Origin of the sequence: Actinomadura sp. B10D3 (assembly GCF_039871695.1) — a bacterium.
Lineage (GTDB): Bacteria > Actinomycetota > Actinomycetes > Streptosporangiales > Streptosporangiaceae > Spirillospora > Spirillospora madurae.
On sequence record NZ_JBDPLY010000008.1, the window covers coordinates 57672 to 113822 of the forward strand.

Consider the following 56151-nt stretch of genomic DNA (forward strand, 5'->3'; position numbering starts at 1 on the left):
CGGACAGCCACTCGGCGGCGCCCTCGCGGGACCCGCCCCACTCCTTCTCCAGCTCGCCGAGCCCGAGCGCCGCGCGCTTGTTCGCCAGCTCCGACGACGCGCGGCGGATCGCGGCGCGCTCGCGCTCGTGCGCCTCCCGCCGCCCGCGCAGGCGGTCGATCTCCAGCGCCCGGGTGTCGGCCTTCGCCTGCAGCCTCCGCAGCGCCTGCTCCGCCGACCCGAGGCGCGGGCCGAGCCGGGACTCGCCGCCCGCCAGCTCCTCCAGGCCCTCGCGCAGCTCCGTCATCGCCGCGCGGACCTCGTCCAGCTCGGCGGCGGCCTGCGCGCCCGCGAGCCGCCGCGCGCCGAGCGCCACCTCGGCGGCGGTGTCGGACGTGGCCCGCCGGGCGTTCTCCAGCGCCTCCCGGGCGGCCTCCACCGCGGCCCTCGCCGCCTGGACGCGGGCGACGCGCCCGGTGACGGGCTCCCTGAAGCCGCCGACGATGACGACGCCCGCGCCGTCGCCGCCGAGCGCGGCGAAGAACCGGCCCAGCGGCCGCTCGCACCCCACGCCCTCGGGGAGGGCGCCGTCGCCGTCCGCCGGGACGATCATCGAGCCGGGCATGTCCTTGAGCGCGGCGACCGCGGCGTCGAGGTCGTCCGTCCCGACGACGACGGCCTCCCGGTACGGCCAGAGCGCGGCCTCCCAGCGTTCCCGGACGTCCTCGGCGAGCTCCACGGCGTCCAGCAGGCCGACCGCGGCGATCCCCTCGGCCGCCAGGGCGCGGATCTGCGCGGGGGCGCTGCTCTCGCCCGCCTCCGCCTCGGCCAGGGACCGCTCCGCCCGCGCGACGGCGCCCTTGGCCATGCCGTACTCCTGCTGCGCCTCGTCGCGGCGGGCCTCGGCCTCGGCCAGCTCGGCGCGCGCGGTGCCGGCGTCCCGTCCGTCCGCCTCCCGCCTCCGGTCCTCCAGTGCCGACACCCGCCGGCGCAGCTCGTCCAGCCGGTCGCGGGCGACGGCCTTGTCCGCGCCGAGCTTGGCCGCCTGCCCCTTCAGCTCGGCGAGCACCGCGCCCGCCTCCTGCAGCTGCTCCTCAAGGGCACCGCCGGTCAGCTGGTCGATCTCGCGCTCGGCGGCCTTCGCCTCCGCGGCGAGATCCTCGCTCTCCCGGTGCAGCCGCTCCTGCTCGGCGGCGTGCGCGGCGTCGGCCTCCGCCGCGTCCACCAGCAGGCGGGCCTGCCGCGTCCGCCAGTGCCGCAGGGCCGCCGCCACCTCGTCGCGGGCGCGGTCGCGCCGGTCGAACGTCTTGAGCAGCACCGCCGCCTCGCGCTCCCACTCGGTGAGCCGCTCGGCCGCCTCCGCCGCCTTGGCGCGCTCCCGGTGCTCCTCGGCGCGGGACGTGCGCTCGGCCTCCAGCTCCCGGTCCAGCCCGGTCAGCGCCGCGATCGCGCTGAAGATCCGCTCGGGGCTGATCTCGTTCAGCGGCTGGGACAGCAGGTTCGTCGCGACCTTCGACCGCACCGACGTCGACAGGAACGACACGCACCTGACCCGCCCGCCGTACAGGACGCGGGACAGGTCCTTCGCGACGAGGTCGCGGCGTCCGGCACTGCGGGGCAGGCTCGCCCAGAGCCGGTCGGCGAGCGACACCCGCTCCGCCTCGGACGGCGCGGAGGCCAGGTAGACGCCCTGCCGCCACCGGATCTCCAGGTGCGGCGCGTCCACGTTCACCCGGAGCCACACGGTGACGGCGGTCTCGCCGTCCTCCTCCACCGGCTCGGCATAGTCGAAGACGCCCACGATGTAGCCGTGGTCGGCGCTCGCCCACTGGCTGTCGCCCTGCGCGGCCAGCTCCGCGTTGAACAGCAGCTCCGCCACGGCCCGCGCACCCGACGCGAACCGCCACTGCTCGTCGCCTAGGAGCGCGGTGATGGCCGCGATGAACGACGACTTGCCCGCGCCGTTGGAGTCCTTCGGACCCTGCCCGGCGACCACGATGAGCGTGCCGGGAACGGTCGGCACCGGATGCGTCGACAGCCGCGAGATGTTCACCGCCTGCACGGCCACCAGCGTCCGGTCGCCGACGACGTTCTCGGTGTCGCGCGCGGTGACCATCGGTTCGAGGACGGCCGTCACGTGTTCTCCCCCTGCTCGCGCTCCCGGCCCCTGCGCCGCGCCCGGATCGCCGCGGCGAGCGGCGAGTCCGGCCCGGCGGCCAGGATCAGCTCCTCTTGCAGCCGCCTCCGGGCGGCATCGGTCAGCCGGTGGAACTGCGGCCCCGGGACGAAGCCCCCGGCGTCGTCCGCGCCCGCCTTGACCTGCGACACGAGCCCGGCCAGCCGCAGCCGCCGCAGCGACGCCTCCAGCTCTCCGACGGGCAGTTGCGTGCGGCGGCGCAGCTCGTCCACCGGTGTCGGGTGCGGTGACAGCCACGAGTCGTCCGCGAGCAGCCCCGCCGCTCTCGGGATCGCCACCGAGTGGATCAGCACCAGCGTCAGCACGGCCCGCTCCCGCGCCGGCGGGACGCACCCGGATTCCTTCGCCAGCTCCGCCGCGACGTCGTCCCGGTACCCGGAGATCCAGTGCTTGCGCTCCGACCGGATGAGCGTCCGCCCGTTGAGCGCCAGCATCGCCTCGACCGTCCTGCGCAGCGCCGGCTCCCGCAGGGCCGCGAACCGCACCTCCGAAACCGGCTCGGCCGCGTGCTCCACCGCCATGTAGGCCGCGACGAGCTCCGCCCGCCGCCGCTCGTCATAGGACCGCAGCAGCGGCTCGAACAGCTCACTCACCGGGCCCCTCCACAGACGGGGCGGGTGAGTTGTCCACAGGTTCGGAATCCTCGGCGGGCTCCTCGGCCGCCCCGGCAGAGTTGCTCTCGTTACCGGAATCCTCGGGAGGCAGCGATGACGAAACAGGTTCGGCCGGTTCGGGATCCGGTGGCTCGGGGAGGCGGTGGAGAAGGTCCCGCAGCGACGCCAGCGACCCTTCCGGCCAGAGCGCGACGCGGGGGCCGGGGCGGACGGTGCCCTCGGCCTCGTCCAGGAGGAGCCATCCGGTGTCGGACAGGCGGCGGAGCTCTCCCGTGGCCCAGCGGCGCGCCAGGTCCGTGTCGCCGCGCGACATGTTCGCGTAGACCTCCAGGACGTCCGCGACGGTGGACGCCGACCCCGGCCAGGGGGCGTCGTCCAGGCGCGTCCAGCAGCAGCGGAGGGCTGCGGCGAGGACGCGGCGGGCCTGGCCCGCGCGGTCCAGGGGCATGGGCGCGGTCTCGTACTCCTCCAGCAGCGCGGGCGTCGCACCGTCCGGCCACTCGGGCAGCAGCCAGACGCGGGTGCCGTCCGTCGCCGCCGCCAGCCCCGGCGGGACGGGATCGGACGCGGAGACGGACGGCCCGCCCAGCACGCGTGCGCGTGCGCGGGCCAGCACGTGCGGGTCGACGGTCACGCGCCCGTCCTCTCGAACCAACCCGGCGACACCCAGGTCGGGGTGCCCTCGGGGCGCACGGTCAGGCCGTCCGACCAGGTGAGTCGATAGGGGAGCTCCGGATGCAGATGCGCCGACGACAGGTCGGCCAGCACGCGGCGCGCGGTCGTCCAGTCCTGGGCGAGAACCTCCTCGACCGCGACCCGGTCCGCGCCGCGGAGGATCTGCTCGGCGATGCCGCGGAGCCGCTCGACCGCCGCCGTGTCCGAACCGGTGTCGCCCGACAGGCCGGGGTCGGGCACGGACGGGCGCGGCGGGGCCGGGCGGGGCGGCGTGGCGCGCGGGCCGTCCTCCACGGCGGTGACCACCGCGGACGGCTCGTGCCACGGCGCCGCCGCGTCGAAGACGAACCCGTCCAGCACCGCGGCGAGGTCCTCGCGGGACGCCGTCCGCGTGAAGGTCCGCCAGGTCTCCGGCGGCAGGAGGGTCAGGTTCCGGGTGGTGCCCGCCGAGTCCGACAGCCGCGCCGCGGCCCGCCTGGACGCGTCGCCGTAGGCGTAGATGGCGGCGCGCAGGTCGGTGCAGGTGCGGTCGAGCTGCGGCCAGCGGCGCAGGATCGCGCCGTGCAGCCGCTCGGCGCGCAGCAGGATCTCCTCGGTGCCCCACAGCTTCGGGGCCTGCTCGCGGAGTTCCTCGATGGTGCCGTTCGTCAACGTGACCAGCTCGACGCTCCACAGCCGGAAGGCGCGGGCGAGACCGTCCGCGCCGTCCCGGGCCTGCTCGGGCGTCATGCGGGGGTCGGCCACGTTGAGCTGCTCCAGCGCGAGCAGCCGGTGCATCTCGCTCTGGCCGCCGTCCAGCATCATCCGGCGGACGAACATCAACCCGACCACGCTGGTGAACGACGCCCGGTAGCGCAGCTGGTTCGGCTTGGGGAACACCTCGCGGACGGCGCCGAGCCCCTTCAGCACCCGCAGCCGGTTCTCGAACACCTCGGCCGGGTACCGCCGGCAGACGTACCGCATCTGCTCGCGGCTCAGCCCGTCCTCACCCGCATCGGCGAAGGCGGCGAGCAGCGTCTCGGCGACGTCCACCAGCTCCGGGTCGTCGACCACGGCCCCGCTGTCGCGGGCCAGCGCGGCGAACATCTGCCGGTACACGCCCAGCACGGCCTCGCCGACCAGAACGTCGTCGAGACTGGCCGGTGCGTTCTCGGAGGTGGGGGACACGGCGCACTACGGTACGGCCCCCGCGCCCCCAACGTGGAATCGACGACACCCCGCCGCAGCGCGCGCCGCCCTATGGACTGGCGTCGCCGCGCCGAGGGACCAGTGGGGATGGGTGCCGCTTGAGGGGTGGTCGGCGGAGTCAGCCGGCGGGGGCCGGATGGGGGATGGACTTGTGCTCCAGGTAGGCGTGCAGCCCCTCGGGGCCGAGTTCGCGGCCGAGGCCGCTGTTCTTGTAGCCGCCGAACGGGGTGTTCGGGTCGAGGGTGTACATGTTCACGCCGCAGCTTCCGGTGCGGATCCGGCGGGCGACGTCGACGCCGTGGTCGACGTCGGACGTCCAGACCGACCCGCCGAGGCCGTAGTCGCTGTCGTTGGCGATCCTGACGGCGTCGTCCTCGTCCTCGTAGGGGATGAGGACCAGCACCGGGCCGAAGATCTCCTCGCGGGCGATGCGCATGTCGTTGCCGACGTCGCCGAACACGGTCGGGGCCACGTACCAGCCGCGGTCGTGCGGCCGGTCCAGGCCGCCGGTGATCAGCTTGGCGCCCTCGTCCTGGCCGATGCGGATGTAGTTCTCCACCCGCTCCTGCTGGCGCTGGGCGACCAGCGGGCCGATCTCGGTGCCGTAGTCGGCGGGGTCGCCGACGTTCAGGCCCCCGACCATCGTCGCGAGCGCGTCGGCCACCTCGTCGTACCGGCGCCGGGACGCGAGGATGCGGGTCTGCGCGGCGCACGCCTCGCCGTTGTTCATCAGCGACGCCAGCTTGAACCCCTCGACGGCCGAGCCCAGGTCGGCGTCGTCCAGGATGATCGCGGCCGACTTGCCGCCGAGCTCCAGCGTCACCCGCTTGAGCTGCTCGCCGCAGACCGCGCCGATCTTGCGGCCCGCCGCGGTGGAGCCGGTGAACGACACCTTGTCGACGTCGGGGTGCGCGACCAGGTAGGCGCCGACCTCCCGCCCGGCAGGGACGATGTTGACGACGCCCTCCGGGAGCCCGGCCTCGCGGATCCACTCGGCGAGCAGGTAGGAGTCGAGCGGCGTCTCCGGAGACGGCTTGGCGACCACCGTGCACCCGGCGATGAGGGCGGGTGCGAGCTTGAGCATCAGCGTGAACTGGGGCACGTTCCACGGGACGATCGCCGCGACGACGCCGACGGGCTCCTGCGTGACCGTGACCGGCCCCAGCATCCCCTGCCGCTCGTCCTCCCACGCGTAGGTGCCGGCGAGGTCGACGTAGTACTGCAGCACCATCTGCGGGATCGCCGCCTGCCCGAACACCGAGAACATGATCGGCGACCCCATCTCGGCGGTGACGAGGTCGGCCATCTCCTGCTGCCGCTCGGCGTAGATCGCCGACAGCCGCCCGACGATCTCGGCCCGCTCCGCGGGCGACATCCGGGGCCAGGGTCCCTCGTCGAACGCGCGCCGGGCCGCCGCCACCGCCGCGTCGATGTCGCCCTCGGTGCCCTCGGGCACCCTCCCGATGACCTCCTCGGTGTGCGGGGAGATGACGTCGATGGTGCCGGTGCCGGCCGGAGCGGTCCACTCGCCGCCGATGAACAGCCGATCGTGCTCGCGCATGCTGCCGTGCCTCCCGCTGACCGAATGCTTGCTTGGGCACAGCATCGCATGCCGTCCCCGGGCGTTGGCAAGAGCAATGAGACTCGCGTCTCATCTGATTCCGATATAACCCGGGACATGCCCCAGATTGTCGATTTCTGGTTCGACCCGTCCTGCCCGTACACCTGGATCACCTCCCGATGGCTGCTGGAGGCGGCGACGGTCCGGCCGATCGAACCGCGCTGGCATGTGCTGAGCCTGGCCGCCCTCAACGAGGACCGGGACGACGACCCGGAGGACGATCCCGGCGGCTACCTCTGGCTACCGGTCCGCGTCTGCGCCGCCGTGGCCGGGACGGCGGGCCAGGAGGCGCTCGGGCGCTTCTACACGGCCTTCGGAACCCGCGTCCACGAGCGGGACGAGATGGGACCGCGGACGTTCCCGGACGCGCTGGCCGAGGCCGGCCTGCCCACGACCCTCGCCGCAGCGGCCGACGTGCCGGACCACGACGACGCGATCCGCGCGTCGACGGCCGAGGGCATCGGCAAGGTAGGCCCGCACATCGGCACACCCGTGATCGAGGTCGGCGCCCAGACGTTCTTCGGCCCGGTCATGTCGAGGATCCCGCGCGGCGAAGAGGCGGGACGGCTCTGGGACGGAACCCTCCTCGTCGCCGGAACCCCCGGCTTCCACGAACTCAAGGGCCCCCCACCCGTACCCCCCACCTTCGGCTGACGCCGCTTCAGAGGAGGTGGGTGTTCGGGTGGCGGGCGCGGGCGGCCAGTTCTGGGAGTTCGACCAGCTCGATGCCTGCCGCCGCGAGGATCTCGGCGCCGGCGCCCTCGGCGAAGAGCACCGGCTCGCGCCAGGCGAAGACGACGCGGCGGGCGCCTGAGGCCACGATCAGCTCGGCGCACGTGCGGGGGCGGGACGCGCGGTGGCCGCACGGTTCGAGTGAGCTGTAGACGGTCGCGCCTTCGAGGAGGTCGGGGGCCTTGGCGAGGGCGGCCTCCTCGGCGTGGTCGTGCGGGTCCTTCTCCCGGGAGAAGCCGCGCGCGATCTCCCGGCCGTCCGCGCCGACGATGACCGCCCCGACGGAGAACGCCGTGCCGGACGGCGGGCACAGCTCCGCCAGGTCGCACGCCAGCGCCAGCCAGCCGAGGTCATCCACGCGCGGCCCCGATCAGGTAGCGGAGCAGCGCCAGGTCGCCGATGCGGGTCACCTCGTCCAGCCGCATCGGCCGCTCCGGCGACTGCGGGAACACCCCGGACCGGACGAACCGCGGCGCGGACGGGTCGCCGACGAAGAACGGGGCCACGACGAGCTGGATCTCGTCCACCACATCGGCCGTGAGGAACAGCGTGTGCACGCCGCCGCCGCCCTCGACCATCAGCCGCCGGACGCCGCGGGCAGCGAGGTCGCCGAGCACCGTGGGCAGCCCGAGCGGGTCGCCGGCGTCGATGACCTCGGCGGCGCCGGCCAGCCGCGGGGCGAGCTCGGCCGCCGTGGCGGACGGCGCGTACACGAGCTTCGGCGACTCGCCCGTGGTGAAGAACCGGGCGCCGGGGTCCAGGTCGCCGCTCCAGGTCAGCGTCACCTTGGTCAGGTCGGCGGGCAGGCCCCGCGCCACCCGCCGTTCGCGCCGGGCCGCCGACCGGATCAGCAGCCGGGGGTCGTCGGCGCGCAGCGTCCCGGCGCCGGCGAGGATCGCGTCGCAGCTCGCCCGCACCGCGTCGACACGGTCCCAGTCCGCCGCGCTGGACAGCCGCAGCCGCTCGGGGGTCGCGTCGTCGATATAGCCGTCGGCGGACATAGCGCAGCTCAGCAGCACATAAGGACGCTCGCTCACGTCGCAACTTTACGGGAGCGCGCAGACCGGCGATCTCACGATCCCGGAAGATCGTCTGAGGCGTACCGGCGTTTCTGCGCGGGATGTGTCGGAGGGGGTGCCTATGGTTGCTGCGACATGCGACTCCTGCACACCTCCGACTGGCATCTCGGCAGATCGTTCCATCGCGAGGACCTGCTGTCCGCGCAGGCGGCGTTCGTCGACCACCTGGTCGAGACGGTCGCGGCGGAGCGGGTCGAGTGCGTGCTCGTCTCCGGGGACGTCTACGACCGGGCGCTGCCCGCGGTGGACGCGGTCCGGCTGTGCGACGAGGCGCTGCGGCGGCTGGCCGAACGCGCCCGGGTGGTGCTCATCGCCGGCAACCACGACTCGGCGCGCCGCCTCGGGTTCGGGTCGGCGCTGATGGACGCCGCCGGCGTGCACGTCCGCACCGACTTCGCGAGCGTGGGGGAGCCCGTCGTCATCGGGGACGCCGCGTTCTACGGCATCCCGTACCTGGAGCCGGAACTCGTCCGCCACCCGTGGAGCCTGGACGAACGCAGCCACGCCGCAGCGCTCACCGAGGCGATGCGGCGCGTCCGGGAGGACGCCGCCACCCGGCCGGAGCACTCGGTCGTCCTGGCGCACGCGTTCGTCACCGGCGGCGAGTCGAGCGAGAGCGAACGCGACATCTCGGTCGGCGGGTCGTCGCAGGTGTCGGCATCGGTCTTCGAGGGCGTCGACTACGCCGCGCTCGGCCACCTGCACGGCGCCTGGCCCGTCACCGACCGGGTCCGCTACTCGGGCTCGCCGCTGGCGTACTCGTTCTCGGAGGAGCGGCACGTCAAGGGGTCCTGGCTCATCGACCTGCACGCGGACGGCGTGTCGGCGGAGTTCGTGGAGGCCCCCGTCCCGCGCCGCATCGCCCGTATCCGCGGCCGCCTCGACGACCTGCTCACCGGCGCGGACTACGAGAAGTACGAGGACCGCTGGCTCCAGATCACGCTCACCGACGAAGACCGCCCGTCAGCCGCGATGGAACGGCTCCGCCGCCGGTTCCCGCACACGCTCGTCCTCGGCTACGACCCCGAGGGCGGCGGAACCGACGACACCCGCACCTGGACCGACCGCGTCCGCGAACGCAGCGACCTCGACATCGCGGGCGACTTCGTGGCCGAGGTCACCGGCGCCCCCGCCACCGACGCCGAGCGCGCCCTCCTCCACGAGGCGTTCGAGGCCTGCCGCCACAAGGAGTCCCTGGCGTGAACCCCCCCAGGCAGCCCTCCAACGCCACCGACCCCTCTCACCGCAGGAGGGCGTGAGGTGAGACTGCATCGGTTGGAGGTTGCGGCGTTCGGGCCGTTTTCCGGGGTGGAGGTCGTCGACTTCGACGCGTTGTCGGAGGCGGGGCTGTTCCTCATCCAGGGGCGGACGGGCGCGGGCAAGACGAGCATCCTCGATGCGGTGTGCTTCGCGCTTTACGGGCAGGTGCCCGGTGCTCGGAACGCGGTGAAGGGGCTGCGCAGTGACCATGCGCCTCCCGGGGCGGGGCCGCGTGTCGTGCTGGAGACGACGATCCGGGGCCGACGGTTCCGCATCACGCGGTCGCCGGCCTGGGAGCGGCCGAAGCTGCGCGGGTCCGGGACGACGACCGAGCACGCGAAGGTCATCCTGGAGGAGTACGAGCGGGGGGAGTGGGTGGGGCTCACCACGCGGCTGGACGAGGCCGGTGACCTGGTGTCGCGGATGCTCGGGATGAACGCCGTCCAGTTCTGCCAGGTGGCGATGCTGCCGCAGGGGGAGTTCGCCGGGTTCCTGCGGGCCGGGGCGGACGAGCGCCGCAGGGTGCTGGAGCGGCTCTTCGCGGCGGAGGTGTTCACTCAGGTCGAGAAGTGGCTCGCCGACCGGCGCGCGGCGACCGGGCGGGAGGCCGCCGAGCTCGGCGCCCGGTCGTTCTCGATCGCGGACCGGATCGCCGAGACGACCGGCGCCGCGACGCCGCGCGAGACGCCGTCCCTGGTCCCCGCGCCGCGCCGCGCGGAGCCGGTGGTGGAGCCGTTCGGCGAGGTGGCGGTGCTGCCCGCGTGGGCCGCGGAGCTGGGGGGCGTGCACGAGGACGTCCGTGTGGTCGTCGAGGAACTCGCGGCGGGCGTCGGTGGGACGCTGCGCACGGTGCGGGTGGCCTTGGAGGACGCGAAGGGGCTGGCCGAGCGGCAGCGCCGCCATGCCGCCGCCCTCGCCAGGCGGGACGCGCTGGCGGAGCGCGCCGGAGAGAAGTCGCGGCTCGCGTCGCTCCTCGACGCCGCCGCCCGCGCCGACCGGGTCGCGCCGCTGGTGCGGGACGTCGAGGTGAGGCACGGGGAGGCCGTGCGGGCGCGCCGCTGGGCCGAGGAGACCCGGTCCCGGGTGGCGGCGCTGCTGCCGCCGAAGGCGCCGGAGGACGTGATCGCCAAGGCCGAGCGCGACCGCCGGGACGAGGCCGCGGCGCTGGAGGGCAGGCGCGGCACCGCGGCCAGGCTCCGGCAGATCGGGCGCGACCGGGAGAGGCTGGCGGACGATCTGCGGCGGCTGGAGCCTGAGGAGGCGCGGCTCGCGGCGACGCTCGCGGAGCTGCCGGGAGTGGTGGACGCCCGGCGGTCCGAGCTGGAGGAGGCCAACCTCGCGGCCGCGGCGCGGTCGGGGGCGGAGGCCGCCGTCCACGAGGCCGCGCGCCGGCTCGACGCGGCACAGCGACGCGACCAGGTGGTGGAGCGGCTCGCCGGGGCGGAGGCGGAGTACCGCGCGGCGGTCGACGCGGCGCAGGACGCGCGGCAGCGCGTCCTCGACCTCCGGCAGGCGCGCCTGGACGGGATGGCGGCCGTCCTCGCCGAGGAACTGGAGGACGGCGAGCCGTGCCGGGTGTGCGGCTCCACCGAGCATCCGGCGCCGGTCACGTCGCTCGCCGTGATCCCGACCGAGGAGCAGGTGGACGGGGCGCAGGCGGAGGCCGACGAGGCCCAGGAGGCCCGGGAGCGGGCCGGGACGCTCGTCGGGGAGCTGCGCACCGAGCGCGACACGCTCCTGGAGATCGCCGGGGAGACGGCCGTCGGTGTTCTCGCGGCCGAGCTCGCCGGCGCGGAGCGGGAGTGGGAGGCGGCGAAGGCCCGCGCGGCGGAGGCCGAACGCCTGGAGGCGGCCCTTCACCGGCACGAGCGGGAACTCGACCAGGTCCGCTCCGAGCACGAGCGGGTGTCGCGCGACCTCACCGCGAACCGCGTCCAGGACGGGGAGCTGGCCGCCGAGCAGGACCGGCTGGCCGCGGAGCTGGACGAGGCGCGCGGCGACGACCCGACGCTGGAGGCGCGCATCGCCCGGCTGGGCGGGGAGGCCGACGCGCTCGCCGAGGCCGTCGAGGCGCTGCGCGTGTACGCGCGTGCCGACGAGGAGCTGGCCGCCGCGCGGGCGAAGGCCAGGCAGGGGGGTGAGGAGCAGGGGTTCCGCACCCCCGAGGAGGTCCTCGCCGCCGTGCTCCCGGACGAGGACCAGGGCGACCTGCGCGACAAGATCCGGCGGCTCGACGACGAGGAGGCCGAGGTCCGCGCCCTGCTCGGCGACCCGGCGCTCAAGGCGGCCGCCGCCGAGCCCGCCCCCGACCTGCCGGCCCTGGAGGCGGCGGTGGCCGGCGCGGAGGCCGCGCACACCGAGGCCGCGAACGCCGCCGCCCGGGCCCGGCGCCGCTGCGACCGCCTCGCCGAGCTGCGCGCCGAGCTGGACGGGGCGGTCCGGGCGTGGCGTCCGGCCGCGCGGCGGTACGAGGCGGCGGAGCGGCTGGCCGGCCTGGCGTCGGGCAAGCACGCGGCGAACCGGCGCGCGATGGCGCTGTCGGCGTACGTGCTGGCGGCCCGCCTCGAACAGGTGGTCGCCGCGGCGAACGAGCGGCTGCGCCGGATGTCGGGGGGCCGGTACGCCCTCGTCCACACCACCGAGAAGGCGGCGGGCGACCGCACCAAGGGCGCCGGCGGCCTCGGCCTGCGGGTCGCCGACGCCTGGACGGGCCTGGAGCGCGACCCGGTGACGCTGTCGGGCGGCGAGTCGTTCATCACCTCGCTGTCCCTCGCCCTCGGCCTCGCCGACGTCGTCACCGCCGAGGCGGGCGGGACCGAGATCGGCACCCTGTTCGTCGACGAGGGCTTCGGCACGCTCGACGAGGAGACGCTCGACGAGGTCATGGACGTCCTCGACGGCCTGCGCGACGGCGGCCGGACGGTCGGCATCGTCAGCCACGTCGCGGAACTGCGCGCCCGCGTCCCCGCGCAGCTCCGCGTCACCAAGGACCGCGCCGGCTCCACCACCAGGGTCATCGCCTGACCCGCGGCGGGATCAGCGCGAGATGTACTGCAGGATCACGTTGTGCACGTGGTGGCTCTTGTCGGCGCCGCGGAACTCGACCTCGTAGGTGTGCGTACCGACGTTGATCGCGATCGACCCGGTGGAGAAGTAGGACCCGGCCCACGACTTGTTGCTGACCACGCTCACTGAGGTGATCTTGGAGTAGGGCACGCTGGTGATCGCGTACCGCTTGCCGGCGAAGCTCTTGTCCTGGATGATCACGCGCCGGTCGGTGAGGCCGATGAACCCGGTGCCGGCGCCGATGGCGTCGTAGACGGCGATGATCTGCTCGCCGGGCAGCAGCCCGCTCTCGATCTGCTTGAGCTGGCTCGACCTGTCGTGCTCGATCCCGTCGCCCATGGTTCCTCCCGTTGTCGGTACCCCGGGGAGTGTCTCAGCCGCCGGGGGCGGACCGGGCGGCTTCGAGGAAGCCGATGCACCGGCCCAGCAGTTCGACCAGCGTCTCCCGTTCGGCGTCGGTGAACTCGGCCGCGAGCCCCCGCTCGACCCGGACCGCGCGGTCGTCGGCGGCCCGCAGCACCGCCTCGCCCTCGGCGGTGAGCCGGGTGGCCGCCGCCGCCACCGCCCTCGCCGCGTCCCTGGCTTCGCCGGCGGCCGCTCGCGAGCACCGGCCGTCGATCTCCACGGCGTACGTGCTGCCGGGCGACCGCGTGTACCCCGAGGGCATCGCCGCCGATCCGCGCGACGGCACCCTGTACGCCGGGTCGTTCCAGGACGGCACCGTCTACAGGATGCGTCCCGGCCGCCGCGTGGCCGAGGTGTTCCTCCCGCCGGGCGCGGACGGCCGCCGCACCGCCAACGGGATCAAGGTCGACCGGGCGGGACGGCTGTGGGTGATCGACTCCACGTCCGGCGTCGCGGTCTACGACACGCGGAGCCGGCGCCTCCTGGCGCGGTTCACCGTCCCCGGCGACGAGGCCCGGTTCGTCAACGACCTCGCCATCGCCCCGGACGGCGGCGCCTACCTGACCGACACGACCCGCGCGGTGGTCTACCAGGTCACGCCCCAAGACCTGGCGGACGCCCGGGGAGGGAGCGCCGCGCTGACCGTCCGTTTCGACCTGGACGGCGTCCTCGAACCCCACAAGCCCGGCGACTTCACTCTGAACGGCATCGTCGCCGACCCCGCGGGCCGGTTCCTCCTCACCGGCGACATGCTCGGCGGAGACCTCTACCGGCTGGACATCCAGTCCGGTTCCCGGAGCGGAGCGCCAGCGGAGCGGAGGGGGCCGTCGGGGGGCGTGGGGGGTCGTCCCCCCACAGGAGTCCAGACCGGCGCCGTCCGCAAGGTCGCCCTGTCCGGCGGCGACATGCACAACACCGACGGGCTCGACCTCCAGCACGGCCGGCTCTGGACGGCCGACAACCTCGACAACGAGGTCACCCGCTGGCGTGTCACCGCCGACGGGACCCGGGCCCGCCTGGAGCGCACGCTGGCGGACCCGTCCCTCCAGGTCCCGACGACGCTCGTCCGCCGCGGCGGAACCCTCTACGTCGTCCGCTCGCAGTTCGACAAGGGCGGCCCCTTGGGCGAGGGCACCCCGGAGATCCCCTTCACCATCGCGGCCGTCCGGGGGATCTAACCGCCGGAGTGGGTGGCGTCCACGGCGAGGGGGTCGGTGGCGGGCGGTGCGGTCGTGCTGGTGCCGTCGGCGGAGACCGGGAACCACAGGACGAAGGTGGCGCCGGCGTCCGGTTCGGAGAACAGCCGGACGTGCCCGTTGTGCGCTTCCGCGATGCTCCGCACGATCGCCAGCCCGAGGCCCGTGCGGCGGTCCCGGGAGCGGCGCGACTCCGTCCCGCGCCAGAACCGGTCGAACACCCGGTCCTGCTCCTCGGCGCGGATGCCGGGCCCGGCGTCGCGGACGGCGATCCACTGCCACCCGCCGGACCGGTCGGCGGCGACCGTGATCGCGGTGCCGGCGGGCGCCAGCCGCACCGCGTTGGACAGCAGGTTGCCCACCGCGCGGCGCAGCGCGTCGTGGTCGCCGATCATCGGCAGCCCGTCCCGCAGCCGGCGCTCGATCGTCAGCCCGCGGGCCGCGGCGAGCGGGTCGAACTCCTCGGCCGCCTCGCGCGCCGCGAGCCCGAGGTCGACGTCGGCGTCGTCGAGGGCGGGCGCCGACCGGCGCGCGGTGGCCAGCAGGTCCTCCACCAGCCGCGTCATCCGGGTGGTCGCGCGGTCGACCACCTGGACGGCGCGGCGGCGGTCCTCGGCGCCGGCGTCGGGCTCGCTGAGCACGGTGTCCACGTTCGCCCGGATGATCGCCAGCGGGCTGCGCAGCTCGTGCGAGGCGTCGTCGATCAGCCGGCGCTGGGCGCGGAACGCCGAGTCGAGCCGGTCCAGCATGGAGTCGATGGTGTCGGCGAGGTAGCGCAGCTCGTCCCGTGGCCCCGCCAGCCGGATCCGGCGGGACAGGTCGGTCGCCTGGATCTCCTCGGCGGCGCGGGCGATCGCCCCGACGGGTTTCAGCGCCCGCCCCGACAGCACCCAGCCGATGCCGAGGCTCGCCACGAACAGACCGCCCAGCATGATGAGCGAGTAGTGCTTGATGGTCTGCTGCGTCTCGTAGTTGACGGCCTGCTCGACGTGCTGCACCTTGACGACCTCGACCTGGCCGAGGCTCTGCTGGCTGCCGTCCGGCATCTGGACGATCTTCTCGGCGTTGAACGTCTTGGTGATCGGCTGGGCGCCGGTGCTGCGCGCCACGGCCAGGTAGACGCCGCCCAGCATGACGGCCGCGAGGACGAACAGCAGCGTCGAGTACATGACCGTCAGCCGGAACCGGATCGAGTGGACGCTCACGCCGGCCCCCGCTCCCCGGCCGCCGCCGCGACCGCGCCGTTCTCGCGGAGGCGGTAGCCGTGGCGGACGACCGTCTCGATGACCTGCTCCTCGTCCGGCGCGGCGAGCTTGCGGCGCAGCGTCCCCACGGTGACCCGGACGGTGTTGGTGAACGGGTCGGCGTTCTCGTCCCAGACGTGCTCCAGCAGCTCCTCCGCGGACACGACCTGGCCGGGGCGGCTCATCAGGTAGCGCAGCACGGCGTACTCCTTGGGCGTGAGCCGCAGCAGCCGGTCCCCGCGGAAGACCTCCCGCCGCCCGGTGTCGAGCCGCAGGTCGCCGACCGTCCACACCGCCGAGCCGCCGCCGCTGTCGCGCCGCAGCAGCGCCCGGACGCGGGCCAGCAGCTCGGGGAACGCGAACGGCTTGACCAGGTAGTCGTCGGCGCCCTCGTCCAGGCCGCGGACCCGGTCGGCGAGGCGGTCCCGCGCGGTCAGCATCAGGATGCGCAGGTCCGGGCCGCTCTCGCCGGCCAGCCGGCCGCGGCGGACGGCACGGCACAGGTCGAAGCCGTCGCCGTCGGGCAGGCTGAGGTCGAGGATCATCAGGTCGTAGGCGGAGGCGTAGAGCTTCTGCGTGGCCTCCTCGACGTCGCCCGCGACGTCGACCGCGTAGTCGGCGCGCACGAGCCCGTACCGCAGCGCCTCGACCAGGTCCTCCTCGTCCTCGACCACCAGCACCCGCATCCGGACCGCCCCCTTCCTGGCAGTGCGGGCCCGCAGGCCCTCGCTACGACCGTACGCGGGCCGGCGGCCTCAGCGGGCGAGCCGCTGGGCCCCCTGCCGCGCCCTGTCCGCGGGGATCGCGAACCCGATGCCGATGGAGCCGCCGCCCCCGCCGCGCATCAGCGTCGCGATCGCCGTGTTCACGCCGACGACCTCGCCGCGCGCGTTGACCAGAGGCCCGCCGGAGTTGCCCGGGTTGATCGACGCGTCGGTCTGCAGCGCGGTGCTCGCCCCGCCGTCGCCGATGCGCACCTCGCGGTTCAGCGCGCTGACGATGCCGCCGGTGACCGTCCCCTGCAGCCCGAGCGGGGAGCCGAGCGCGAGCACCGGGTCGCCGACCCGGACGTCGGCGAACCGGCCGAACGCCAGCGGCGCCGGGCTCTGCCCGGCCGGGATCGCCAGCACCGCCAGGTCGAGGGCGGGGTCGGCGCCCGTCACCCGCGCCGGGATCCGGCGCCGGTCCGCCAGCGTCACGGTGACCTGGCCGCCGTCCTCGACGACGTGCGCGTTGGTCAGCACGTGCCCCTGCCGGTCGATGACGAACCCCGAGCCGGTGCCGCGCCCGTTCCCCGACCGCACCTCGATCGACACCACGCTCGCCTGGACCCGCGCCGCCACCTCGCTGAGGTCGCCGGTCCCGCCGTTCACCGGGCCGGCGCCGGACTGCGAGAGCGCGGTGGACGCCGGGTCGCCGGCGGTGACGCGTCCGGCGACGCCGCCGGCCAGGCCCCCGGCCAGCAGCGCGGCGAGCACGGCCGCGACCACCGCGCGGCCGGAGCGCCCGCCGCGGTCGCGGCGGTCCTCGCCGTAGTCCGGCAGCGCCCACGGGTCGCGCGGCGCGGGGCGCGTGAACGCCTCGTCCGGCGGCCACGTACGAGGGGGCGGAGGAGACCGGAAGTCGGGGCCGCGCGGCTCGCCCAGCCCGAACCGGGCGTCGTCGCCGAGGTCGTACCGAAGGGTGTCGTGCCTACCGCCGTACCGGGGGTCGGCTTGCGGTGGATAACTCATGGGGCTCTCCTCCACGCTCTCTCTCACCGTTCAGTACTCCGCCGCTCTGCGGTTCGTTCACGGGAGCCGCGAAAACCACAGCAGGGACCCCGCGGCGACCGCGCACGAGAGGAGCAGGCCCGCGGCGACGAACCAGGTCCAGATCTCCCGCCGCTCGACGCGGTAGCCGATGCTGCTGCCGATGTCCTCGTACACGCCGCGCAGTTCCTCGCCGGACGCGGCCTGGTAGTGGCGCCCGCCGGCGTCCCGCGCCAGCCGCTCCAGCGCCGGCCCGTCGACCGGCACCGGGATCGCCTGCCCGTTCTGGTACATGACGCCCTCCGGGGTGCCGTAGGCGATCGTCGACACGGGCACGCGGGCCTGCGTGGCGCGCTGGACGGCCTCCTCGGGGGTCCGCCCGGCGGTGTTCGTCCCGTCCGAGAGCAGGACGACGTGCGCCGGCGGCGCCTCCTCCTCGCCGAACTGCGCGCCGAACCCGGCGATCGAGTCCAGGGAGGCGAGCAGGCCCTCGCCGATCGCGGTGCGCGGCCCGAGGCGCAGCCCGTCGATGCCGGTGCGCATGGCCTGGCGGTCGGTGGTCGGCGCGACGATCACCGACGCCGATCCCGAGAACGACACGAGGCCGACGTTGAAGCGGTCCGGCACCTGGTCCAGGAACGTGCGGGCGGCCCGCTTCGCCCCCTCCAGCCTGGTCGGCTGGACGTCCGTGGCCTGCATGGAGTGGGAGACGTCGAGCGCCAGGACGATCGTCGCCTGCTCGCGCGGCACCCGGACGTCCGCGGTGGGACGCGCGAAGCCGGTGACGAACAGGCCCAGCATCAGCAGGAACGCCGCCGCCGGGACATGGCGGCGCCACCCCGGCCGAGCGGGCGCGACCTTGTCGAGCAGCGCCAGGTTGGTGAAGCGCACCGCGTACCTGCCGCGCCGCACCTGCATCACCACGTACGCGGCGACGAGGACGGGCAGCGCCAGCAGCAGCAACAGGCGGACCGGATCGAGGAAGTTCATGCCGCTCCTCCAGCCGGGGGCGGCGGGGGAGCAGGCGCGGCCAGCGCGACCCGCCGCTGCGCCAGGACGTGCCGCACCAGGTCGCGCACCCAGTCGCCGTCGGTCCGCAGCCGCAGGTGCGCCGCGCCCGCCCGGCGCAGCCCCGCTGCGATCTCCTCGCGCTGCCGCGCCGCGGCGGCGGCGTACCGCTCGCGCAGGCGGCGGCTCGCCGTCGGCACCTCGCGCCGGCGCCCGGTCTCGGGGTCGACGAGGGTGAGCATGCCGACGTCGGGGAGCGCCAGCTCGCGCGGGTCGACGACCTCGACGGCGAGGAGCTGGTGGCGCGCGCCGAGCAGCCGCAGCGGGCGCTCCCACTCGCTCGCCTCCTCCAGGAAGTCGGAGACGACGACGATCAGCCCGCGCCGCCGGGGCCCGGTGCGCCGCAGCAGGTCGGCGCCCGCGCCGAGGGACGGCGCGGCGCGGCCGGCCGCGCCGCGCGGCTCCGCCAGCAGCGTGCCGAGCAGGGCGAGCAGGTGCGCCCGCCCGGTCCGGGCCGGGAGGTGGCGGGTGCCGCCGTCGCGGACGATCCGGGCGCCCAGGCGGTTGCCCGTCCGCTCGGTCAGGAACCCGGCCGCGGCGACGGCGAACACCGCGAGGTCGCGCTTCTCCAGCCGCCCGGTCCCGAAGTCCATGCTCGCCGTGGCGTCGACCAGCACCCAGGTCTCCAGCTCCCGGTCGGCGACCCGGTCGCGGACGTGCGGCGCGGTCATGCGGGCGGTGAGGTTCCAGTCCATGGCGCGCACGTCGTCGCCGGCGACGTACTCGCGCCCTTCCGCGGGCTCCCAGCCCGGTCCGGGGAGCAGGCCCAGGTGGTCGCCTTGCAGCAGGCCGTCCAGGCGCCTCGTGACGGTCAGTTCCAGGCGGCGCAGCGCCTGCTCCGGCGCGAGGTCGCGCAGGCCGGGGCCGTTCATGCGGCCCTGCCCTCGCCGCCGTCAGGGTGCGCCGGGACGTCCTCGCCGCCGAGGCCCTCGCCGCCGTCCCCCTCAACGGCCTCGGCCGGCGCGATCCGCGGTGCGGGCACCGCGGCGACGATCGCGTCGACCATCGGCCGCGCGCCGACGCCGTCGGCGAGCGCGTCGAACGACGGCACCAGGCGATGGGCGATCACGTCCCCGGCCAGGTCCCGCACGTCGCCCGGCAGTACGTACTCCCGCCCGCGCAGCAGCGCCAGCGCGCGCCCGGCCGCGATCAGCCCGAGCGTCGCGCGCGGCCCCGCGCCGTAGGCCAGCATCCCGGCGAGCTTCGGCACGCCGTGGCCGGCGGGGTCGCGGGTGGCCGCCACGAGGCGGACCGCGTACCGCGCCACCTCGTCGTGCACGAACACGTCCGCCGCCGCCTCCCGCAGCGCCTCCACCTCGGCGGTGCCGAGGATCGGGTTCGCGGTCGGCGGGCGCGTCCCCATGCGGTAGACGATCGCCAGCTCCTGCGCCTCGGTCGGGTACTCCACGTCGATCTTCAGCAGGAACCGGTCGCGCTGCGCCTCGGGCAGCTGGTACACCCCCTCGGACTCGATCGGGTTCTGCGTGGCCAGCACCAGAAATGGCGAGGGCACCGGGAACGTCCGCCCGGCGATGCTGACCTGCCGCTCGCCCATCACCTCCAACAGCGCCGACTGGACCTTGGCGGGCGCGCGGTTGATCTCGTCCACCAGCACCACGTTGGCCATCACCGGGCCGGGCTCGATGTCGAAGCTCTCGGTGGACGGGCGGTAGATGCGGGTGCCGACGATGTCGGCGGGCACCAGGTCCGGCGTGAACTGGAGCCGGGCGAACGAGCCGCCCGCGACCGTGGCGAGCGTCTGCGCGGCGAGCGTCTTCGCGACGCCCGGCACCCCTTCCAGCAGGCAGTGGCCGCCGGCCAGGACCGCCACGAGCATCCGCTCCAGCATGTGGTCCTGGCCGACGATGACCCGCTTGACCTCGAACAGGGCCCGCTCGGCCAGGGTGCTCGCCGCCGGCCGGACGCGGGCGGCGTCGAGGCCGCCGCTCACTTCGTGCCCTCGGCCACGCTCCGAGTGGTCTTGTCCGGGCAGTCGGTGCCGGGCGCGCCGGCGGTCCCGTGCGCCTGGTACTCGACGATCTGGAACCGGGTGCGGACCGGCTCCGGCCCGGGATCGGCCATCGCGGCGCCGCCGGCGGCCACCGTGCCGGCCCCGGCCAGTCCCGCCGCCATGACGAGCAGCTTCGTGCGTCGGCGGAGCGCCATGCTCCTCCCCCTTCGTCGTCCGGCCGCCCGCCGTGGGGGCGGCACGCGACGATCACAACAGGCGGGGGCGAAAGCGGACTTAAAGGGGACCCGCGGCGGCGTAGAGCACCAGCAGCGGGGCCGGGGCGCGGGCGGCGCGGTCGTACCGGTCGGGCTCTCTCGCGTCCGGGTCCGGCGGAGGGAACAGGACGCGCTGGCGTGCGGCGATCTCCGCCAGGCCCCGAGAACTCCCCGGGCATCAGCCGGCCAGGCGCGTGCCGCCGTCGGCGAGGGCGACGGGGGCTCCGGCCGCCGCGGACAGCCCGGCGGAGACGCCGATCATCACGCTCGCGACGCCCGCGCGGTGCCCCGCCTGGCGGGCGAGCGGGTCGTCCGCCGGGCCGCGGAACACGTCGTCGAGCAGCAGCGCGTCGCCGCCGCCGTGCGCGCCCGCGCCGCCCTGGACGGGGATCTCCTCCGGCTCGCGCCAGTGCCGGTGCAGGACCAGCCGCTCGGACGCTCCGGCGGCGTGCTCCTTGCCGGCCGCCGTCGGGTCGATCGCCGCGTGCGGCGGCGTCCACGCCCGCTCGACGACGTCCAGCTCCAGCCGCCCGGCGGTGCCGTTGAAGACCGCGTGATAGCCCTCGGCGGGCGCGTGGGCGTTGAGTGAGTAGGTGAGCAGCGCGCCGCGCTCGTAGCGGACGAGGACCGCCATGTTGTCGTCGATGGTCACCCCCTCGCCGAACACGTCCTGGTCGCGGACGTAGCCGTCCTCGTGCTCGGCGTCGAGGTAGAGGCGCTTCAGCCGTGGGTCGGCGGACAGGTCCAGCAGGAACGGGTCCGTGCCGAGTCCCGGCGCGTTCCGGGCGCGGGCGGGACGGTCGGTGAGGCCGCGGGCGCGGGCGTTGGCGGCGCCGTAGAAGCGCAGGGAGCTCTGCGCGTAGACCGAGGCGGCGGCGTCGGCGATCCACCAGTTGACCAGGTCGAAGTGGTGGGCGGCCTTGTGCACCAGCAGCCCGCCCGAGTTCGCCCTGTCCCGGTGCCAGCGGCGGAAGTAGTCGGCGCCGTGGATGGTGTCCAGCGCCCACGAGAAGTGCACCGACGTGACGTCGCCGATCGCGCCGTCCGCGATCAGCCGCCGGACGGCGCTGTTGCGCGGCGAGTACCGGTAGTTGAACGTCACGACGAGCCGCCCGGCGCCGCGCTCGGCCGCCGCGAGGATCGCCGCGCAGTCCTCGGCCGTGGTGCACAGCGGCTTCTCCACGACGACGTCCTTGCCGGCGTCGAGGGCGGCGAGGACGTAGCCGGCGTGGGCGGCGTCGACGGTGGTGACCACGACGGCGTCGGCGAGGTCGAGCGCCTTCCCGAACTCCTCGGGCGTGAAGCACGGCACGGCGCGGCCGATCCGGTCGAGGTAGTAGCCGAGGCGCGTCCGGTTGGGGTCGCAGAGCGCGACGATCTCACCGGTGTCGCGCCACGCTCCGAGCAGCGCGTCGACGTACATCTGCGCCCGGTGGCCGAGCCCGACGAAGGCGTATCGCATGGTGCGGGACTCCAGGGTGGCGGGGTGCCGTGCGGCCCGGCCGCCTGGGGGCCGCACGGCACGTCACGGGATCACTGGGACAGGGAGTTGTTCGCCTCGGTGATGAAGGTCTTGGCCGCCGCGTCGGGCGTGGCCTTCTTGAACAGCACCGAGTCGGTGGCGCGCTTGAGGATGTCCTCCATCTCCGTCGCGCCCTTCGGCGGGACGACCACCGGGCTGAGATCGTTCTTGATCGATTCCATGAAGGCCAGCACCTTCCGGTCGGCCGGGGTCAGCTTGTCCTTGATCGCGGCGATGACCTGGGCGTTGGTGGGCAGGCCGCGGTCGCTGAGCAGGATGGCGCCCGCGTCCGGGTCGTTGACCAGGAAGTCGACGAACTTCTGGGCGGCGGCGGTCTTCTCGGTCCGGGCCGAGATCGTGTAGTACATCGCCGGCTGCAGGAACATGCCGGAGGTGGCGGCGCCCGGGATCCTCGGCATGCGCAGCAGGTCGAGCTCCTCACCGGAGCCCTTGGTCAGCGCGTCGAGCTGGTTGCTCCACCAGCTGCCGAAAGCGCTTTCCTTGGTGACGAGCAGGGCCTGGTCGGGCTTGGTGCCGGTCTCCAGCATCTTGGCGGCGCCCGGTCCCGCCTTGGTGTCGATGATCTTCTGCAGCAGCGCCCACCAGTCCTTGACGGTCTGCTCCGAGACGCCGAGCTTCCCGTCCTTGTAGAACGGCTCGCCCCGCTGGGCGGCGTAGATCTGGAGGAACGCCGGGTTCTCGTTGTACTCGGTGCCCCAGGGCTTGCCGCCGTTCTCTTCGGTGATCTTCTGGGAGAGGGCGATGTAGTCGTCCCAGGTCCAGGTCGTGTCGTCGGGGACCTTCTGGCCGCCCTTCGCCACGGCCTTCCTGTTGACGATCATCGGGAAGGCGTTGACGCCGGTGGGGATCGCGTACTGCTTGCCGCCGACCTGGCCCGCCTTGAGGACGCTCTGGTCGAGGTCGGTGGTGTTGATCTTGCCGGTCAGGTCGGCGATGGTGCCCCGGCCGGAGTACTCCGCCAGCGCGCGGATCTCGATGGAGATGACGTCCGGCGCGTCCCCGGCCGCGGTCTTGGTGGCGAGCTTCTCGTAGTAGCTGTCGAAGTCGGAGAAGTCGCCCTCGACCTTGATCGACGGGTTCTTCTCCTCGAACTTGGCGATGGCGGCCTCGGTCAGCTTCTGCCGGGAGTCGCTGCCCCAGTAGGAGAAGACGATCTGGTTCTCGTCACCGGAATCGCCGCCGCCGCTTCCGCAGGCGGTGGCCGACACCGCGACCAGGGCGGCGGCGGTGGCCGCCAGGATGCGTTTCATGTGCTGTACCTCCGGGGGACGGGGGTGGAGAGGCGCTATTTGAGACCGGTGGTCGACATTCCTCGGACGAGATATTTCTGGCCGGCCAGGAAGAAACCGAAGATCGGGCCCAGCGAGACGATCGACATCGCGAACATCGGCCCCCAGGACGACTCGCCGCTCGAATCGAGGAACTGGCGCAGCGCGACCGGAGCCGTGAGCCTGTCGGAATTGGTCAGGTAGAGGTTCTGGGTGAAGAAGTCGTTCCACGTCCAGATGAACGTGAAGATCGCCGTAGTGGCCAGCGCGGGCACGCACAGCGGCATCACGACCAGCAGGAACGTGCGCCAGTGGCCCGCGCCGTCGATCGCCGCCGCCTCGTCCAGCTCGCGGGGGAGGGTGCGGATGAACTGCACCATCAGGAAGATGAAGAACGCGTCGGTGGCCAGGAACTTCGGCACCACGATCGGCCAGATCGTGTTGATCCAGTCGACCTTGTTGAACATGATGTACTGCGGTACGACCGTCACATGGTGCGGCAGCATGATCGAGCCCAGCATGATGGCGAACCAGAGCTTCTTGAACGGGAACTCCAGCCGCGCGAACGCGTACGCCGCCAGCGAGCAGGCGAGCAGATTGCCGGCCACCGCCAGTCCGGTGATGACCGCGGAGTTCCAGAGGTAGTAGCCGAAGGAGTGCTTGAGCGCGTCCCAGCCGCCGCCGTAGTTCTCGCCGGTCACCTCCGAGGGGACCAGGCCGGGCTCCCGGAAGATCAGTTCCTCGGGCTTGAACGAGCTGGAGACCATCCACAGCAGCGGGTAGAGCATGAACAGCCCGAACGCGATCAGCAGGACGTGCCTGGTCAGCCGCGAGGCGGGCCGGAACAGGACCGGCACGCGCTTACTTCTCGTCGCCATAGAAGACCCAGAATCGAGACATGAGGAAGTTGACGGCGGTCAGGGCCCCGATGATGAGCAGGAGCACCCACGCCATGGCGGCCGCGTAGCCCATCTCGTAGTTCTTGAAGCCCTTGATGTAGAGGTACAGCGTGTAGAAGAGGGTCGAGTCGACCGGTCCGCCGTTGCCGTCGCTGATGACGAACGCCTGCGTGAACGACTGGAATGACTTGATCACCTCCAGCACGGCGTTGAAGAAGATGATCGGCGTGAGCAGCGGCAGCGTGATCGAGCGGAACTGCCGGATCCGGCCGGCGCCGTCGACCCGGGCCGCCTCGTACAGGGTCTGCGGAATCTGCCGGAGCCCCGCCAGGAAGATGACCATCGGGGCGCCGAACGTCCAGACGTGCAGGACGATCAGCGTCCAGAGCGCGGTGTCGGGGCTGGTGACCCATCCCTGCCCCTCGTAGCCGAACCAGCCGAGGAACGTGTTGACGATCCCGTCGACCCCGAAGATCTTCCGCCACAGGATCGAGATCGCCACGCTGCCGCCGAGCAGCGAGGGCAGGTAGAAGACCGACCGGTAGAACGACAGCCCGCGCAGCCCCTTGTCCAGCGCCATGGCCAGCGCGAGGGCGAAGGCGAGCTGCAGGGGGACCGAGACGACGACGTAGGTGGTCGTCACCTTGAGCGAGTTCATGTACCGGTCGTCGACCGTGAACATCTTGTCGTAGTTGTCGAGGCCCACCCAGTGGGCCTCGGACAGCAGGCTGTAGTCGGTGAAGGACAGGTACAACGAGGCGATCATCGGGCCGAGCGTGATGACGAACAGGCCGAGGAACCACGGGGCCAGGAACAGGTAGGCGGCCCACGCCTGCGAACGCGCTCGGGAGCTCTTGCGGCGGCGGGGGCGGCGCCCGCCCTTCCGCCCGGACGACGTGACCGGGGTCCCGGCCGCCTCCGTCGCCGGGGCGGCCGCCGCGGGCCTCAGCGTCATCACTGGCCCTTCGGTGAGTGGGGTGAGTGAGATAGCGCTTTCTTATAGCCACCGCGGCGATGACGTCAACCCTTTGCAGTGAGATTCCTCACGATCATCATCAGGGCACCGTCATATAAGCCCAGCTAGATAACGGCCCTGCGCTGCGGGGTGGTTGCCAGATGTGTTCCGGCTGTAGGCCCATTACTACAACCGATTGCATCATCGGCAAGGCCGGATCGGAGGCGGTGAGCGACGGTGCCGCGCGGTCTCATGGGGAGGCCGCCGGGGGAGCGGTGGAGTCGCGGACCACGAGGTGGGTCTCCAGGACGGTGGCCGCGCTCATCGGCTTGATGAGCAGGTCGACGGCGAGCCGCCCGGCGTCGGCCGTGGGCATCGCGACCGTGGTGAGCTTCGGCCGGTGCATGCGCCCGGTGATGCTGTCGTCGACGCCGATCACGCTGACGTCCCCGGGAACCGCGACGCCCCGCTCCTCCAGGCCGGCGATGAGGCCGATCGCGACGAGGTCGTTGTAGGCCAGGACGCCCGTCACCCCCGCCTCGGCCACCTGGGCGGCGACGGCGAGCCCGCCCTCCTCGGTCGGCGCGTTCGGCCCGAAGACGAGCGTCTCCAGGCCGGGCGCGTCGGTGACGGCCCGGCGCAGCTCGCCGCTCGTCCAGGAGCCGGCGGGCCCGGCCGCGAGGGCCACCTTCCGGTGGCCGAGCCCGGCGAGGTGCTCCATCGCGGCGCGGGCGCCGCTGGCGACGTCCATGACGACCGTCGGCACCCCGCGCATCCGCCGGTTGACCAGGACGAACGGGATCGTCTCGGCGAGCTTGCCGAGCGCCTTGTTCGACAGCCGGGGGCTGCACAGCACGATGCCGTCCACCTGCTTGGAGAAGGCGAGGACGAGGTCCTGCTCCTCGGCCGGGTCCTCGTCGGTGTCGGCGACGAACAGGTGGTAGTCCTGGCCGCGGGCGGTGGCCTGGGCGGCCTTGATCAGCGGGGGGAAGAACGGGTTCGCGAGGTCGGCCACGATCAGCCCGAGGTTGCCGGTCCGGCCCGTGGTGAGGGACCGGGCCGCCCGGTTGGGCCGGTAGCCGAGCCGCTCCGCCACATCGAGGACCCGCGTCCGCGTCTCGGCGTTCACCATGTGCGGGGCGGAGAAGGTGCGCGAGACCGTCGACACGTGGACGCCGGACGCGTCCGCGACGTCCCGGATAGTCACTGCCATGGCAGGCATAGTAACGCAACCGTTTGCAAGACGGAGGGCGATACAGGGGCTGTTTGCGCTGGTCTAGCCGGTTTACTTGACGAACGCCATGGCCGGGTCGATTGTTTTACTGCAACTGATTGCAGCAAGCGGAGGAGTTCGCGCGTGAGCAGAGTGCTCGTCACCGGAAGCGCGGGGCGGCTCGGCCGCAGCGTCGTCGCCACGCTGGCCGCCGCCGGGCACGAGGTGATCGGCGTCGACCCCGCCCCTGGCACCCCCCGGGACGCCGCCGACACCCTACCGGCCGACCTCACCGATCCCGGCGAGGCCTACTCGGTGATCGCACGCTTCCGGCCCGGCGCGGTCGTGCACCTCGCCGCCATCGCCGTCCCGTTCGGCCGGACGGACGCCACGACGTTCCGGGTGAACACCCAGCTCGCCTTCAACGTCTGCGCGGCGGCCGTGGCGTTCGACGTGCCGAAGCTGGTCGTCGCCAGCAGCCCCACCGTGCTGGGCTACGGCGCGCCCGGCTGGACCCCGTCCTACCTGCCGCTGGACGAGGACCACCCGACCCTGCCCTGGAACGCCTACGGCCTCTCCAAGGTCGTCGCCGAGGAGACCGTGCGGACGTTCGCCCGCGCGGGCGGCGGCACGAGGACGGCCGCGTTCCGGCCGTGCTTCGTCGTCGCTCCCGAGGAGTGGGAGGGCGCGCCGACCCAGTCGGGGCACTCCATCCGCGAGCGGCTCGACCGTCCCGAGATCGGCGCCACCTCGCTGTTCAACTACATCGACGCCCGGGACGCCGGCGAGCTCGTCGGCGCGCTCCTCGCCCGGCTGCCGGAGCTGGAGCGCAACGGCGAGGTGTTCCTCGCCGGCGCCGGCGACGCGCTGGCCCGCGAACCGCTCGCCGAGCTGGTGCCCCGCTTCGTCCCCCAGGCCCGGGAGCTCGCCGCGGCGCTCACCGGCACCGCCCCCGCCTTCTCCTCCGCCAAGGCCGGGCGGCTGCTCGGCTGGACCGCCAAGCGCAGCTGGCGCACCGAACTCGCCTGAACCGGACCGCCTGGAGGGCCTCTCTATGATCAAAGATGTGTCGGTCGCGGCGCGGTCGGTGCCCCTGGCCCGGCCGTGGGGGCCGGACGTGCCCTGCAACCACGTCCTGTTCGTCACGCTCACCCTGGACGACGGGCGGACGGGAACCGGGATCTGCTGGACGCCCCGGGTCGGGCTGCACGCGGTCCAGGCGCTGCTGGAACACGATGTCCGCGACGCGGTGATCGGGCTTCCGGCGCACCCGGGCGTCGTCTGGGACAGGCTGTCGGCCCACCTCTCGGAGGCGGGCCGGTCCGGCATCGTCGCGATCGCGATGGCCGGGATCGATATCGCGCTGTGGGAACTGGAATGCGGCGGGCGCTCCCTTGCGGACGTCCTCGGGGCGAGGCGCGAGAGCGTCCCGGTCTACGGCAGCGGGGTGAACCGCCACTACACGCTGGACGAGCTGACCGCCCAGGCCGCGCGGTGGGCGGACGCCGGGTACCGCGCCGTCAAGATCAAGGTCGGCCGGCCCGCGCTCGCGGAGGACGTCGAGCGCGTCGCCGCAGTCCGCGAGGCCATCGGTCCCGAGGTGGCGCTGATGGTCGACGCGAACCAGCGGTGGGACCTGCACCGAGCCCGGACGGCGCTGCGGGCGCTGGAGCCGTTCGACCTGTTCTGGATCGAGGAGCCCCTGCCCGCCGACGACCTCGCCGCCCACGTGGAGCTGCGCCGGAGCATCGGCACCCCGGTCGCGGTCGGCGAGAACGTCGCCACCGCGCACGGATTCCGCGACCTGCTGGCGTCCGGCGCCTGCGACGTGGTCCAGCCGAACGTGGTCCGGGTCGGCGGCATCACCCCGTTCCTGCGCATCGCCGAGATCGCCCGCGTCTTCGACGTGCCGCTCTACCCGCACCTGCTCACTGAACTGTCGGGGCAGCTGGCCCTCGCGCTCCACCACCCGGCGATGGTGGAACTGGTGGAGGATGCCGCGCTCACCGATCTCGGCCTGCTCGCCGAGCCGTCCCCGGTGGAGATCGCCGGCGCGGAGCTGCGGGCGACGGGCGCGCCGACGCGATGGGCGCGGGGGGCGCGGTGAGGCCGGTGCGGGTGGTCGTCGCCGGGGTCAACGGCCACGGGCGCCACCATCTGGAGAACGTCCGGCGGCTGGCCGCGGCGGGCCGGGCCGAGCTGGCCGGGGTGTGCGACATCCGGCCGCCGGAGGGGCTCGGCGTGCCCGTCTCGGCGGACCTGCCCGTGCTGGTCCGGGAGACCGGGGCCGAGGTCGCGGTGATCGCCACGCCGATCCACACCCATGCCCCGCTGGCGGTGGCCGCGCTCCGGGCCGGCGCGCACGTGCTGCTGGAGAAGCCGCCCGCGCCGTCGGCCGCGGAGTTCGAGGCGATCTCCGCGGCGGTGGCCGAGATGGGGCTGGCCTGCCAGGTCGGCTTCCAGTCGCTCGCCTCGGAGGCGGTCCGCGCCGCGCGGGACGTGCTCGGCGAGCCGGTCCGCGGCATCGGGGTGGCCGGGGCGTGGACGCGGCCGTTCGGCTACTACACCCGCTCGGCCTGGGCGGGCCGCCGGAGGCTGGACGGCGCCGACGTCGTGGACGGCGCCCTCACCAACCCCTTCGCCCACGCGGTGGCCTCCGCGCTCGCCGTCGCCGGGGCGGACACGATGGACTCGGTCGCCGGCATCGAGCTGGAGCTCCACCGCGCCAACGCCATCGAGTCCGACGACACCTCCAGCGCCCGGATCCGGCTGGCGAGCGGCGCGGTCATCGCCGTCACCGTCTCGCTGTGCGCGGACCGGCGTACCGAGCCCTACCTGCACCTCCACGGCGAGACCCGGTCGGCCAGGCTCTTCTACACCGTCGACGAGATCGAGATGGACGGCGCCAGAACGGGCTTCGGCCGGGCCGACCTTCTCGAGAACCTCATCGCGCACGTCCGGGAGGGCACCGGCCTCCTGGTGCCGCTCGCCCGCACGGGCGGCTTCACCCGGCTGGTCGACGCGATCCGGCTCGCGCCCGACCCGCGGCCGGTCGAGGGGCGGTTCGTCCGGACCGAGCCCACGCGGCTGGTCCTGCCGGGCATCGAGGACCTGGCGGTGCGCGCGGCGCGGGAGCTGAAGACCCTCGGCGAGCTGGGCTTTCCCGGCAGCCTCGGGTCGCTGTCCGAGCCGTGGCCCGAGACGGTGCTGGCGGTGGGCGGGCGGGAGGTCGCCACGTACGCCCAGCGCGGCGACCTGCAGGCCACCGACGCGCCGCGGCCCCATCTGCACCCGGTCCGCACCCTCGGCGGGACGGTCGTCACCGAGGTCCAGCCGGACGACCACGTGCACCACTTCGGCGCCGGCATCGCGATCGCCGACGTCGACGGGGCGAACTTCTGGGGCGGCTCCACCTACGTCCGCGGCGAGGGGCCGGCGATGCTCCGCAACCACGGGCGGCAGCGGCGGCGCACGCTCCGGCCTCTCGGCGGCGGCTACGCGGAGACCCTCGACTGGGTCGGCCCGGACGGCACCGTCCTCGCCGCCGAGGAGCGGACCCTCACCGCACGGCCCGTGCCCGGCGCGTGGGCGCTCGACGTCGCGTTCACGCTGACCGGGCTGACCGGTCGGCCGCTCGTCCTGCAGAGCTCGGCGTGCAAGGGCCGGACCGGGGCGGGCTACGGCGGCTTCTTCTGGCGTGCGCCCAAGGATTCGGCCGGCCTGGAGGTCTTCACCGCCGAGGCGTCCGGCGAAGAGGCCGTGCACGGCAGCGTCACCCCGTGGCTGGCGCTGGCCTCGGACGCCTGGACCCTGGTGTTCGTCCAGACCGCCGGGCTCGACCCGTGGTTCGTGCGGGTCGCGCAGTACCCGGGCGTCGGCCCCGCCCTGGCGTGGGAGGAGCCGCTGGCCGTCACCGGGCGCCTGGACCGGGCGGTCACCGTCGTCGTCGCCGACGGGCGGCACACCCCGGACCAGGCCCGCGGCCTCGCCGGAGAGGCCGCCCCGTGACGTCCCGTGCCGTCAGCCCCTCTCGCCCGGGCCGACGGCCGGGCCGTGGTCGCCGCGGCGGCGCGGACCCGGCAGGCCGCTGCGGACGAACGGGGCCGGGGGCTCGGTGGTGAGCGCCGCGCCCAGCGCGCCGCCGACCTCGTTGCGCAGCCGGGGCAGCTCGGCGTAGAGGGCGTCGCCCGGGCACTGGGTGGCGACGTAGTCGCGGTGCCCCACGATGGCGGCATGGGGATCGAGGCCGTAGACGTCGCACAGCCAGGCCAGCGTCTGGACGAGTGAGCTCCACAGGACGGCCGTGGGCAGCGCCGTGATGTAGGTGCCCTCGTTCTCGATGCCGAGGGTGTGGCCGTTGTGGTTCGCGGTCTGGGCGCCCATCACGTTGGCGCCCTGCCCGATCGCTTCGAGCGAGCGGTTGCGGCCTTCCATGACGTGGCCGCCGCGGCTGATGGTGAGCTGCTGGCCCGTGTCGGCCCACCCGTTGGTGTCCATGTGGAGGTCCTGGCAGTCGCGGGACAGCTGGAAGGCGTGGGCGAGCGAGTAGTCGGTCGAGTTCGGGAAGGCCATGTGGTGGACGACGAGGTGGTCCGGCGCGGCGATGATCTGCGCGGTGGACGACGGCGGCCTGGCGTTCCACTCCGCCCGCGTGTAGACGTGCGGCGCGGCGAGGCCGCGGGCGGCGCGCGGGCGGGCGAGGTCGGCCGTCCCGAGCAGGACGGCGCCGCCGGCGACGGCGCCCGCCCGGGTCAGGAAGGCGCGGCGGGCGAGGGGCGAGAGCTCGGACATGGCGGGGGGCTCCTCGGGTCGAACCGTGTTCTGTCGACCATGCCTAGTTGAGGAACACCCGGCGGAACAGATGAAAAGTGAGCAACCCGGGCGGCGTCCCGTTGGCACCTCGCAAGATCCGCACTGCTCATCCGGGGCGCCGGGAGCGGGCCCCGGCAGCGGTCAGAGGTAGAGGCCGGTGCCGTGCTCGGGACGCTCGCTGGCGATCGCGTGCAGGTCGCGCTCGCGCATGATGAGGTACTTCTCGCCCTGGATCTCCACCTCGTACTGGTCGCCGGGGTGGAACAGGACGCGGTCGCCGGGCTTGACGATCCGGACGTGGTGGCCGACCCCGCACACCTCTCCCCACACGAGGCGGTTCTCCTGCTCGACCGTCGCCGGGATGACGATCCCGCCCGTGCTGCGGCGCTCGCCGCTGTCCTTCTCCATCTTGATCATGACTCGGTCGTGCAGCATCTGGACTTCGAACTTCGGCTCGGACACGCGGGCGAGTTTATCCGCCCGCGCGGACCAGGGCGTTCCACGCACCGGCGATGATCTCCGGCAGCGCGGAGCGGTCCGGCCGCCAGCCGAGGCCGGCCCGGATCGCGGTGGCGTCGCATAGGGGCACCGGCGCCTCGGGCCGGGCGGGCCGGCGGCGGACGGGCACGGGCCTCCCGGTGACCTCCTCGACGGCGGCGACGACCTCGCGGACCGCCGCCCCGGCGCCGCTGCCGACGTTGTAGACGCGGTCCTCGCCCGGCCGGACGGCCTCCACCGCCCGCACGTAGGCGGCGGCGAGGTCGTCGACGTGCAGGTACTCGCGGACCGCCAGCCCGTCGCCGTTGAGCTCCAGGTGCGGGGCGCGGCCGGCGGCCACCGCGAGCGCCTTCGGGATCAGCCGGGTCTCGTCCGGGTCGACGCGCCCGTCCACCGAGCCGGCGACGTTGAAGGTGCGCAGCACGACCGCGCCGATCGCGCCGGTCCGGGCGTGGAACCGGACGGCCTGCTCGGCGGCGAGCTTCGAGGCCCCGTAGGGGCTGGTCGGCGCCGCGGGCTCGCTCTCGGGGATCGGCTGCCGCTCCGGGGTCCCGTAAACGGCGGCGGTCGAGCCGAGCACGACCCGGTCCGCGTCCACGGCCTCCAGCAGGTTCACGGTGCCCTGGACGTTGGCGGTGAAGTACCGCAGGGGCGCGTCGAACGACTCGCGGACGCGGGTGAGCGCCGCGAGGTGGCAGACGCCGTCATAGGGGCCGCGCGGCAGCCCGTCCGGGGCGAGCAGGTCGCCGTGGACGGGCCGGACCCCGTCCGGGACACCGGTGGCCCGGCGCACCAACCCGTCCACCTCGTGCCCGGCCGCGACCAGCCGCCGCCCCACCGCGTACCCGATGTATCCCGCCGCCCCCGTCACGAGCACCCGCATACGGCCAGCATCCGGCCGCGGGTGCGGCGGGGCAAGAGCCGGTCAGGGCAGGGAACCGAGCCGCGCGTAGACGCCGGGGTAACCGGGCTTGCCGCAGCCGTAGCCCCAGGAGACGAGCCCGACGACGCGTCCGCGCGCGACCAGCGGGCCGCCGCTGTCGAACTGGCAGGAGTCGGCCGTGTCCGATCCGGCGCACAGCATGTCGGACGGGTCGAACGCGTCGCCGTAGGCGCGCTCGCACGCCCGGTCGCCGGGGAGCGGCACGCCGGCCTCCCGCAGACGGGTGTTGAACAGGTCGTTCTCGGAGGTGAAGCCCCAGCCGGCGATCCGTCCCGTCCGGGCGCTCCCGGGCGCGCCGAGGGCGGCGAGCGGGCGGTTCACGCGCCGCGCCAGCGTGAGGACGGCGAGATCGTGGTGGCTGACGGTCTCGTCCTTGAACGAGGTCTCCCGGTATCCGGGGTGCACGCGGACGGACGTCACCCCGACCGTCTCCCCGTCCACGCCGACCAGGTCGTCCCGGCCGAAGGTGGCCGTCAGGACGCCCGGCACGGAGCGGAACAACGACACGCAGTGCCCCGCGGTCAGCAGCTTGTCGGGCTCGATCAGCACACCGCCGCAGAACTGCCCGGACGGCCGGACGAGGAAGATCGGCGACCCGACCGCGGCCAGCCACGGGTACGCCGCGGTCCGTGCCGGGGTGCCGCCGAGGACGGCGTGCGCGGGCGGCGCGCTGAGCATCGGCAGCAGCAGCGCGGCGGCGAGCAGGGCCGCGCCGAGGAGCCGGCGGGGGGTGGCGGTCATGGCGGCAATCTAAACGATCAGCGGAAGGCCCGCACGCCCTTCCCCGCGGCCGACGGCACCGCCGCGGGGCGCGGCTCCTCGTACCGGGGGAACAGCAGCAGGGCGGTCAGCGCGAGCACGAAGCCGCCCGTCCGCAGCGCGAACGGCTCGGTCTCCCGCGGCCATTGCTCACCGAACAGCACGGTGCTGCTGACGATCAGGTAGGTCCGGCCGATGACGGTCAGCACCACCGCGACGATCGCGACGCGGCAGCGCTGCAGCGCGATCTGCAGCTGCCCCAGCGCGATGGCGGCGAGGCCGAGCGTCAGGTACGGGTAGGGCGACTCCATCACCGCCCGGATGCTCCCGGTGTCCTGGTAGACGATCGAGATGCCGCGGATGCCGGCCTCGGCGAGGCCGGCGCAGGCCCCCGCGCCGATCCCGTAGGCGACGCCGGCGAGCTTGCGGGCGTGCCGGCCGCCCGCGCGGCGGTCGCCGACCAGCCACACCAGCGCCGCGACGATCACCGCGGGGGCGCAGACGGCGATCATCGTCCACGGCCGGGCCAGCGTCCTGGCGAGGGTCGCGTCCGCGTGCGGTTCGCCCTCCCCGGTGGCCGACAGGCCGATCAGCATCGTCGCGAGGACGAACAGCGCGACGCTCGCCCACTCCCGGGCGCTGAGCCGCTCGCCGAGGAAGCGCACGGCGAACGCGACGAGGAAGACCAGGCTGACGGCGAAGATCGGCTGCGCGACGGCCAGGGGCACCGCGGAGAAGGCCACGACCTCGTAGCCGAGGCCGAGGAACAGCAGCAGGCCGCCGCCCAGCCAGACCGGGTCGGTCAGCATGAGCCGGGCGACGCGGAGCGGGCGGCTGCCGCGCAGCGGCTCCATGCGGCGCGCGGAGATCCGGAAGACGAGGAAGGCGATGTAGTAGACGGTGGTGGCGAGCAGGGCGAGGGCGGCGTGACCCAGGTCGTGACCCATCGGGAAAGACCTCTCGGCGGACGGGGGCTGGGGGGAGGCCGTTCGGCGCGCCATCGAACCGCCTCTGCCACCCTGCCCTGTCATCCCGCCCGTGACAAGACCGTGACCCTTGACTAAATGATCAATCGTATTTACGGCCGGTAGTGGACGACAGCCGCGCGACCAGGCCGCGGGGCAGGAGGCGGCCGACGCCGACGAGGGCCTTGTACTGCGGGCCCGGGATGCTGACCTGGACGCCGCGGCGCAGGTCGCGCAGCGCGGCGTCCACGACGTCGCCCTTGTCCAGCCACATGAAGCCAGGGACGTCCGACATGTCCATCTGGGCGCGGTCGTGGAACTCGGTGCGCACGAAACCGGGGCACAGCGCCATCACGCGGACCCTGCCCCGCGACCGCGCGTCGATGTCGGACGCGACGCCCTGGCTGAAGCTCACCACCCAGGCCTTGGACGCCCCGTAGGTGCCCCGCGTCGCGAACGCCGCGGCGGAGGAGACGTTGATGACGCCGCCGCGCCCCCGCTCCAGCATCCCGGGCACGGCGGCGTGCGTGAGCCGCAGCACGGCCTCGCAGTGCACCTTGAGCATGGTCAGCTCGTCCGACACGGGGACGTCGAGGAACACGCCCTTGTTGCCGAAGCCGGCGTTGTTGACGAGCAGGTCGACGCCGTCGCGGACGCGTTTCTCCGCCGCCGCGAGACCCTCCTCGGCGGACAGGTCCGCGGGCAGCGCCTCGGCGCGGACGCCGTACTTCTCGCGCAGCTCCGCGGCGGTGCGCTCCAGGCGCTCCGCGTCGCGGGCCAGCAGGACCAGGTCGAACCCGTCGGAGGCGAGGCGGCGGGCGAAGGCGGCACCGATCCCCGCGGTCGCGCCGGTGATGAAGGCGGTCGGCATGGCACAGAGCCTAGGCCGCCGCCGGGCTCACCGGGACGCGGCGCGGCGCGCGCGGAAGTGCCGCGGGTCGGGCCGCCGGGTCGCGTTGCGGTAGGCGAAGGTGTAGCCGGGCCAGTTGTTCACGACCTTGCCGTCGGCGGTCATGTACCAGCTCCGGCAGCCCTCCTGCCACACGGTCGCGCGCATCCGCTCCTGCATCTCGCGGGTGAAGGCGTCCTGCACGTCCGGCTTCACGTCGATCCAGTCGAGGCGGGCGCGGCGCAGCGCGTCCACGCAGCCGAGGACGTAGCGGATCTGCGACTCCAGCATGTAGATGATCGAGTTGTGGCCGAGGTTGGTGTACGGGCCGTAGAGCAGGAACAGGTTCGGGAAGCCGCTGACCGTGATGCCGAGGTGCGCCTGCGCGCCGTCGCGCCACGCCTCGTTCAGCTCCCGCCCGTCCCGCCCGACGATCTTCATGGGGGAGAGGAACTCGGTGGAACGGAACCCGGTCGCGTACACGATGACGTCCACCTCGTACGCGCGGTCCGCCGTCTCGATCCCGGACGGCGTGACGCGCTCGATCGGGGCCGTGACGAGGTCGACGTGCGGCAGGCTCAGCGCCGGGTAGTAGTCGCCGGACAGCAGGATCCGCTTGCAGCCCATCCGGTAGCCGGGGACGAGTTCGGCGCGGAGCCCGGGGTCGCCGACCTGCTCCGCCAGGTGCTGCCGGAAGGCGCGCTCCATGAGCCCCATCAGCTTCGGGTACCGGATGAATCCGAGGGCCCGCGCCTCCAGCAGCGCGTAGATCCGGGCGCGGCTCAGCGCGTAGAGCCCCGGCACCGTCCGCAGGACGGCGCGCTCCCACGCCCGGTACGGCTTGTCGGGCTTGTCGATCACGTACGGTGCGGAGCGCTGGAAGAGCCGCAGCTCCGCCGCCTCCTTCGCGATCTCCGGGACGATCTGGATCGCGCTCGCCCCGGTCCCGACCACCGCGACGCGCTTGCCGCGCAGGTCGACGCCGTGGTCCCAGCGCGAGGAGTGGAAGGCGGGGCCGGCGAACGAGTCGCGTCCCTCGATCGGCGGCAGCTCGGCCCGGTTGAGCTGCCCGCATGCCGAGACCAGGACCCGGGCGTCCAGGGTGCCGGACGTCGTGGAGATCCGCCACAGCGCGGCGTCCTCGTCGAACCGCGCCTCGGTGACCTCGGTGCCGAACCGGATCGTGTCGAGCACGCGGTACTTGCGGGCGCAGTGCCACAGGTACTCCAGGATCTCCCGCTGCGGCGGGAACCGGCGCGACCAGTCGGTCTTGCGCTCGAACGAGAACGAGTACAGGTGGGAGGGGATGTCGCAGGCCGCGCCCGGGTAGGTGTTGTCCCGCCAGGTGCCGCCGAGCCCGTCGGCCTTCTCCAGGACCACCACGTCGTGGACGCCCGCCTCCCGCAGCCGGATCGCCATCCCGAGGCCGCCGAAACCGCTTCCGATGATCACCACGCTGTGCGTCATGGCCCGTCCCGAATGTGATTCTGTATCGATGCTCCCCGAGCGTAGGTGACCATGAGGTCACTGAACAGATGCCGGAATCGCAGGTTTTTGTCGGTCGCTCCTGCCAGCATCCGGCCATGCTGTACGACACGCTCGCCGCCGCGGCACGCCAGAACGACGGCCTGGACGACGTCCGGCTGGCCGCCCTCGGCCGCGCCCGCCCGCTGCTCGACCTCCTCGACGGCCGGCCGCGGATCGAGACGGAGATCCGGAAGTGGCTCGACGAGCGCCCGGAGGAGGACGTCAGGGCCGCGGTCGTCGCCCTCACACTGGCCGTGGCCCCGAGCGTGCACGGCGATTGGTACCCGCACCGGGCGACCATGCTGCAGCACATCTCGGCGACGGACGGCTGGACGCCGGACGAGGCCGAGGTCATGCTCCAGCGCGCACGCGCCTTCGCACATGACGGCTACCTGTTCGCCGAGGCCCTGGACGTGGCGCTGGCGGTCGTCGAGCGGCTCGACACCGGAGGCGTCCGCGCGCTCGCCGCCCGCCTGAAGCGCGTCAACGCCCGGTTCGCGAGGGCCGACGCGGCGATCGGGTACCGCGCCCCGATCGCCAAGCGACTGCGCGAGCTGCTGGGGACCGCGGACGAGGCGCACCTCCCGGACGGCCTGCTGCCCGTGCGGGACGCGTGGGCCGCGCCGCTGCGCGACCTCGTGACGGCCGCGCCGACCGTCGCGCGGGCCCGGTTCGTCCGGCATCTGGCGAGCCTGTCCGCGCCGCGCCCGTCCCAGAAGTGGCGGCGCGCGTGCGTCGCCCTCGCGGACGAGGCGTCCGCCCGGGACGCCGTCGCCGGCTGCCTGCGAGCGCTCGTCGAGGACGAGCCGCTGAACTCGGCGGAGCACGGCCCGCACGCCGACTGGGTCCCCGGCAACCACACCTACCGGTACCTCGTCCACCAGGACCACGGCGACGTCGCACGCGGCATCGTCTGGGCGGCGGCGCTGACCGGTGGTCCCGGGGCGACCAGGCCGCTCGCCGCGCTCGCCCTGCGCGCCGGTGCGCCCGGCCACATCCTCGCCGAGGACCTCAAGCTCGCGGGCGCGGGGATCAACGCCCTCGGCGCGATCGACGACCCCGGCGCGCTGGAGGCGCTGCGGGACCTGCACGCGAGGATCAAGCACCGGGCGCTGCGCAAGCAGATCGGCACCGCGCTGCGGTCCGCCGCCGAGCGGCAGGGCATCACGCCGGAGCAGCTGATCGAGCGCACCGTCCCGTCTCACGGCCTGCGCCCGGACGGCTCGGTGGAGCGTGTGCTCGGCGAGCACAGGGCCCGCGTCTCGATCGAGGACGCGGCGACCGTCCGGCTCACCTTCACCGGCGCGAACGGCCGCGCCTCCAAGACGGCACCGGCGGCGGTCAAGGACGGCTTCCCCGACGAGCTGAAAGGGCTGAAGGGCCTCGCCAAGGAGGTCCGGGGGACGCTGTCGACCGAGCGGGCCCGCATCGAAGGGCTGATGTCGGAAGACCGCGTCTGGCCCTATGACGAGTGGTGCGAGTACTACCGCGACCATCCGGTCACCGGGGCGATCGTCCGCGGCCTCATCTGGGAGTTCGAGGATGAGGACGGCGTGTGGCACGCGTCGATGACGGACCCCGCCGGCACCCCGGCGCGCGTGCGGCTCTGGCACCCCATCCGCGTGGCGACGGACGAGGTCCGGGCCTGGCGGGAGCGCGTGATGGACGAGCAGATCCGGCAGCCCTTCAAGCAGGCGTTCCGCGAGATCTACCTCCTCACCCCCGCCGAGGAGGAGACGAACGTCTACTCCAACCGGTTCGCCGCGCACATCGTCCACTACCGGCGGCTGTACGCGCTGTTCAAGGAGCGCGGCTGGCAGGCGAACTTCCTCGGCCGGTACGACGGCGGCTACAACGGCGAGGCGCGCCGCGAGCTCGGCGGCGGCGCCTGGCGCGCGTGCTTCTACCACGAGCCGTTGGAGCACGCCGACCGGGGACCGGAGCACGCCACGACCGACCAGGTCCGGTTCGAGCGCAGGGACGGCCGGCGCTGGCAGGAGACGCCCGTCGCCGGCGTCCCGCCGGTCGTGTTCAGCGAGGCCATGCGGGACGTCGACCTGTTCGTCGCCGTCACCTCCATCGCCGCCGACCCCGAATGGGCCGACCGCGGCGAGGACCTCTACACCGCCTACTGGAGGGAGACGACGTTCGGCGCCCTGACGGCGAGCGCGGAGGTCCGCCGGGCGGCGCTGGAGCGCATCCTGCCCCGCACGAAGATCGCGGACCGCTGCTCCCTCGACGGCCGCTACCTGGTCGTCCGCGGCCGGCTGCGCACCTACCGGATCCATCTCGGCTCGGCGAACGTCCTGATGGACAACGACGGCTCCTACCTGTGCATCGTGAAGGCCCAGGGTCGCAAGGGCCCGGGGACGCTGTACCTCCCGTTCGAGGACGAGCGGCTCTCGCTCATCCTCAGCAAGGCGTTCCTCCTCGCCGCCGACCACACGATCACCGACGCGACGATCCTGACCCAGATCAAGCGCTGATCAGCCGAACCGTCCCGGCGCCGACGGCGCCTTCTGGAAAGATCACCTCATGTCCGACGACCTCCGGGCGCACCAGGACGCGCCCAACGCACCGCGCCGCGGCATCCCACCGGCGGAGCCGGCCGAGAGCGGCGTGCCCGCGCACGGCCTCGGCCGGGACGGCACGCTCGTCCGCGACGTCGGCGGCTACCAGGCGGTCCTCGCGATCACCGACCCGCTGACCGTCCGGCTCGCGTTCATCGGCGCGGACGGGCACCCGCTGCCGACCGTGCCGGGCGCGCTCAAGGTGGTGTTCGCGGCGCAGGTCAAGGAGCTGAAGACGCTGATGCGGCAGGTTCGGGCGACGCTCGCCGCCGAGCGCACGCGGGTCGAGGCGCTGATGGCGGTCGAGCGCACCTGGCCGTACGCGCGGTGGTGCCGGCACCACCGCGACCATCCGGTCACCGGCATGGTCGCGCGCGGCCTGGTCTGGGAGTTCGAGACGCCGGACGGCCTCTGGCGGGCCGCCACCCCCGGCGAGGACGTGCTGGTGACCGTGGACGGCCGCGCGCTGCCCGTACCGGCCGCCGGGGCGCGGGTCCGGCTGTGGCATCCGGCGCGGGCGTTCCCGGGCGCGGTCCGGGCCTGGCGCGACTTCGTGACCGGCAACCGGATGACGCAGTCGTTCCCGCAGGCCTTCCGCGAGACCTACCGGGCCGGGGCACCCGGAGCCGCCGCGGAGCCGCGCGGCGCCGGCCCCCTCGACGGCGAGATCCGCCGCGTCCTCGCCGAGGGAGGGTGGCGGGTCGGCCGCCACCCCGGGCGCGGCGGCGTGCGGTTCGAGCGGCGGGTCGCCGGCCGCTGGCGGGAGACGGCGCCGGCGGACGTGCCGCCGCTGGTGTTCAGCGAGGGGATGCGGGAGGCCGACCTGTTCCTGCGGGTGGCCCCGGACACCGGGCAGGAACCGTCCGGCGGGCTTCCGGCGAGCGCCGAGATCCGCGGCGACGTGCTGCGCCGGGTCCTGCCCGGCACGCGGATCGCCGGCCGCTGCGCGGTCGACGGCCGGTTCCTCGTGGTCCGCGGCGGGCTGCGCACCTACCGGATCCACCTGGCGACCGGGGACGTGCTGATGGAGCCCGGCAACGACCGGCTGCGCGTCGAGCCGGTCCGCCGGCCGCGGCGGAAGGGCCTGTTCCTGCCGGTCGAGGACGAGCTGCTGACGCGGATCCTCGGCACCGCGTTCCTGCTGGCCGCCGACCACAAGATCACCGACGAGACCGTCCTGCGGCAGATCAAGAAGGGTGCCTGATGGACCTGACCGCCCGGCTCCTGCGCGCCATGACCGACCCGGCGCCGGAGGACGAGGAGTTCCGCACCTGGGACCCGGGCCTGGACCGGCTCTCCGACGAGGACCTCGGCACGCTCATGCCGGCCGCCTACGCGGTCGGCCGCGGGAAGCCGTTCGTGTCGACCTCGGTCCGGTTCCGGGTCGAGGACGAGGCCAAGCGGCGCCAGCCGCGCTACACGCCGGAGGCGTGCGAGCGGATGTTCGCCAGCCTCGTCGCGGGGCTGGAGACGCGCAGGTGGGCCGACCTGACCCTGGGCGCGGGGGCGCTGCTGCGCTGCACCGGCCCGTGGCCGGACGTCTCCGCCCCTGCCCGCACGCTGGTCGGGTTCCGCCTGGACGCCGACCGCACCGACCAGCCGTTCGCGCTCCTCGCGGTCGCCGGGCTCGCGGGCGACGACGTCCTGCGCACGACCGCGAAGCGGCTCCGCGACCTCAAAGCGGGCCCGATCGCGCTGGACGAGCTCGACGTCGTCGTCGGGCTCGGCGCGCGGGAGCGGGTCCTGCTCACCGAGCTCGACCATGCCCACTCCTACACCTCCCCGCCGCCGCTCCCCGACGTGTGGGAGCGCGTCGCGGAGATCCCCGCCTGCGTAGCGTTCGCCCGCCGCGCCCTTGAGGCCGCCGCGGACCGGGCCCGCGCGATCCAGGCCGGCGAGGTGCCCTACCGCGCGGACAAGGCGTTCACGTCCGACGAGGTGGCGACCCTCGGCCGGGCCGCGCGCCTGATGCTGATGCGGGACGAGCCGTGGCTCCCCGCCTTCTTCGACCGCGTCCTCCCCGACATCTGCGTCGCGCCGACCGAGGCGAAGTCGCTGCCGTCGCAGGGCCTGCTGTACGAGATCGCGCGGGCGGCGCAGGACTTCCCGGCCCCGGAGCTGGTCACCGCGCTCCGGACCGTCCGCGGGGCCGTCCGGCACAAGGGCGTGCCCAAACAGCTCGACAAGATGCTGAAGAAGATCGAGGCGGCGCTCGCGGAGCGCACCGAGGTCGCGCTGCGGCTTCCCGACCTCGGCTTCGACGCCGACGGCGTCCTGCGCCGCGAGCTGTCCGGCCACACGGCCGTCGTCTCCGTCGCCGAGGGCAAGGCGGCGCTGGCCTTCGAGAAGGACGGCACGACGCTGAAGAGCGTCCCCGCGGCCGTCCGCCGCGACCACAAGGGCGAGGTCAAGGAGTTGCGCGACCTGGTCAAACGCGTCGACGCCCAGCTCGCCACGCTCGCGCGGGCGCTGGAGGGCGGCTTCACCGTCGACGCGGCCCGCCCGTTCGGCGAGTGGCGCGACACGCTGGTCCGGCACCCGATCGCCGGGCCGGTGGTGCGCGCCCTGATCTGGCGGATCGAGGTCGCCCCCGGCGAGCTGCGGGACGTCCTTCCGGCCGCCGGCGACCTCCCGGGCGCCCCCGACGACGCTCCCGTCCGGCTGTGGCACCCGATCGGGGCGTCGCCGGACGAGGTGCGGGCCTGGCGCGACCTCCTCGTCGACCGGCGGATCCGGCAGCCGTTCAAGCAGGCGTTCCGCGAGATCTACCTGCTCACCCCGGCCGAGGAGGAGACCCGGACCCACTCCAACCGCTTCGCCGCGCACCTCGTCCACTACCGGCGGATGTTCGCGCTGTTCCGGGCCCGCGGCTGGACCAGCCGCCTGCTCGGCCCGTGGGACGGCGGCGGCTCGGACGAGGCGATGCGGACGCTGGCGGCGGGGGAGTGGCGGGTGCGCTTCTCGCACGTCCTCGCCGACTGGGCCGGCGAGCAGGAGATCGCCGGGACGAACCGGGTCGTGTTCGACCGCCGCGCCGACGGCGCCTGGCGGGAGGCGCCGCTCGCGGACGTCCCCCCGCTGGTGCTGAGCGAGGCGATGCGCGACGTCGACCTGTTCGTCGGCGTCACCTCGATCGCCGCGGACCCCATGTGGGAGGACGGCGAGGCGCACGAGTACTGGGTGCGCGCGTGGTACGCGGACTTCGGCGAGTCCACGCGGACGCGCACGGACGCTCTGGAGCGCATCCTGCCCAAGACCAAGATCGCCGACCGCTGCACGATCGACGGGCGCCACCTGGTCGTCAAGGGCGAGCTGCGCACCTACAAGATCCACCTCGGCTCGGCGAACATCGTGATGGAGCCGGACGACGCGTTCCTGTGCATCGTCCCCGAGCGCCGCACGTCCGCCGCCAAGGTCTTCCTGCCGTTCGAGGACGAGCGGCTCTCCCTCATCCTGAGCAAGGCGTTCCTGCTCGCCGCCGACGACAGGATCGGCGACGAGTCCATCCTGTCGCAGATCAAGCGAGGTGCGTGATGGCCGAGGTGACGTTCCGGGACGAGACGGCGACCGGCGCGCCGGTCGCCGAGTTCCAGGTGGCGGGGCTGCCGGCGCGGATGACGGCCCGGGAGCTGATCCGGCTCCGGGTCCGCGAGGAGGTCGCCCGGCACAACGCGCGGCCGTCCGACCGGTTCACCGGCCTCGTCCGCCCCGACGACGCCGAGGCGGAGCTGAACGGCTACCGGCTGCGCGAGGCCCGCCGCATCGACTGGGAGCGGCAGGCCGACATCGCCGAGCGCGCGTTCCTGCGCAACGGGTTCTTCATGCTCGCCGGCGACCGGCAGGTGGAGGACCTCGACGAGGAGATCGACCTCGGCGCGGACCCCGACCTGGTCTTCGTCAAGCTGGTCCCGCTGGCCGGCGGCTGACCCCGGCCGCTCCGAATCTGAGCCGGTCTGAGCGTCAGCTGATCAGGCCGTACTCCTTGGCGCGCAGGCCCGCCTGGAAGCGGGAGCCGGCGTTCAGCAGGGTGAGGATCTCCGCGACGCGGCGCCGGTAGGTGCGCAGCGACATGCCGAGCCGGCGCGCCGCGGCCTCGTCCTTCAGCCCGCCGCCGAGCAGCCGCAGGATGGCCCGGCTCTCCTCGCTCAGCGAGGGCGGCCGGTCGCGCCGGTAGTCGGCGAGGTCGGCCGCCTTGTCCCACGTCGCCCAGAACAGCGACACGACGCCCTTCACGACGCCCGGCGACCGGACGACCGTGTACTCGCGGACGCCGGCCTCGGGCGGTCCCGCGAGGATCGCCACCCGCCGGTCCACGATGATCGTCTCGTGCGGGAGCGGCGCGGTGCAGATCCGCACCCGGGCCCCGCCGCCCGCCAGCTCCAGCAGGTGCCGCTCGGACTCCTCGTCCGCGAGCGCCGCCGGGTTGTAGAGCTTGTAGGCGTCCGGTCCGGGGCGGAGCCTGCGCCGCTCGGCGACGATCCGCTCCCGGAACCCCGGCAGGGCCCAGGTGTTCAGGTCCGTCGCGGCGCAGGCGAACTCCTCGCTCGCGAAGAACAGCGGCCCGGCGCGCTCGGCCAGCTCCGCCTCGCCGCGCAGCACGACATTCCGGTCCAGATCAACGCTCATCACCCCTCAGTCTGCCACGCGCCCGCCAAGGCGCCGCGCTGGCAGCAACCTGCCAGCCGCTCGTCCCGGACGGGGCGCCGCAGCACAGTGGGCCGCATGACACAGCATTTCGATCTCGGTGGGGACCTGCGGATCAACCGGATGGGCTTCGGCGCGATGCGGCTGCCCGCGAGCGGTCTGGACGTCCCGCCGAACGACCGCGAGACGGGCCTGAAGATCCTGCGCCGGGCGGTCGAGCTGGGCGTGGACCACATCGACACCGCCGCGTTCTACTACCACCCGGACGGCCCGGCGGCGAACGAGCTGATCCGCGCGGCGCTCGCCCCCTACCCGCCCGGCCTCGTCATCGCCACGAAGGTGGGCCCGTACCGGGGGCCGGGCGACCCGTACCCGTCGGGGCAGCTCGAGACGTCCCGGCTGCGCTCGGAGGTGGAGCGGAACCTGACCGAGCTGGGACTCGACCGGCTCGACCTCGTCTACCTGCGTCCGGGCGGCCTGGAGGCGCCGTCGGACGAGCCGATCGGCGAGCGCTTCGAGGTCCTCGCCGGGCTGCGGGAGGAGGGGCTCATCCGGCACCTGGGGCTGAGCCACGTGACCGGGGCCCAGCTGGACGAGGCCCGGAGGATCGCGCCCGTCGCCGCCGTCCAGAACCGGTTCGACGTGACGCAGCCGCAGGACACCGCGCTTCTGGCGGTGTGCGAGCGCGAGCACATCGCCTACGCGCCCTACTTCCCGCTCGGCGGCTTCGGCATCCCCGACGACGCGCGCGTCCGCGCGATCGCCGGCCGGCACGGCGCGACCGTCGCGCAGGTCCTCCTCGCGGGCCTGCTCGCCCTCTCGCCGGTGATGCTGGCGATCCCCGGCACCGGCTCCCCGGACCACCTGGAGGAGAACACCGCCGCCGCGGGGCTGGCCCTCACCCCGGAGGACCTCGCGGCCCTGAAACGCTGATGGCCGCGCCGCGATCGGGGCGGACCCTCTACCCTGAACAGGTTTGGGATCAGGGGGCGAGGATGTCGACGACGCGGCTGCTGGTACTCGGCGGAGTGCGGCGGTTCGGGCGGGCCCACGGGTACGAGGTCCGCAGGGAGCTCATCTCGTGGGGCTCGGACGAGTGGGCCCATGTGAATCCGGGCTCGATCTACCACGCGCTCAGGCAGCTGGCCAAGGAGGGCCTGCTGCGGGCGCACGACGTGGAGGAGAGCGAGGCCGGGCCGCCGCACACCGACTACGAGATCACCGACGCCGGCCGGGCCGAGTTCTTCCGGCTGCTGCGCTGCGCGATCTCCGCGGTCGACGTCCGGCACCCGGAGATGCTCACGGCCGGGCTCGGATTCCTCACCGAGCTGCCGCGCGCCGAGGCGGTCGCGCTGCTGCGCGAGCGGCTGGACGGCCTCGCCCGCTGGCGCGCGTCCATCGCCCCGCCCCAGGACGAGCAGGACCCCTCGGACCACCTGCGCGAGCTGCTCGGCTGGTGGGTGCACTCCGCCGACTCCGCCGCCGTGTGGACGCGCGGCGTGATCGAACGGCTGGAGGCGGGCGCCTACGTGATGGCGGACGAGGCCCCGCCGCGCCCCTGAGCCCGGTCAGGTGTCGGTGAACGTGCGCGGAACGATCACCCGCAGCGCGTTGCCGCGCAGCTTGATCGAGACCGGGGTGCGGCCGCGGATCTCGCCGTCCACGTCCACCCGCAGCGGCGGGTCGGTCTCGATCTCGACCTCCGCGGTGGTGAGGAACGCGTCCTCGGCGAGGCTCCGCCACTGCCCGGTGAGGACGTGCCGGGCCGTCGCCGACGCCAGCCGCAGCCGCCGCTCGTCGCCCAGCCGGTAGACGGCCAGCAGCCGGTCGTCGGGGCTGGCGTCGCGGGCGATGCGCTGCCCGCTGTGGTGCGCGCCGTTGGCGATGTTCAGCTGGTGCGTGGGCAGCTCGCGGACCTCGTCGCCGATCCGGATCCGGGCGGTGAACGCCTCGTGCCGGGGCAGCAGCCGCGCCGCCGTCAGCGCGTACGCGGGCCGGCCGAGGAACCGCTTGAGGGTGTGCGGGACATGCCCGGCGACCTCGACCGACAGGCCGAGGCTGACCATGTTCGCGAAGATGTGCTCGCGGTCGGCGCCGGGCCCCTCGCCCTGCGGGTCGCCGGTGGACTCGAACCAGCCGACGTCCACGTCCGCGACCTTCCCGCCGCCCGGCCGGCCGAGGGCGAGCGTCGCGACCGCGCCGGGCAGGTCCAGCGGCAGCTCCAGGCTGCGGGCGAAGTTGTTGGTGGTGCCGAGCGGCAGCACGCCGAGCGCGATGTCACGGTGCGCCAGGTGCCCGACCGCCTCGGCGATCGTGCCGTCCCCGCCGCCGACCACGACCAGGTCGGGCTCCAGCGCCAGGATGTCGGCGAACAGCTCGCGCAGCCGGCTCGGGTCGGTCACCGGGAAGACGTGCGGGAACTCCAGCCCCGCCTCGCGCAGCAGCCGGCGGGCCGCGCCGTAGCGCCGGCGGCCCCGGCGCGAGCGGGAGTTGATCACCAGGACGGCGCGGCCACCGCCCGCGATCGCGGACTCCAGCTCCGCCTTGCTCCGCATCCCGACGCTCCGCATCCGACCGGTCGCCCCCTTCACGGCATGACTGTCCACGATGGACCGAAACCCGGCCCGGCACTTTATAAACCGATTACACAGCGTTGAAACATGGTCGTCGGCGGGAACCCTTATATCAGGCGAACATCTGAATGACCGGGGCGTGACCATGCGGCTGCGGGGCTGGGCGGGAGCGGGACTCATCGTGGCGGTCGCCGGGCTGACGGCGTCCATCGCCGCGGGCGGGACGGCCCCGCCCGGTGCCCCCGCCGACGACGGCGCGGCCGTGGTCGGCGAGCGCCGCCCCCGCCGCCGCGTGCTCGACCTGGCGATCCGCTCGCCCGTCCTGGAGGGCGTCGTGCACGCCCGCCTCCTGCTGCCCCGCGGCTGGTCGCGGGACGCCTCCCGCACCTGGCCGGTGCTCTGGCTCCTGCACGGGGCCGGCGCCGGCCGGGACGGCCACACCGTGTGGACCGACCACAGCGACATCGAGGAGCTCACCGAGGACGCCGACGTGATCGTCGTGATGCCGGACGGCGGTCCGTGCGGAAGCTACACCGACTGGTGGAACGGCGGCGACGGCGGCGCGCCCAAGTGGGAGACCTTCCACCTCGCCGAGCTCCGGCAGATCCTGGAGCGGGGGTACCGCGCCGGGCCCGACCGCGCGGTCGCCGGGAACGCGATGGGCGGCCTCGGCGCCCTGGCGTACGCGGCCCGGCACCGCGGCTACTTCCGGGCGGCGGCGTCGTTCAGCGGGCCCCTCCACACGCTGCACCGCGACCCGTGCGGGCTCGACGTCGCCGACCTGGTCGAGCTGGGCGTCGCGATCGGCGCGCCGTCCCTCGACTGGACCGACGTCTGGGGCGACCCGGACGAGCAGCGCGTCGTGTGGCGGCAGCACAACCCGTTCGACCTCGCGGGCCGGCTCGCGGGCGTCCGGGTGCACGTGAGCGCCGGCGACGGCCTGCCCGGCCCCTACGATCCGCGCCCCGCGGTCGGCACCGACACCCTGGAGATGCTCGCCCGCACCGTCTCCCTGGAGTTCGCCGGCAAGCTGAAGAAGCTCGGCATCCCGGTCACCACCCACTTCTACCGCGGCACGCACAGCTGGCCCTACTGGCGGCGCGAGCTGCGCGCGGCTCTGCCCGCCCTGCTCGCCGAGATCACCTGAGCTCCGGCTAGGGTCGAGGCGTGACCGAACCCCGTTCTGATTCCGCTGTCCCCGCGTTCTGGCGGGCGCTCGGGCTGCCCGGCATCATCGACGTCCACGTCCACTTCATGCCGCCGCGGCTGATGAGCGCCGTCTGGGGGTACTTCGACGAGGCGGGCCCGCTGATCGGCACCGAGTGGCCGATCCGCTACCGGGACTCGGAGGAGGAGCGGCTGGCGTTCCTGCGCGGCCTCGGCGTCCGCGCCTTCACCTCGCTGACCTACCCGCACCGGCCCGGGATGGCCGAGTCGCTCAACGACTGGACCGCCCAGTTCGCCGCCCGCGTCCCCGACTGCGTCCAGACCGCGACCTTCTACCCCGAGCCGGGAGTCGAGGACTACGTGCGCCGCGCCCTGGAGTCGGGCGCCCGCGTCGTCAAGGTCCACCTCCAGGTCGGCGGGTTCGACCCGCGCGTCAAGGAGCTGGACGCGGTGTGGGGGATGCTCGCCGAGGCCGGCGTGCCTGCCCTGGTGCACGCCGGGTCGGGCCCGGTCGCCAACGGCTACACCGGCCCCGGCCCGTTCGGCGAGGTGCTGGCCCGCCACCCGCGGCTCACCGCGATCGTCGCCCACCTGGGCGCGCCGGAGTTCGAGGGCTTCTTCGCCCTCGCCGGCCAGTACGAGGGCGTCCACCTCGACACGACGATGGTCTTCACCCGGTTCGCGGCGCTCGCCGAGTTCCCGGCCGCGCTCCTTCCCCGGCTGCGCGAGCTGGGCCTGGACGGGCGCGTCCTGCTCGGCACCGACTTCCCCAACATCCCCTACGAGTACGCGCACCAGCTGGAGTCGCTGGCCGCCCTGGACTTCGGCGACGACTGGATGCGCTCGGTCTGCTGGCACGGCCCCGCCCGCCTCTTCGGCCTGTCGTAGGGGCCGGGCGGGCCGTTTCACGGGTTTTCACGCGTGATACCTGGTCACCGTGGAGCCGGGCATGCCCGCCTTGACACGCGGCGCCGGCGCCGTGACCTTGGGAGCGCTCCCACGCAACCCGAGAGGATCCCCCATGTGTCCCGGAAGAGGAGAACGAGCATGACCGCGGCGCTGCGGCGCGGCCGCATCCTCCTGATCGTCCTGGCCGCCCTGCTGGCGCTGGTGTCCGTCCCCGCGGCGCCGGAGGCGGCGCGCGCCGCCGCGGGCACCGGGTACTGGCACACCAGCGGCCGGCAGCTGCTCGACGCGGAGGGCCGGGCGGTGCGGATGACGGGCATCAACTGGTTCGGCGCCGAGACGTCCAACTACACCCCGCACGGCCTCTGGTCGCGCGGCTACACGGACATGCTCGACCAGATCAGGAGCCTGGGCTACAACACGCTCCGGCTGCCGTACAGCAGCCAGCTGTTCGATCCGGGCAGCACGCCGAACAGCATCGACTACACCAAGAACCCGGACCTGCGGGGGCTCGACGGGCTGGGGATCCTCGACAAGATCGTCGACTACGCGGGACGGATCGGGCTCAAGGTCGTCCTCGACCGGCACCGCCCGGACTCCGGCGGGCAGTCCGCGCTCTGGTACACCGCCGCCTACCCCGAGTCGCGCTGGATCTCCGACTGGACGATGCTCGCCCGGCACTACGCGGGCGACACCACGGTCATCGGCGCCGACCTGCACAACGAGCCGCACTCCCCGGCCTGCTGGGGCTGCGGCGACATGGCCCGGGACTGGCGGCTCGCCGCCGAGCGGGCCGGCAACGCCATCCTGGCCGCCAACCCGAACTGGCTGATCATCGTCGAGGGCGTCAACGACCACGGAGGCGACAACTACTGGTGGGGCGGCAACCTCCAGGGCGCCGCCCAGGATCCGGTGCGGCTGGACGTCCCGAACCGGCTCGTCTACTCCGCGCACGACTACGCCACGTCGGTCTATCCGCAGCCGTGGTTCGACGACCCGTCCTTCCCGTCCAACATGGCCGGGATCTGGGACAAGAACTGGGGCCACCTCTACAAGAACGACGTCGCGCCCGTCCTGCTGGGCGAGTTCGGGACGACGCTGAGGGACCCGCGCGACCAGACCTGGCTGCGCACCCTGATGGCCTATCTCGGCGAGGGGACGGGCGGGATCTCGTTCACCTACTGGTCGTGGAACCCGAACTCCGGTGACACCGGTGGCATCCTCAACGACGACTGGACGACGGTGAACACGGCGAAGCAGGCCTACCTCGCCCCGTACCTGCTCGGCGCGGGCGACCCCGAGCGCGTCCCGGCCGCGGCGGCCTGACGGCGCTCCGCTAGTGATCGCAGGGCGCGCTGCCCGCGTGCTCGTGCGGCTCCCCGCCCTCCGCCACGTGGCGGGGGCCGTGCGGGTCGTCGCAGTGCCCCTGCGGTCCGCCGCCGTCGGGCTCGTCCACGTGGTCGACCTCCAGCGTCGTGTGCGTGATCCCGTACGAGGCGCGCAGCAGCTCCTGCAGGTCGCGGCGGACGGCGTGGCAGTCGCCCTGGATGTCGACGAGCACGTGCGCGGACAGCGCCGGGTAGCCGGAGCTGACCTCCCACACGTGCAGGTCGTGGACCTCCTCCACGCACGGGCGCTCCGCGAGCCGGGCGCCCAGCTCGGACGGGTCCATCCCGGCGGGCGCGGCCTCCATGAGCACCCGGCCGGCGTCCCGCAGCAGCCGGTATCCGGCCTTCAGCATCAGCGCCGCGACCACCAGCGAGGCGACCGCGTCGGCGCGGGCGAGGCCGGTCGTCCACACGACCAGGCCGGCGATCGCGGTCGCGATGAACGCGAACAGGTCGTTCAGGATGTGCTGGAACGCGCCCTCGACGTTCAGGCTCCGCCGGTCGGCCCGGCTGATCAGCACGGTCGCCGCGACGTTGACGGCGATGCCCGCGAGGGCCGTCCAGAAGACGAAGTGGCCTTCCACCGCGGGCGGCTCGATCAGCCGCCGGACGCCCTCGTAGACGAAGTAGACGGCGAGCAGGATCAGCGTCAGCCCGTTCAGCTGCGCGGAAAGGATCTCGGCGCGGCGCAGGCCGAAGGTGTAGCCGCCCTTCGGCGGGCGCGCGGCGATCCGCATCGCGACCAGTGCCAGCGCGATCGCGAACGCGTCCGTCATCATGTGCGCGGCGTCGGTGATCAGCGCGAGCGAGGAGGCGAGGAAGCCGATGACGACCTCGCCGGACATGTAGGCGAGGATCAGCACCAGCGCGCCCGTCAGCAGCCGCCGGTCGGCGCCCGCCGAGACGGCGTGCCCGTGTCCGTGCCCGTGCTCGCGGCCGTTCGACGCGGGGTTCCGGCCGGCGGTCATGGAGCCTCCTCCCCGTGGCCGACGTGCGTGAGGGCGAGGTCGAGCAGCATCCGGACGTGCGAGTCGTCCAGCCGGTAGTAGGCCATCCGGCCGGCCCGGCGGACCCGGACGACGCGGTTGGCGCGCAGCAGGCGCAGCGCGTGCGAGACCGCCGACTCCGAGTGCCCGCAGGCCGCCGCGATGTCGCACACGCACATCTCGCCCCCTTCGAGCAGTGCGGTGATCACCCGCAGCCGCCCGGGGTCGGACAGCAGCCCGAACACCTGCGCCACCTCGGTGACCGTCTCCGCGTCCGGCAGGGACGCGGAGACGACGGCGACCTTCTCGGCGTCGACCACGCGGACGGCGCAGGCGTCGGCGGGCGCCGCCGCGGACGTCCCGGCGGGCGCCTGCGCGGGCACGGCGGCCGCTACATCTGAAGCACTGCTCATATGTGCAATCTATCGCACGGCCGCCTCAGGTGACGGAGGGGGTGGGCTCCTCCGCCGGCGGCAGCGAGATCGGAGCCTGCGGCGCGTCCACGGGTGATTCCAGCCCACCCGTCTCCGTACCCGGGTCGCCCGTCGGCACTCCCGGCTCCCCGGTCGCCGGCTCGGTGCCGGGGGTCCCCGGCTCGGAGGTCTCCGGGCCGGGCTCCCCGGTGCCGGGCGACTCCGGCCCCGGGGACCCGGTTCCCGGCGACGGCGTCCCGGGCGACTCCAGGCCGGAGTCCTCCGGTGCGGGCGAGTCGCTCGTCGGCACCTCGGTCTCGGTGGCCGGCAGCTCGGCCGGCGGCCCGTCCGCCGGCCCGATGGTGGCGCGGGGCCGCTCGAACCCCATCGTCCCCTCGGGGTCGACGAGGACGTAGGTCTCGATCGTTCCCTTCCGGGAATCCCTCGGGCGGATCCGGGTCACATTCCGCTTCTCGAATCCCGGCCAGGATCGGCCACTGTAGGACGCGTTCCGCGTGGAGATCTTTTTCTCCGGTCGGGTCAGCGGATTCCCGCAATTGCACTTCACCGTGGGCACCCCGTAACCATTGACCAGAACTCCCATTCCGGCCTGGAGGACGGCGGGCCCGCGCGTCGCCTTCCCGTTGTGGAAGCCGTGGTTGGTGACGAGGGTGTCGGTGCGCAGCAGCACCGGGGTCAGCCGCGACACGTACCGCGGGATGTCGCTCACCGGGATGCCCTGCACGCCCGCCCACGCCCGCGCCTTCTCCGGGTTGGCCTGCAGGAACGCGATCAGCTTCTGCTGGTCGCAGGTCGCCGCCCGCCGCGTCCCGCCGTACAGGCCGGGGGAGTCGCCGTCCTGCGTTCCGCCCGCCCGCGGCCGCTTCTTCACCTTCATCTCGTCGGTGTTGGACGCAAGCGTGTACGGATCGGGGCCCGGCGATCCCACCGTCAGCCGCGTGATGGTCGCACCCGCGTCCCCGCATCCCGACAGCGCACCGGCCGCCAGCGCGAGGGCCGCGAGGGCGCCCGCGACCGGACGCGCCGCGCCCCCGTGCCGGGCAATTAGCGAATGGATCTCCAGCATGCGTCTCTCCCACCCCGGGCTCGCCGAACCTATACTCTTTGATGCCGGGCGGGGCGGATTTGTGCCCGGCGGAATGCTCGAATTTTCGCGGGGGTACGAATGGCGGGCACGGTTCCCCTGACCGCCGCCGATCCCACCCGGCTCGGCGGCTGGGAGCTGCTCGGCCGGATCGGGACCGGCGGCCAGGGCGTGGTGTATCTCGGTCGCCCGCTGCGGGAGGGGTCCGGGCCGTCCCGCGTGGCCGTCAAGCTGCTGCACGCCCAGCTCCTCGGCGACGCCGGCGCGCGGGAGCGGTTCGTCCGCGAGCTGGCGCTGCTGGAGCGGGTCGCCGGGTTCTGCACCGCGCAGATGCTCGCCGCCGACATGGCGGGCGACCGGCCGTACATCGTCAGCGAGTACGTCCCCGGCCCGTCGCTGCGCGCGCTCGTGCTGGAGGAGGGCCCGCGCACCGGCGCCGGCCTGGAGCGGCTGGCGATCAGCTCGGTGACGGCGCTGTCGGCGATCCACCGCGCCAACATCGTGCACCGCGACTTCAAGCCGCAGAACGTCCTGATGGGCCCGGACGGGCCGCGCGTGATCGACTTCGGCATCGCCCGCGCCTTCGACGCGGGCGCCACGCTGACCAGCCAGGTCGTCGGCACCCCCGCCTACATGGCGCCCGAGCAGTTCTCCGGGCGGGTCGGCCCGGCCACCGACCTGTTCGCCTGGGCGGGCACCCTGCTGTTCGCCGCCACCGGGCGCGACCCGTTCGCGGGCGGCCCACTGCCCACCGTGATGTACCGGATCATGCACGAGACGCCCGACCTGAGCGCCCTGCCGGGCCCGCTCGCCGAGGTCGCCGCCGCCTGCCTCGCCAAGGACCCGAAGGCCCGGCCCGCCTCCGAGGACGTGTTGCTCTGGCTCCTCGGCGAGCGCGAGAAGCACGCCCGGCTGGAGATCCCGACCGAGCGCCTCGCCGCCCCGACCGCCCCCACCTCTGCCTCTCCCATCCCTGCCTCTCCCATCCCGGACGCCTCCGCCCCGACCGCCCCGGCCCCCGCGCCGGGGCCCGCCGTCGAGATCACCGGCGGCGACGGCCCGGGAACCCTCCCGGAAACGGCGCACGCGCCGCCCGGCTTCACCGCCGGGCGCGCCGGGCCGCCCTGGCCGGAGCCGGTCCCGGCCGCGCCCGGCCGGACGCTGCGGCGCGGCCCCGCGGTCGTGACCGGCCTGCTGCTCGCCGGGTTCCTCGCCGCCCTGGACGTCCTCGCCCTCGCCATCCTGATCGCTCGGCCGGCCCTGACCGAGGGCCACCGCGGTGGCCTGCTGCCCGTGGTCGCCTCCTCGTTCGCCGTCGTCGCCGTGGTGACGCTCGTCGCGGTGATCCTCGCCTGGCGCGGCAGCCGCCCCGCCGCCTGGACCGTCATGGCCGCGCGGGTCGTCCGCGTCGCGATGTGGGGCGCGTGGGGCGCCCTGGTCGAGGTGCAGGCGTCCGCGCTCGCCGGGCACGCCGTGCTGACCGCGCTCGTGGTGGTCCTGCTCGCCCGCGGCCTGTCCAGGCCGTCCGGCTGACGGGCCGTCAGCCGGACGCCGCGTCGCGCTCGGCCCACTCCCGCAGGTCGCGGCGCTCGATCGCGGCGGCCATCAGCCCCGGGAACGCGTCCGGCGTGCACGCGAACGCCGGGACGCCCATCGCCGCCAGCGCCGCGGCGTTGTCGTGGTCGTAGGCGGGCGCGCCCTCGTCCGACAGCGCGAGCAGCACCACGACCTGCACGCCCGCCGCCGTCAGCGCCGCGACCCGCTGCAGCATCTCGTCCCGGATCCCGCCCTCGTACAGGTCGCTGACCAGCACGAGGATCGTGTCGGCCGGCCGCGCCACGAGCCCCTGGCAGTACGCGATCGCGCGGTTGATGTCGGTGCCGCCGCCGAGCTGCGTGCCGAACAGCACCTCGACCGGGTCGTGCAGCTGGTCGGTCAGGTCCACCACGTTCGTGTCGAACACGACCAGTGACGTCCGCAGCGACCGCAGCGACGCCAGCACCGCCCCGAACACGCTCGCGTACACCACCGACGCCGCCATCGAGCCGCTCTGGTCGATCGCGAGGACGACGTCCCGCTTGACGGCCTGCTGCCGCCGCCCGTACCCGATCAGCCGCTCCGGGACGAGCGTGCCGTGCTCGGGCAGGTAGTGCCGCAGGTTCGCGCGGATCGTCCGGTCCCAGTCGACGTCCGCGAGCCGCCTCGGCCGCAGCACCCGCGCGGACCGGTCGAGGGCGCCGCCGACGGCCGACCGCGTCTTCTGCGCGAGCCGCCGCTCCAGCTCCTGGACGACCTTCCGCACGACCGCCCGCGCCGACTCCCTGGCCTTGTCGGGCATCACCCGGTTCAGCGACAGCAGCGTCCCGACCAGGTGCACGTCCGGCTCGACGGCGTCCAGCATCTCCGGCTCCAGCAGCAGCCGGGTCAGGTCGAGCCGCTCGATCGCGTCCTTCTGCATCACCTGCACGACGCTGGACGGGAAGTACGTGCGGATGTCGCCGAGCCAGCGGGCCACCGACGGCGCGGAGTCGCCGAGCCCGGCGCTGCGCCGCCCGGGCCGGGGCCGGCCCTCGTCCCCGCCCGCGCCGTAGAGCTTCTCCAGAGCCCCGTCCATCCGAGCGTCGTCGCCGGCCGGCGTGACCCCGGTCCCGTCGGCCTGGTCGCCGCCGAGCACCAGCCGCCACCGCCGCAGCCGGTCGCCGCCGTCCTCGATGCTCTCAGCGTTCACCGTCGCCCCTCCGTCTCATGCGTGCGTCCAGCCGAGGATTCGCAGTGCGGTCTCCGCGGCCGGGGCCGCACGGGTCTCGTCGATGCCGTCCTCGTCGGAGGAGGCGCCGGCGGCGGGCTCGTCCCGGCGGCGGAGCCGCTCGCCGATCGCGCGCCGTTCGGCGGCCGGGTAGGCGCCGAAGGTGCGGCGCAGGAGGGGGAGGACGTCGGTGAACGAGTCGCCGGGGAGGCCGGCGATCCACGCGTCCACGAGCTCCAGCAGGGCCGCGTCGTGCATCAGGATGAGGCCGCCGCCGGACAGGAAGCCCTCGACCCAGGCGGCGGCGCGGTCCGGCGCGGCTCCGACGGACACGGCCCGCGCCATCCGGGCGGGGACGTCGGGCAGGCGCCCGGCGTCGAGGAGGAGGCGGGTGAGGCGGCCCTCGATCAGGCCGTGCAGGGTGTCCGGGCGGGCGAGGACGCCTTCGAGGGTGCGGCGCCACCGCTCGATGTGCCCCTCGTCGGCGAGCAGGGCGAGGGCGCCGTGGACGTCGTCGACATGGCCGAGGAACTCGCGGGCGGCGTCGTCGTCCAGGCCGGTGATGGCCGGCGGGAGGCCCACGCACACGCGGACGACGAGGCCGTCGACGACCGTGCGGAGCGGGCCGGTGGACGTGCCGCGGACGTCGCCGTAGCGCAGCGCCCGCACGATCGCGGGCATCGCGGCCATCAGGTGCGCGACGTCGGTGTCGACGGCGGCGCGGTCGGCGAGGGCCCGCATGACGGCGGGCAGCGCGTCGCCGAGGTCGGCCAGCAGGCACCGCTCGGCCACCGCCGTCAGCTCGGCGAGGGTGGCGGCGTCCGCGGCCAGCGCCCGCGCGCGGGCGGCGCTCGCGCCGCGGACGGTGGTGCCCCACGCCCCGGCCTCGATCAGCTCGACGTCGAACTCGGGGCGCCAGGCGAGCGTCCAGGTCTCGCGGAACGTCCCCTTGGAGCGGCTCTCGGACGGGACGCCCCAGTCGACGTCCAGCAGGCGGAGGCGGTGCAGCAGGCGGCTGCGCTCCAGGTCGGTGGCCTTGCGCAGGTCGAGGTCCTGCTCCTTGCCGACCGCGGACGGCTTC

At 74.1% G+C, this 56151-nt stretch carries 52 protein-coding genes (2 of these 52 running past the window's edge); 17 read left to right on the forward strand and 35 right to left on the reverse strand.

Annotated features, from left to right (window positions below):
* From ABGB11_RS15010 to ABGB11_RS15030, 5 genes are all read right to left on the reverse strand, one after another.
* Window positions 1-2116: the 5' portion of a chromosome partitioning protein ParA gene (locus tag ABGB11_RS15010; RefSeq protein ID WP_347632994.1), read on the reverse strand. Its footprint begins 962 nt before the window's first position; only the first 2116 of its 3078 coding nucleotides appear in the window; it begins with the start codon at window positions 2114-2116; its stop codon lies off the left edge, out of view.
* Complete coding sequence (locus tag ABGB11_RS15015; protein ID WP_347632996.1) at window positions 2113-2769, reverse strand: hypothetical protein; 657 nt, start codon at window positions 2767-2769, stop codon at window positions 2113-2115. Before ABGB11_RS15015 ends, ABGB11_RS15010 begins: the two co-directional genes overlap by 4 nt.
* Window positions 2762-3424 (reverse strand): hypothetical protein, encoded by a 663-nt coding sequence (locus ABGB11_RS15020; RefSeq protein ID WP_347632998.1) that lies wholly within the window; start codon window positions 3422-3424, stop codon window positions 2762-2764. The genes ABGB11_RS15015 and ABGB11_RS15020 overlap by 8 nt, the downstream gene beginning before the upstream one ends.
* Complete coding sequence (locus ABGB11_RS15025) at window positions 3421-4632, reverse strand: hypothetical protein (RefSeq protein WP_347632999.1); 1212 nt, start codon at window positions 4630-4632, stop codon at window positions 3421-3423. Before ABGB11_RS15025 ends, ABGB11_RS15020 begins: the two co-directional genes overlap by 4 nt.
* Window positions 4633-4771: 139 nt before the next feature.
* Window positions 4772-6214, reverse strand: a complete 1443-nt coding sequence (locus ABGB11_RS15030) for an aldehyde dehydrogenase (RefSeq protein WP_347633000.1) — start codon at window positions 6212-6214, stop codon at window positions 4772-4774.
* A 117-nt stretch (window positions 6215-6331) separates the two neighbouring features.
* On the opposite strand from ABGB11_RS15030, the gene ABGB11_RS15035 reads away from it, so the two are divergent.
* Window positions 6332-6928, forward strand: a complete 597-nt coding sequence (locus ABGB11_RS15035; protein WP_347633002.1) for a disulfide bond formation protein DsbA — start codon at window positions 6332-6334, stop codon at window positions 6926-6928.
* Window positions 6929-6935: 7 nt separating this feature from the next.
* Here ABGB11_RS15035 and ABGB11_RS15040 read toward each other — a convergent pair whose 3' ends face one another.
* Together ABGB11_RS15040 and ABGB11_RS15045 are read right to left on the reverse strand one after the other, a co-directional pair.
* Window positions 6936-7364, reverse strand: coding sequence for a deaminase (locus ABGB11_RS15040; RefSeq protein WP_347633004.1), 429 nt, complete (start codon window positions 7362-7364; stop codon window positions 6936-6938).
* Window positions 7357-8043 (reverse strand): dihydrofolate reductase family protein, encoded by a 687-nt coding sequence (locus ABGB11_RS15045; protein ID WP_347633006.1) that lies wholly within the window; start codon window positions 8041-8043, stop codon window positions 7357-7359. Before ABGB11_RS15045 ends, ABGB11_RS15040 begins: the two co-directional genes overlap by 8 nt.
* A 117-nt stretch (window positions 8044-8160) precedes the next feature.
* Between ABGB11_RS15045 and ABGB11_RS15050 the strand changes: the two genes are divergently transcribed.
* Both ABGB11_RS15050 and ABGB11_RS15055 read left to right on the forward strand, forming a co-directional pair.
* Entirely contained in the window at window positions 8161-9288 is a 1128-nt protein-coding gene (locus tag ABGB11_RS15050) for an exonuclease SbcCD subunit D (RefSeq protein WP_347633008.1), read from the forward strand.
* Between the two features lie 72 nt (window positions 9289-9360).
* Window positions 9361-12369: an SMC family ATPase gene (locus ABGB11_RS15055; protein WP_347633010.1), complete on the forward strand. Its 3009-nt coding sequence runs from the start codon at window positions 9361-9363 to the stop codon at window positions 12367-12369.
* A 12-nt stretch (window positions 12370-12381) separates the two neighbouring features.
* Here ABGB11_RS15055 and ABGB11_RS15060 read toward each other — a convergent pair whose 3' ends face one another.
* Both ABGB11_RS15060 and ABGB11_RS15065 read right to left on the reverse strand, forming a co-directional pair.
* The gene (locus tag ABGB11_RS15060) at window positions 12382-12750 is read right to left on the reverse strand and encodes a PH domain-containing protein (protein ID WP_347633012.1); all 369 of its coding nucleotides are present in this window, start codon (window positions 12748-12750) and stop codon (window positions 12382-12384) included.
* A gap of 34 nt (window positions 12751-12784) precedes the next feature.
* Entirely contained in the window at window positions 12785-12973 is a 189-nt protein-coding gene (locus ABGB11_RS15065) for a hypothetical protein (protein WP_347633013.1), read from the reverse strand.
* Between ABGB11_RS15065 and ABGB11_RS15070 the strand changes: the two genes are divergently transcribed.
* Entirely contained in the window at window positions 12957-13994 is a 1038-nt protein-coding gene (locus tag ABGB11_RS15070) for an SMP-30/gluconolactonase/LRE family protein (protein ID WP_347633015.1), read from the forward strand. The genes ABGB11_RS15065 and ABGB11_RS15070 overlap by 17 nt on opposite strands.
* Here ABGB11_RS15070 and ABGB11_RS15075 read toward each other — a convergent pair.
* The 12 genes from ABGB11_RS15075 to ABGB11_RS15130 all read right to left on the reverse strand — a co-directional run bounded on the left by ABGB11_RS15075 (window position 13991) and on the right by ABGB11_RS15130 (window position 26179).
* Window positions 13991-15217, reverse strand: a complete 1227-nt coding sequence (locus tag ABGB11_RS15075; protein WP_347633017.1) for a HAMP domain-containing sensor histidine kinase — start codon at window positions 15215-15217, stop codon at window positions 13991-13993. The two genes, ABGB11_RS15070 and ABGB11_RS15075, sit on opposite strands and share 4 nt — an antisense overlap.
* Complete coding sequence (locus ABGB11_RS15080) at window positions 15214-15942, reverse strand: response regulator transcription factor (RefSeq protein ID WP_347633018.1); 729 nt, start codon at window positions 15940-15942, stop codon at window positions 15214-15216. The genes ABGB11_RS15075 and ABGB11_RS15080 overlap by 4 nt, the downstream gene beginning before the upstream one ends.
* A gap of 69 nt (window positions 15943-16011) precedes the next feature.
* On the reverse strand, window positions 16012-16989 hold the full coding sequence (locus ABGB11_RS15085; RefSeq protein ID WP_347633020.1) for a trypsin-like peptidase domain-containing protein: 978 nt from the start codon (window positions 16987-16989) through the stop codon (window positions 16012-16014).
* Between the two features lie 57 nt (window positions 16990-17046).
* On the reverse strand, window positions 17047-17997 hold the full coding sequence (locus ABGB11_RS15090) for a VWA domain-containing protein (protein ID WP_347633022.1): 951 nt from the start codon (window positions 17995-17997) through the stop codon (window positions 17047-17049).
* Entirely contained in the window at window positions 17994-18947 is a 954-nt protein-coding gene (locus ABGB11_RS15095) for a DUF58 domain-containing protein (protein WP_347633024.1), read from the reverse strand. The genes ABGB11_RS15090 and ABGB11_RS15095 overlap by 4 nt, the downstream gene beginning before the upstream one ends.
* Window positions 18944-20026 carry a MoxR family ATPase gene (locus tag ABGB11_RS15100; protein WP_347633026.1) on the reverse strand — a complete coding sequence of 361 codons (1083 nt, stop codon included), beginning with the start codon at window positions 20024-20026 and terminating at the stop codon, window positions 18944-18946. The genes ABGB11_RS15095 and ABGB11_RS15100 overlap by 4 nt, the downstream gene beginning before the upstream one ends.
* Entirely contained in the window at window positions 20023-20241 is a 219-nt protein-coding gene (locus ABGB11_RS15105) for a hypothetical protein (RefSeq protein WP_347633028.1), read from the reverse strand. The genes ABGB11_RS15100 and ABGB11_RS15105 overlap by 4 nt, the downstream gene beginning before the upstream one ends.
* A gap of 238 nt (window positions 20242-20479) precedes the next feature.
* The gene (locus tag ABGB11_RS15110; protein ID WP_347633030.1) at window positions 20480-21763 is read right to left on the reverse strand and encodes a Gfo/Idh/MocA family oxidoreductase; all 1284 of its coding nucleotides are present in this window, start codon (window positions 21761-21763) and stop codon (window positions 20480-20482) included.
* A 71-nt stretch (window positions 21764-21834) separates the two neighbouring features.
* The gene (locus tag ABGB11_RS15115; protein ID WP_347633032.1) at window positions 21835-23094 is read right to left on the reverse strand and encodes an extracellular solute-binding protein; all 1260 of its coding nucleotides are present in this window, start codon (window positions 23092-23094) and stop codon (window positions 21835-21837) included.
* 35 nt (window positions 23095-23129) lie between these two features.
* Window positions 23130-23990: a carbohydrate ABC transporter permease gene (locus ABGB11_RS15120; protein WP_347633033.1), complete on the reverse strand. Its 861-nt coding sequence runs from the start codon at window positions 23988-23990 to the stop codon at window positions 23130-23132.
* A complete protein-coding gene (locus ABGB11_RS15125; protein WP_347633035.1) occupies window positions 23974-24966 on the reverse strand; it encodes a sugar ABC transporter permease in 993 nt (330 codons plus the stop codon). The genes ABGB11_RS15120 and ABGB11_RS15125 overlap by 17 nt, the downstream gene beginning before the upstream one ends.
* A 250-nt stretch (window positions 24967-25216) precedes the next feature.
* Window positions 25217-26179, reverse strand: a complete 963-nt coding sequence (locus tag ABGB11_RS15130; protein WP_347633037.1) for a LacI family DNA-binding transcriptional regulator — start codon at window positions 26177-26179, stop codon at window positions 25217-25219.
* A 144-nt stretch (window positions 26180-26323) separates the two neighbouring features.
* Between ABGB11_RS15130 and ABGB11_RS15135 the strand changes: the two genes are divergently transcribed.
* Genes ABGB11_RS15135 through ABGB11_RS15145 form a run of 3 tightly spaced genes read left to right on the forward strand, consistent with a single transcriptional unit; the run spans window position 26324 to window position 30187 of the window.
* Window positions 26324-27208, forward strand: coding sequence for an NAD(P)-dependent oxidoreductase (locus ABGB11_RS15135; RefSeq protein ID WP_347633039.1), 885 nt, complete (start codon window positions 26324-26326; stop codon window positions 27206-27208).
* 25 nt (window positions 27209-27233) lie between these two features.
* Window positions 27234-28286: a mandelate racemase/muconate lactonizing enzyme family protein gene (locus ABGB11_RS15140; RefSeq protein ID WP_347633041.1), complete on the forward strand. Its 1053-nt coding sequence runs from the start codon at window positions 27234-27236 to the stop codon at window positions 28284-28286.
* A 5-nt stretch (window positions 28287-28291) separates the two neighbouring features.
* Entirely contained in the window at window positions 28292-30187 is a 1896-nt protein-coding gene (locus tag ABGB11_RS15145) for a DUF6807 family protein (protein ID WP_347633043.1), read from the forward strand.
* Window positions 30188-30199: 12 nt separating this feature from the next.
* Here the strand turns inward: ABGB11_RS15145 and ABGB11_RS15150 are convergent, their stop codons facing one another.
* The 7 genes from ABGB11_RS15150 to ABGB11_RS15180 form a co-directional block, all read right to left on the reverse strand.
* Entirely contained in the window at window positions 30200-30970 is a 771-nt protein-coding gene (locus tag ABGB11_RS15150) for a peptidoglycan recognition family protein (protein WP_347633045.1), read from the reverse strand.
* Window positions 30971-31132: 162 nt separating this feature from the next.
* Window positions 31133-31453 (reverse strand): co-chaperone GroES, encoded by a 321-nt coding sequence (locus ABGB11_RS15155; protein WP_347633047.1) that lies wholly within the window; start codon window positions 31451-31453, stop codon window positions 31133-31135.
* Between the two features lie 10 nt (window positions 31454-31463).
* Window positions 31464-32372, reverse strand: a complete 909-nt coding sequence (locus tag ABGB11_RS15160) for an NAD-dependent epimerase/dehydratase family protein (protein ID WP_347633049.1) — start codon at window positions 32370-32372, stop codon at window positions 31464-31466.
* 42 nt (window positions 32373-32414) lie between these two features.
* Window positions 32415-33173 carry a serine protease gene (locus ABGB11_RS15165; RefSeq protein WP_347633051.1) on the reverse strand — a complete coding sequence of 253 codons (759 nt, stop codon included), beginning with the start codon at window positions 33171-33173 and terminating at the stop codon, window positions 32415-32417.
* A 17-nt stretch (window positions 33174-33190) separates the two neighbouring features.
* Window positions 33191-34138 (reverse strand): DMT family transporter, encoded by a 948-nt coding sequence (locus ABGB11_RS15170; RefSeq protein ID WP_347633053.1) that lies wholly within the window; start codon window positions 34136-34138, stop codon window positions 33191-33193.
* Window positions 34139-34259: 121 nt separating this feature from the next.
* The gene (locus ABGB11_RS15175) at window positions 34260-35027 is read right to left on the reverse strand and encodes an SDR family oxidoreductase (protein WP_347633055.1); all 768 of its coding nucleotides are present in this window, start codon (window positions 35025-35027) and stop codon (window positions 34260-34262) included.
* 27 nt (window positions 35028-35054) lie between these two features.
* Window positions 35055-36512, reverse strand: a complete 1458-nt coding sequence (locus ABGB11_RS15180; RefSeq protein ID WP_347633057.1) for an NAD(P)/FAD-dependent oxidoreductase — start codon at window positions 36510-36512, stop codon at window positions 35055-35057.
* Between the two features lie 116 nt (window positions 36513-36628).
* Here ABGB11_RS15180 and ABGB11_RS15185 point away from each other — a divergent pair, with 116 nt between their 5' ends.
* The 4 genes from ABGB11_RS15185 to ABGB11_RS15200 are packed head-to-tail and all read left to right on the forward strand — an operon-like array spanning window position 36629 to window position 43068.
* A complete protein-coding gene (locus ABGB11_RS15185) occupies window positions 36629-39058 on the forward strand; it encodes a DUF4132 domain-containing protein (RefSeq protein ID WP_347633059.1) in 2430 nt (809 codons plus the stop codon).
* A gap of 49 nt (window positions 39059-39107) precedes the next feature.
* On the forward strand, window positions 39108-40346 hold the full coding sequence (locus ABGB11_RS15190) for a DUF4132 domain-containing protein (RefSeq protein WP_347633061.1): 1239 nt from the start codon (window positions 39108-39110) through the stop codon (window positions 40344-40346).
* Window positions 40346-42676, forward strand: coding sequence for a DUF4132 domain-containing protein (locus ABGB11_RS15195; RefSeq protein ID WP_347633062.1), 2331 nt, complete (start codon window positions 40346-40348; stop codon window positions 42674-42676). Before ABGB11_RS15190 ends, ABGB11_RS15195 begins: the two co-directional genes overlap by 1 nt.
* Window positions 42676-43068 carry a hypothetical protein gene (locus ABGB11_RS15200; RefSeq protein WP_347633064.1) on the forward strand — a complete coding sequence of 131 codons (393 nt, stop codon included), beginning with the start codon at window positions 42676-42678 and terminating at the stop codon, window positions 43066-43068. The genes ABGB11_RS15195 and ABGB11_RS15200 overlap by 1 nt, the downstream gene beginning before the upstream one ends.
* Before the next feature lie 34 nt (window positions 43069-43102).
* Here ABGB11_RS15200 and ABGB11_RS15205 read toward each other — a convergent pair whose 3' ends face one another.
* Window positions 43103-43768 (reverse strand): DNA-binding response regulator, encoded by a 666-nt coding sequence (locus ABGB11_RS15205; RefSeq protein WP_347633066.1) that lies wholly within the window; start codon window positions 43766-43768, stop codon window positions 43103-43105.
* 96 nt (window positions 43769-43864) lie between these two features.
* On the opposite strand from ABGB11_RS15205, the gene ABGB11_RS15210 reads away from it, so the two are divergent.
* Both ABGB11_RS15210 and ABGB11_RS15215 read left to right on the forward strand, forming a co-directional pair.
* Window positions 43865-44719, forward strand: a complete 855-nt coding sequence (locus ABGB11_RS15210; RefSeq protein WP_347633068.1) for an aldo/keto reductase — start codon at window positions 43865-43867, stop codon at window positions 44717-44719.
* A 62-nt stretch (window positions 44720-44781) separates the two neighbouring features.
* Window positions 44782-45348, forward strand: coding sequence for a PadR family transcriptional regulator (locus ABGB11_RS15215; RefSeq protein ID WP_347633070.1), 567 nt, complete (start codon window positions 44782-44784; stop codon window positions 45346-45348).
* Between the two features lie 6 nt (window positions 45349-45354).
* On the opposite strand, the gene ABGB11_RS15220 is transcribed toward ABGB11_RS15215, so the two are convergent.
* Window positions 45355-46341, reverse strand: a complete 987-nt coding sequence (locus tag ABGB11_RS15220) for a diacylglycerol kinase family protein (protein ID WP_347633072.1) — start codon at window positions 46339-46341, stop codon at window positions 45355-45357.
* A 163-nt stretch (window positions 46342-46504) separates the two neighbouring features.
* Here ABGB11_RS15220 and ABGB11_RS15225 point away from each other — a divergent pair, with 163 nt between their 5' ends.
* From ABGB11_RS15225 to ABGB11_RS15235, 3 genes are all read left to right on the forward strand, one after another.
* The gene (locus ABGB11_RS15225) at window positions 46505-47506 is read left to right on the forward strand and encodes an alpha/beta hydrolase family protein (protein WP_347633296.1); all 1002 of its coding nucleotides are present in this window, start codon (window positions 46505-46507) and stop codon (window positions 47504-47506) included.
* Between the two features lie 20 nt (window positions 47507-47526).
* Complete coding sequence (locus ABGB11_RS15230) at window positions 47527-48414, forward strand: amidohydrolase family protein (RefSeq protein WP_347633074.1); 888 nt, start codon at window positions 47527-47529, stop codon at window positions 48412-48414.
* 159 nt (window positions 48415-48573) lie between these two features.
* Window positions 48574-49758, forward strand: a complete 1185-nt coding sequence (locus ABGB11_RS15235) for a glycoside hydrolase family 5 protein (protein WP_347633076.1) — start codon at window positions 48574-48576, stop codon at window positions 49756-49758.
* A 10-nt stretch (window positions 49759-49768) separates the two neighbouring features.
* On the opposite strand, the gene ABGB11_RS15240 is transcribed toward ABGB11_RS15235, so the two are convergent.
* The 3 genes from ABGB11_RS15240 to ABGB11_RS15250 are packed head-to-tail and all read right to left on the reverse strand — an operon-like array spanning window position 49769 to window position 52306.
* Window positions 49769-50788 carry a cation diffusion facilitator family transporter gene (locus ABGB11_RS15240; RefSeq protein ID WP_347633078.1) on the reverse strand — a complete coding sequence of 340 codons (1020 nt, stop codon included), beginning with the start codon at window positions 50786-50788 and terminating at the stop codon, window positions 49769-49771.
* Window positions 50785-51219: a metalloregulator ArsR/SmtB family transcription factor gene (locus tag ABGB11_RS15245; protein WP_347633080.1), complete on the reverse strand. Its 435-nt coding sequence runs from the start codon at window positions 51217-51219 to the stop codon at window positions 50785-50787. The genes ABGB11_RS15240 and ABGB11_RS15245 overlap by 4 nt, the downstream gene beginning before the upstream one ends.
* A gap of 25 nt (window positions 51220-51244) precedes the next feature.
* Window positions 51245-52306 (reverse strand): DUF6777 domain-containing protein, encoded by a 1062-nt coding sequence (locus ABGB11_RS15250; RefSeq protein WP_347633082.1) that lies wholly within the window; start codon window positions 52304-52306, stop codon window positions 51245-51247.
* Between the two features lie 99 nt (window positions 52307-52405).
* Between ABGB11_RS15250 and ABGB11_RS15255 the strand changes: the two genes are divergently transcribed.
* A complete protein-coding gene (locus ABGB11_RS15255) occupies window positions 52406-53857 on the forward strand; it encodes a serine/threonine-protein kinase (RefSeq protein ID WP_347633084.1) in 1452 nt (483 codons plus the stop codon).
* A 7-nt stretch (window positions 53858-53864) separates the two neighbouring features.
* On the opposite strand, the gene ABGB11_RS15260 is transcribed toward ABGB11_RS15255, so the two are convergent.
* Both ABGB11_RS15260 and ABGB11_RS15265 read right to left on the reverse strand, forming a co-directional pair.
* On the reverse strand, window positions 53865-55052 hold the full coding sequence (locus ABGB11_RS15260) for a VWA domain-containing protein (protein WP_347633086.1): 1188 nt from the start codon (window positions 55050-55052) through the stop codon (window positions 53865-53867).
* A gap of 15 nt (window positions 55053-55067) precedes the next feature.
* On the reverse strand, window positions 55068-56151 hold the 3' end of the coding sequence (locus ABGB11_RS15265) for a DUF5682 family protein (protein WP_347633088.1). 1244 nt of this gene lie beyond the right edge of the window; the window shows 1084 of its 2328 coding nt (coding positions 1245-2328); its start codon lies off the right edge, out of view; the stop codon is at window positions 55068-55070.

Coding starts and splice junctions, on each gene's coding strand:
- ABGB11_RS15240 (WP_347633078.1), bottom strand. CDS start 50,788: ATGACCGCCGGCCGGAACCCCGCGTCGAACGGCCGCGAGCACGGGCAC.
- ABGB11_RS15180 (WP_347633057.1), bottom strand. CDS start 36,512: ATGACGCACAGCGTGGTGATCATCGGAAGCGGTTTCGGCGGCCTCGGG.
- ABGB11_RS15220 (WP_347633072.1), bottom strand. CDS start 46,341: ATGCGGAGCAAGGCGGAGCTGGAGTCCGCGATCGCGGGCGGTGGCCGC.
- ABGB11_RS15175 (WP_347633055.1), bottom strand. CDS start 35,027: ATGCCGACCGCCTTCATCACCGGCGCGACCGCGGGGATCGGTGCCGCC.
- ABGB11_RS15080 (WP_347633018.1), bottom strand. CDS start 15,942: ATGCGGGTGCTGGTGGTCGAGGACGAGGAGGACCTGGTCGAGGCGCTG.
- ABGB11_RS15210 (WP_347633068.1), top strand. CDS start 43,865: ATGACACAGCATTTCGATCTCGGTGGGGACCTGCGGATCAACCGGATG.
- ABGB11_RS15085 (WP_347633020.1), bottom strand. CDS start 16,989: ATGAGTTATCCACCGCAAGCCGACCCCCGGTACGGCGGTAGGCACGAC.
- ABGB11_RS15170 (WP_347633053.1), bottom strand. CDS start 34,138: ATGGGTCACGACCTGGGTCACGCCGCCCTCGCCCTGCTCGCCACCACC.
- ABGB11_RS15110 (WP_347633030.1), bottom strand. CDS start 21,763: ATGCGATACGCCTTCGTCGGGCTCGGCCACCGGGCGCAGATGTACGTC.
- ABGB11_RS15205 (WP_347633066.1), bottom strand. CDS start 43,768: ATGAGCGTTGATCTGGACCGGAATGTCGTGCTGCGCGGCGAGGCGGAG.
- ABGB11_RS15235 (WP_347633076.1), top strand. CDS start 48,574: ATGACCGCGGCGCTGCGGCGCGGCCGCATCCTCCTGATCGTCCTGGCC.
- ABGB11_RS15150 (WP_347633045.1), bottom strand. CDS start 30,970: ATGTCCGAGCTCTCGCCCCTCGCCCGCCGCGCCTTCCTGACCCGGGCG.
- ABGB11_RS15225 (WP_347633296.1), top strand. CDS start 46,505: ATGCGGCTGCGGGGCTGGGCGGGAGCGGGACTCATCGTGGCGGTCGCC.
- ABGB11_RS15105 (WP_347633028.1), bottom strand. CDS start 20,241: ATGGCGCTCCGCCGACGCACGAAGCTGCTCGTCATGGCGGCGGGACTG.
- ABGB11_RS15190 (WP_347633061.1), top strand. CDS start 39,108: ATGTCCGACGACCTCCGGGCGCACCAGGACGCGCCCAACGCACCGCGC.
- ABGB11_RS15200 (WP_347633064.1), top strand. CDS start 42,676: ATGGCCGAGGTGACGTTCCGGGACGAGACGGCGACCGGCGCGCCGGTC.
- ABGB11_RS15130 (WP_347633037.1), bottom strand. CDS start 26,179: ATGGCAGTGACTATCCGGGACGTCGCGGACGCGTCCGGCGTCCACGTG.
- ABGB11_RS15215 (WP_347633070.1), top strand. CDS start 44,782: ATGTCGACGACGCGGCTGCTGGTACTCGGCGGAGTGCGGCGGTTCGGG.
- ABGB11_RS15060 (WP_347633012.1), bottom strand. CDS start 12,750: ATGGGCGACGGGATCGAGCACGACAGGTCGAGCCAGCTCAAGCAGATC.
- ABGB11_RS15250 (WP_347633082.1), bottom strand. CDS start 52,306: ATGCTGGAGATCCATTCGCTAATTGCCCGGCACGGGGGCGCGGCGCGT.
- ABGB11_RS15140 (WP_347633041.1), top strand. CDS start 27,234: ATGATCAAAGATGTGTCGGTCGCGGCGCGGTCGGTGCCCCTGGCCCGG.
- ABGB11_RS15120 (WP_347633033.1), bottom strand. CDS start 23,990: ATGGCGACGAGAAGTAAGCGCGTGCCGGTCCTGTTCCGGCCCGCCTCG.
- ABGB11_RS15035 (WP_347633002.1), top strand. CDS start 6,332: ATGCCCCAGATTGTCGATTTCTGGTTCGACCCGTCCTGCCCGTACACC.
- ABGB11_RS15095 (WP_347633024.1), bottom strand. CDS start 18,947: ATGAACGGCCCCGGCCTGCGCGACCTCGCGCCGGAGCAGGCGCTGCGC.
- ABGB11_RS15125 (WP_347633035.1), bottom strand. CDS start 24,966: ATGACGCTGAGGCCCGCGGCGGCCGCCCCGGCGACGGAGGCGGCCGGG.
- ABGB11_RS15195 (WP_347633062.1), top strand. CDS start 40,346: ATGGACCTGACCGCCCGGCTCCTGCGCGCCATGACCGACCCGGCGCCG.
- ABGB11_RS15090 (WP_347633022.1), bottom strand. CDS start 17,997: ATGAACTTCCTCGATCCGGTCCGCCTGTTGCTGCTGCTGGCGCTGCCC.
- ABGB11_RS15030 (WP_347633000.1), bottom strand. CDS start 6,214: ATGCGCGAGCACGATCGGCTGTTCATCGGCGGCGAGTGGACCGCTCCG.
- ABGB11_RS15165 (WP_347633051.1), bottom strand. CDS start 33,173: ATGACCGCCACCCCCCGCCGGCTCCTCGGCGCGGCCCTGCTCGCCGCC.
- ABGB11_RS15115 (WP_347633032.1), bottom strand. CDS start 23,094: ATGAAACGCATCCTGGCGGCCACCGCCGCCGCCCTGGTCGCGGTGTCG.
- ABGB11_RS15185 (WP_347633059.1), top strand. CDS start 36,629: ATGCTGTACGACACGCTCGCCGCCGCGGCACGCCAGAACGACGGCCTG.
- ABGB11_RS15255 (WP_347633084.1), top strand. CDS start 52,406: ATGGCGGGCACGGTTCCCCTGACCGCCGCCGATCCCACCCGGCTCGGC.
- ABGB11_RS15245 (WP_347633080.1), bottom strand. CDS start 51,219: ATGAGCAGTGCTTCAGATGTAGCGGCCGCCGTGCCCGCGCAGGCGCCC.
- ABGB11_RS15160 (WP_347633049.1), bottom strand. CDS start 32,372: ATGCGGGTGCTCGTGACGGGGGCGGCGGGATACATCGGGTACGCGGTG.
- ABGB11_RS15050 (WP_347633008.1), top strand. CDS start 8,161: ATGCGACTCCTGCACACCTCCGACTGGCATCTCGGCAGATCGTTCCAT.